The organism is Actinoallomurus bryophytorum (genome assembly GCF_006716425.1).
Classification (GTDB): domain Bacteria; phylum Actinomycetota; class Actinomycetes; order Streptosporangiales; family Streptosporangiaceae; genus Actinoallomurus; species Actinoallomurus bryophytorum.
The window spans coordinates 1,196,497-1,250,982 of sequence record NZ_VFOZ01000001.1 but is presented as its reverse complement, the minus strand read 5'-3'; the positions used below and the strand labels follow the sequence as shown (position 1 = coordinate 1,250,982).

Genomic DNA, 54,486 nt, shown 5'->3' with positions numbered 1-54,486 from the left:
GCCTTCGCCTGCCGGGCCTTCGCCTGCCGGGCCTTCGCCTGCCGGGCCTTCGCCTGCCGGGCCTTCGCCTGCCGGGCCTTCGCCTGCCGGGCCTTCGCCTGCCGGGCCTTCGCCTGCCGGGCCTTCGCCTGCCGGGCCTTCGCCTGCCGGGCCTTCGCCTGCCGGGCCTTCGCCTGCCGGGCCTTCGCCTGCCGGGCCTTCGCCTGCCGGGCCTTCGCCTGCCGGGCCTTCGCCTGCCGGGCCTTCGCCTGCCGGGCCTTCGCCTGCCGGGCCTTCGCCTGCCGGGCCTTCGCCTGCCGGGCCTTCGCCTGCCGGGCCTTCGCCTGCCGGGCCTTCGCCTGCCGGGCCTTCGCCTGCCTGGCCTTCGCCTGCCGGCCTTCGCCTGCCTGGCCTTCGCCTGCCCGGCCTTCGCCTGCCCGGCCTTCGCCTGCCCGGCCTTCGCCTGCCCGGCCTTCGCCTGCCCGGCCTTCGCCTGCCCGGCCTTCGCCTGCCCGGCCTTCGCCTGCCCGGCCTTCGCCTGCCCGGCCTTCGCCTGCCCGGCCTTCGCCTGCCCGGCCTTCGCCTGCCGGGCCTTCGCCTGCCGGGCCTTCGCCTGCCGGGCCTTCGCCTGCCGGGCCTTCGCCTGCCGGGCCTTCGCCTGCCGGCCTTCGCCTGCCGGGCCTTCGCCTGCCCGGCCTTCGCCTGCCCGGCCTTCGCCTGCCCGGCCTTCGCCTGCCCGGCCTTCGCCTGCCCGGCCTTCGCCTGCCCGGCCTTCGCCTGCCCGGCCTTCGCCTGCCGGGCCTTCGCCTGCCGGGCCTTCGCCTGCCGGGCCTTCGCCTGCCGGGCCTTCGCCTGCCGGGCCTTCGCCTGCCGGCCTTCGCCTGCCGGCCTTCGCCTGCCGGGCCTTCGCCTGCCGGGCCTTCGCCTGCCGGGCCTTCGCCTGCCGGCCTTCGCCTGCCCGGCCTTCGCCTGCCCGGCCTTCGCCTGCCGGGCCTTCGCCTGCCGGGCCTTCGCCTGCCGGGCCTTCGCCTGCCGGGCCTTCGCCTGCCGGGCCTTCGCCTGCCCGGGGAAGGCGGCCACGCGGAAGTTATCCACAGTCCGTACAGGTGGTCTTTCGGCCCAGCCACAGCCACGTCAGGCTGTCCAAAGACCGAATCCCTCCGGGAGGCACCACGTGATCGACCTCGATATCCCGAAGACCGTCGCGACCCCGTTCATCATCGCCACCGCGCGGCCCCTCCACGACCCCGCGTCCATCGCCCGCGCACGAGTGCGCCAACCATTAGCGGCCGGTCTCCTCAACTCGTCACTAGTGCAGATCCATACACTCCCGGCCGGCGAATCCGGCTACGCCGAGCTGATGGAGAGCGCCGCATGGCCGAGACCGGAGGACCGCCGCCTGCTACGCAAGCTCACCCATCACACGGTCGTCATGGGCCACATCCCTCCGGTCTCACAACCCGAGCACGGCCAAGCCATCCGAGCGATCGCCCGTGTCATCGCAGAGGCGTGCGACGGCATCGTCTACGACGCCTGGTCCCACCAGGCACTACCGCACGATTTCCGCTTCGGCTCCGAACACCCGGAGTTCTGCCTGGCCGACGACTGGCTGGCCACATTCATATCCGGAAGCGATGCCCCCGACCGCCCGTCCAACTTCATAGATGCCGATCACGCCGAGAGCCTCGATCGCAACACGACCGCTGACCGCGTTGGCAGCTCCGAGCTAGGCATGTCTGACCGCGCCGGCATCTCCGCCGTCAACGGCGGCACCCCCGGCGCCCCCGATCGCGCCGGGACTTCCGACCTCAACACGTCTGACCGCGCTGGCACCTCCGGCCTCAACGGCGGCACCCCTGGCACCTCTGATCGCGCTGGGACTTCCGCTCCCGGCACCTCTCACCGTGTCGGCACCTCCGACTTCAACGGCATGCCTGACCGCGCGGAGATTTCCAGTCTCAGCAGCGACTCTGACCACACCAGGAGCGCTAACTCGCCCGGGACCCCTGACCGCGTCAAGAGTCCTAACCGGACCGAGAGTCTCCGCCGCGACGCCATCAGCCCTGATCGCCCCACAAGGACCGATCGCCTCGACCGAGTCGATCGCGGCAGCACATCCGGTCGCACCGGCGGCGGACTGCACTTGATGACGGCAGGCATGCACCGCTTCGCGCTACCCGAACTCGAGGCCACCGCGGTCCCGATCAGCAACGTCTTCGCCGCGATAACGCTCTTGCGCTGCCTGGCCGTCACGCTCTTGGCGGAGCACTGGGACTGGCTGGCCTGCAACCCCGGGGCTCACTCCCGCCGTCTCCCTGAGCACACCTGGGTCGAAGCCCGCGACGTCTGGCGATACTGGGCAGCGGAGCCGAAGGAGGCCATCGCCGGCCGGGTACGAGTTCGCCTCGAATGCACCAGCGAAGACGACCCAGACGCACTCCCTTATCTGTCCGTCGGTCCCCCCGCCGACTTCGGCGCCCCGATCGCCGAATGGTGGAACGACGTGGTCGACCTCGCCATGCCGTACGTCGCGGAAGCCCCCCGCCGCACGGCCGCCTAGAAGGCACCGAGCCCTCGTGCGACGGCGTACTTCAGCCCGGCTCGACAGTGCCTCCACATGCCGTGGGCGGCGCTGCATGCAGAGTCCTTAGCGGACGAAGCCCGCCAGACCTACCTCTCGAGATAGGCCTTCGTAGCCGTAGCCGTAGCCGTAGCCGTAGCCGTAGCCGTGGGCGCGCGGACGTCGGCACCGCGCATGTGCCGAGACGACCCAGATCCGCTGTCCGCAACATTGCCGGTCACGGATTGGAAATCGCTGACGTTGAACATCGCTCGCGCCCTGCCCACCTCATCGACCTGGAACACCGACCTGGAACACCGAGGAGATGACCATGTCCCGTCTCGTGCTGTCCGTCCCGGAGACGGTTACGTCGCACTACGTGATCGCGACAAGTGAACCCCCCGACGATCCACGGACGGCCGTGCCCTGGAGGGTGTCCGAACCGTTCCGGGCTGCGGCCGTCGAGGCGTTGAAAACGCCTCGGCTCGGGATCTTCACGATCGCCGCCGATGAGGCGACCTGGCGTACCGACGACCTCTTGGCTTCCGAGGACGACCGTAGGCGTGTACGTGAGTCGTCACACCAAATCTTGGTCGTACACCGGACCGCCACCGTCGACCAACCGCACGGCGAACAGATCGCGCGTGCCGTGGCTCGGGCGATCGCCGACGCCACGGGCGGGATCCTCATCGACCCGCAGGCGCGCCAGGTCGTGTTGCGGGACGGCCTCGCCCGTGTTGAACGTGGCTGGTTCCGTATGGGCGACCAGTGGTTCGGAACCCGCTACGACCTCGACGAGGCGGCCGCCCGTCCACCACACGAGGGTGACCTCCGCGGTACGGAGTCCTGCTCCTGCCTGCGCATCACGCTGCTGGGCCTCCGCCGGTTCGGCCTGCCCGATCTCCTGATCGACAACGTCGCCTGCGCCCACGATCTGGCCGCGCTGAGCCTGCTGCGTTCCCTCGCGTGCCGCCTGCTCACAGACCAGTGGCGCTGGGCACGGCTCCACCCCAACCAGCCCACGCGCCCCCTCGATGATCATCCGAAGATCGATCCAGATGACTTCTGGACCTTCTGGGGCGCCACACCGTTCGTCGACGGACGTCCGCTGACGGCGCGGCTGGTCCCCATCTCCCGTACGACCCTGAAGGTGATGCCTCCAAAGGACTATCCAGGCACCCGAACGGCGTGGGGCCGTGAGGTGCTGGTGCCATCCATGCCGCCGCTCGTGGGCTGCCCAGCCGACGAGGACTCTCCATGGCCCCGCCCCGCTGAAAGCGAGGCATGACCTCCTTGGTGGGGCGCGGGTGCCATGACCTGTGGAGGAACCACGTCGGACGGCGTACCGATGCCGTGTCATGACTCGTGGAGGAACCACGTCGGACGGCGTGCCGATGCCGTGTCATGACTCGTGGAGGAACCACGTCGGACGGCGTGCCGATGCCGTGTCATGACTCGTGGAGGAACCACGTCGGACGGCGTGCCGATGCCGTGCCACGACCCGAGGAGGAACCACGTCGGGCAGCGTGCCGACGCCCGCCACTACCTGTCTGGACCCACGTGTCGCGATGGATTTGGGGTTCTCCGCGGCGGTTACGCACAACGAGGAGGTTTCCGGTCAGGTTCTAGAATCCGGTTCACAATCGTCTCCGGCCGCAGGGAGCAGCAGTGTCGTATAGCGAGATCGAGTACTCCGTCTCCGATCGGATCGCCACCATCACGCTGGATCGACCGGAGCGGCTCAACGCCTTCACGCTCGTCATGCGTGGAGAACTGATCGACGCGTTCGACCGTGCGGACGCGGACGACGATGTGCGGGTGGTGGTCGTCACCGGGCGGGGGCGAGGCTTCTGCGCCGGGGCCGACCTGGAGCGAGGGGCCGGCACGTTCGATCACGAGGCGGCCAAGGACGTGCCCGGCGAGCGTGAGGTCTTCGAGGACGGCATGCCGCGGGACGGGGGTGGGACCGTCGCCCTCCGCGTCGCTCAGTCGCTCAAGCCGGTCATCGCGGCGATCAACGGCCCCGCGGTCGGTGTCGGGGTCACGATGACGCTGCCGATGGACATCAGACTCGCCGCGGACAACGCGCGGTTCGGGTTTGTGTTCGCTCGTCGTGGGATCGTCACCGAAGCCGCCTCAAGCTGGTTCCTGCCCCGCCTCGTCGGCATCTCCCAGGCCATGGAGTGGGCCGCGACAGGGCGGGTCTTCGACGCCCAGGAGGCACTCCAAGGCCGCCTGGTGTCCAGGCTGTATCCGGCGGAGCAACTACTCGACGCGGCGTACGAGCTGGCAGGAGAGATCGCGGCCAACACCTCGTCCGTGGCGGTCGCGGCCATACGGCGCCTGATGTGGTCAGGTCTCGGCGCGCCCTCACCGTGGGACGCCCACCGGACGGACTCACTACTGATGAGGACGCTCGGCGCCGCCCCTGACGCGGCCGAAGGGGTCACGGCCTTCCTGGAAAAGCGTCCGGCCGACTTTCCGATGAGCGTCAGCGGGGATCTGCCTCCTGAAGTTCCCGTCTGGCCGGGCCCCTGGCCGGGCCCCTGGCTGGGCCCCCAGGCCTGAGGCGGCCGGGCCTGAGGCGGCCGGGCCTGAGGCGGCCGGGCCTGAGGCGGCCGGGCCTGAGGCGGCCCTGGCCTGAGGCGGCCCTGGCCTGAGGCGGCCCGGTATGAGGGGAGTCGGCATGAGGGGAGTCGGACGAGTCGGCCTGAGGCGAGTCGGGCTGAGATGAGTCGGCCCGAGATGAGTCGGCCCGAGATGAGTCGGCCTGAGACGAGTCGGCGGAGATAAGCCAGGGGAGATAAGCCGGGCGGAGACGAGTCGGGCGGAGGCAGCCCACCGGGCGGTTCCGCTCGCGGTCACCCGTCCAGCGGCGGTCACCCGGTTCGTGGTCAGGCGGTCGACCGGCCTCGTCCAGCAAGGGGTGCGGCACGACGACCCATCTGGACGGACCGGCGCGTGAGGTCCGATCGGTTCGGTGGGCCAAGAGTGCTGGGCCTGAGCCGTGGGCCTGCACGGGAAGAGCTGGCTGTACGCGTCCACACGCCGGCGCTGATCTTCCTGGACGAGCCGCGAGGCGAACCGGAACCGCTGATCAAACGATCTTTGGAAGCGCAGCCCCGAGAGCAACTCCCCACAGGACCTACGGCGGGATCGGGTCGACGTTCGGGGGACGGAAGCAGCCAACCCGAACCCACCGGACGCGCTCGGCTACTCCGGTGGACGCGAGGGGCGGCGGCGTTCGGGCGGGGGAGGGACGACCTTACCCGCCACCAGGTCGGCCTCGGCGATCGTCGCCAGTGTTCCGTCCCTCCGGCGCACTGTCAGCTCTCCCGCCACCCACGCCTGCAGGTATCCCACGACATCGCTGTACAGTCCGTTAGGCAGCCGTCGGCGGAGCGACACGCGTCGCCCGACGTCGGATGGGGACACGGAAACGACGTACCGGGCAGAAAATCGCGGTCCGATGTGACGCCCCCCATGTCGAAACGGTTGACTGATAACGGCAATACTAGGCAAGGAACCGCTGCGAGCCGTGGCGACGGCCACAGACGTTGAGGAGTACGACGTGACCTACGTCATCGCGCAGCCTTGCGTGGACCTGCTCGACAAGGCATGCATCGAAGAATGCCCTGTCGACTGCATCTACGAGGGCAAGCGCATGCTCTACATTCACCCGGACGAGTGCGTTGACTGTGGCGCATGCGAACCGGTCTGCCCGGTCGAGGCGATCTTCTATGAAGACGACACGCCGGATCAGTGGAAGGACTTCTACAAGGCCAACGTGGAGTTCTTCGACGATCTGGGCTCGCCGGGCGGTGCGTCCAAGGTCGGCAAGATCGACAAGGACCACCCGATCGTCTCGGCTTTGCCGCCGCAGGCCCAGGAAGCCTGAGTCCGGACGAACCACGTGCGCCGTCCGCCTCACGACGGGCGGGCGGCGCGCACAGCTGGGAGACGCATGTTCAAGACGCTGCCGGATTTCCCCTGGGACCTGCTGGCCCCGTACAAGCACCAGGCGCAGCAGCACCCCGACGGCATCGTCGATCTGTCGATCGGTACGCCGGTCGACCCCACGCCTCAGGTCGTACGGCGAGCGCTGGCCGAAGCGGCCGACGCGCCGGGGTACCCCGCGACGTACGGCACTCCCGCCCTGCGTGAGGCCGCGGCCGGCTGGCTCAACCGCCGGCTCGGTGTCGCCGCCGACCCGGGCGCGATCCTCCCGGTCATCGGCACCAAGGAGCTCGTCGCCTGGCTGCCGACCCTGCTCGGCGCCGGTCCCGGCGACACTGTCGCCATCCCCTCACTCGCGTACCCCACGTACGACGTCGGCGCGCGTCTCGCCGGGGCGGACTCTTTCGCCGTGGACGGGCTGCTGACCCTGGGCCCGCAGACGCCGAAGATCGTCTGGATCAACTCGCCGTCCAACCCGACCGGCCAGGTGCTCCCCGCCGAACACCTCCGCAAGGTCGTCACGTGGGCGCGCGAACGCGGAGTCATCCTGATCAGCGACGAGTGCTACGCCGAACTCGGCTGGGACGCCGAGCCGGTCTCCGTACTCCGCCCGGACGTATGTGGGGATGATCACACCGGCCTGCTCGCCGTGCACTCGCTGTCCAAGCGGTCGAACCTCGCCGGCTACCGAGCCGGCTTCGTCACCGGGGACCCCGCGCTGGTCAAGCAGCTCCTCGAGGTCCGCAAGCACGCCGGGATGATCGTGCCCGCGCCGGTCCAGGCGGCCATGACCGCCGCGTTCGGCGACGACGAGCACGTCGAGGAGCAACGGGCGCGGTACGCGCGGCGCCGCGACGCCCTGCGGACGGCCTTCGAGGCGTACGGCTTCCGCGTCGACCACTCCCAAGGCGGCCTGTACCTCTGGGTGACCCGCGACGAGCCCTGCTGGGACACCGTGAAGACCCTCGCCGAGCTGGGCATCCTGGTAGCGCCGGGCGAGTTCTATGGCGAACGGGGCGCGCAGCACGTACGCGTGGCGTTCACCGCGACCGACGAGCGTGTCACCGCGGCCACGGTACGCCTGAGAGGCTGAGGCCACGCCGGACGTCCGAACTGTGCGGGCACCGGGCACATGGTGTTTCATAGAACCGAATAAGGTTCTACTTACGTCGTCCGAGGAGCGCCAGGGCATGCAGCGCGAGATCTTCACCGAGGAACACGAGGCCTTCCGCGACACTGTGCGGTCCTTCATCACGAAGGAGATCGCCCCGTTCCACGAGCAGTGGGAGAAGGACGGCGTCGTCTCCCGCGACGTGTGGCTCGCCGCCGGCCGGCAGGGTCTGCTCGGCATCGACATCGACGAGCAGTACGGCGGCGGTGGCGAGACCGACTACCGCTACTACGTCGTCATGGGCGAGGAACTGGCCCGCGCCGGCGTGCACGGCCCCGGCTTCGCGGTGCACAACGACATCAACGGCGGCTACCTGAGTCGCCTGGCCACCGACGAGCAGAAGGCCCGCTGGCTGCCCGGCTACTGCTCCGGCGAGATCATCACCGCCATCGCGATGAGCGAGCCGGCGGCGGGCTCGGACCTGCAGGGCATCAAGACGAGCGCGGTCAAGGACGGCGACGACTACGTCCTCAACGGGCAGAAGACGTTCATCACCAACGGCATCCTGTCCGACCTCGTCATCGTCGTCGCCAAGACCGACCCCGAGGCGGGCCACAAGGGCATCAGCCTGCTGGTCGTCGAGCGCGGGATGATCGGCTTCGAGCGCGGCCGCAACCTGGACAAGATCGGCCTGCACGCGCAGGACACCGCCGAGCTGTACTTCGACAACGTACGGGTCCCCAAGGAGAACCTCCTCGGCGAGGAGGGCAAGGGCTTCGTCTACCTGATGCAGAACCTCCCGCGCGAACGCGTGACCATCGGCGTGACCTCCCTGGCGGGAGCCGAGAAGGCGTTCGAACAGACGGTGGAGTACGCCCGTACGCGCGAGGCGTTCGGCCGGCCGATCGGGCGGTTCCAGCACAACCGGTTCACGCTCGCGGAGATGAAGACCGAGCTCACGGTCGCACGGACGTTCACCGACCGCTGCGTGATGGAGCACGTCGAGGAGCGGCTCGGCACCGAAGAGGCGTCGATGCTGAAGTGGTGGAACACCGAACTCTGCAACCGGGTCGTGGACCGCTGCCTGCAACTGCACGGCGGTTACGGCTACATGACGGAGTACCCGATCGCCAAGGCCTACCTCGACGCGCGCATCCAGACCATTTTCGGCGGCACGACCGAGATCATGAAGGAGATCATCGGCCGGGGCCTCGACCTGTAGGCCGGCCCTGCGGCCCTGCGGCCCTGCGGCCCTGCGGCCCTGCGGCCCTGCGGCCCTGCGGCCCTGCGGCCCTGCGGCCCGGATCGGGTCGGGTCGGCGAATGCTCGGTGAAGTTTCACTAGGTCGCTGTCCGTTCCTCCATAGCGGCGGAAATCGCTCGACTCTGCCGCCGTGGTCGTGACGCGGGTACGGGCGGTGTTCGCTGGGTTGCGGGGCTTCGTGTTCGTCGTTCAGGAAGCTTGGCGGGCGTCCGGCTCGGCAGCGGATGCCCCGAACCATCGGGCAGGGATCGGGCAGCAGGTGGATCCGGCAACAGGGCGCGCATGCGCTCGCCGTGCGCCATCCCAGGCCGCCTTGTCGAGGGCCGAGCACGGTTTCTTGACGGCGGACAGCAACGGCCGGTTCGCCAGGTGTGCCGTCGCGCGCGGCGAATGCCGACGTTCAGGATCGTCTCCAAGCCGGGGTGTGGCCGTTCGGAGTAAACGGGCAGGCGGCCGCGTCAGATGAGGAGTGCTGGTCGCGTCCGGTGGTTCGGCCTCCAAAGAGCGTGCCGCCCGGTGGCATGCGGTCGCGGACCGCGTTCCGGTGGCAGGAGCCTGGCCCAGACGATGATCCGTACGCGGGCGTGTTGCTGATGCCGATCCAGAAGATGATGATCGGGATGAAGAGGTCGAGGGCGGGCCGGCCACGAGCGTGATGATGTTCGGCCGCCGCGTAGAAGCCGAAGAACCGCACGCACGGTGATTGGTGGGAGAGCCGCGTACGGCTGATCCCGGCATTCTCAGGGGCGGCGTCCGGGATGGTACTGACCTGGGATGCCGCCAGCGGAAGCATCGCCGCCGAGAGGACAGCACTGGCTCGCGCGCCCTGTCTGCGTCGGCGTGGGGAGAGGTCGCACCTCAGCAGCGGAGATGCCGCACCTCATCAGTGGCGGTGCCCGTACCTCACCGGCGGCGGTGCCCGTACCTCACCGGCCACGGTGCCCGCACCTCATCAATGGCGGTGCCCGCAACACACCGGCGCGGTGCCGCACCTCACCAACGGAGGTGTCGCAGCTCAGTGGCGGAGAGGCGTGGCCTTGAGATGGGATCCGCTGGCAGGAGACCGGATCCGCCCGCCCGGCACGGACGCGCTCGTATCTGGGTGATGCTGGATTCGTCCCTGCTCAGCGCCGAGGAACTCCAGGCTGCTCCCCACGGTCCGGGCGCCTTGCGGCTCGCGTTAGCCGTGCTGCTACCGCGACAACGGCGGCACGTACAGGTCGTCACTAACAGGTACCTCGACGCCGTGAAGCCGGAGCCATGCATGGCCGAAGAGGGTCGGCATCCGACCGCGGAACCCAGGCACGACCCACTCGGAGGCATGGCCTACATCGAACAGGCCTACACCGAACACCGATCGACATCGACTGCGTGCCTCGACGACGGCTCTATCTATGCATACATCGCAATATGCTAATATTGCTCCTCGCGGTCAATTTTGACCGCGAGGACGATCCCGGGTCGCGTTCTGTCCGCTGGGGCGTGTGCCAGGGACGGACAAGGGGGCGTACATGTCGAGTTCGACCGAGCACCGCACGCATACCGATCACGCACACGAGCATGGGCCGGGCTGCGGTCATGTGGCCTTCCGCCACGAGGACCATGTCGACTACGCACACGATGGTCATCTCCATCGCGCCCATGAGGGACACATCGATGAGTGCGAGACCGGCGAGCACGTGCCGCATGACGGGCATCAACACCAGCATCAGGTCGACTGCGGGCATGTCGCGGTCCCGCACGAGGACCACGTCGACTACGTGCACGACGGCCACCGTCATGTCCAGCACGGCGACCACTGGGACGACCACTGACCAGGCTTTTCGAGGCGGTACGGCCCGCCGCGGTGATCCGCCGATGCCGCTGGGGGCATCGGCGGCGCGCAGCCCGTCCGGCCGTCAGCGGCTCAGCTACACAATGACGTTCATTGCTATATGTTAACGTCAGCATATATGGGCACGAATGCGACATCGCCGGGTAGCGCGTCCGTGAACGCGCTGAACGCGGCATCAGAGTTGCTGCGTGCGCTTGCCTCACCCGTCCGGCTCGGCATCGTCCGCGAACTCGCCGACGGCAGTCGTGAGGTCCATGAGCTCGTCACCAGCCTGGGAGTCTCCCAGCCCCTGGTCTCCCAGCATCTCCGCGTGCTGCGGAATTCACGACTGGTGATCGCCCATCGCCACGCGCGATCGGTCGAGTACGCCCTCGCCGATGATCACATTGCCCGCATCGTCCTCGACGCTCTGCGGCACGTGGAAGAAGGCCCTGGCGCGCCTCCCGGGACGAACGCGTAGGCGACCCTCTAAAAATCACAGAACGACTTACTCGGCCTTTTCCGTCCGCGTCCGTTCGGCGGCGCAGTGGCGATCATGGAAAGAGCGGTACGGCCTGCCCGCACGGCCGCGTACCGGCGACCCCGGCGCCGGTGGCGTGTGCCGTCTTCTCGATGGCCGCGTTTAGGCGTGGATTCTTGGGGCATCGGGGGCTTCTACATGGAAGACAAATGAATGACCAGGGAAAAGCGTCACACAAGGCGCCGAAACCCGGCTCGGGGAACACCCCGAAGGGGTTTTCGGTCGCACTAGTGGGACCCGGCGCTGAAACCCTCTGTGAAGGAGCCAGCAATGACCGTCAACGGAAACAGCACGCCGCAGGATCCGGCCGAACACGCTGCGCGGGCGAGTGAGGAGCTGGGGAAGAGCGCGGAGGGTGTGGCCGCCAAGGCCGACGAGCTCAAGGACCGGGCGAAGGCCAAGGCCGTCCAGACGAAGGAGGCCGTCGCCGGTCAGACCGACCAGGCCAAGCGGATCGCGCAGGACAAGGTCACGCAGGCCAAGGACAAGGCGTCCGTGCTGGTCTCCCGAGCGCGGGAGAGCGACGCGGTTCCCACCGAGATCAGCCCGGCCACGCGCCGCGCCGGAGCCGGGGCGGCCGCCACCGGGCTCGCCGCCGCCGTGACGGTATGGGTCCTCCGGCGCCGGGCACGGCGCAACGCCAACCCCTGGCACACGGCCGCGCGAAGCGCCAAGTCGCAGATCAAGACCGCGCGCCGTCAGGCGAAGTCGGGTCTGAAGACGGCCCGCAAGCGCTCACGCGCCCAGGCCGGCGCTCAGGTGGCCGCGGCCAAGGCCAGGGCGCACAAGGCCAAGGCCAAGGCGAAGAGCTGGGGTTGATGACCCGCGGTACGACGCGGAGCGCCGGATCCAGGGCGTGTCCGGACAAATCCGGTTCGCAGCGACCGAACGGCGCGTCGCAAGACGGAAGTCGGCCGGCCGACGGCAACGCGGTACCGCTCGACAGGACAGGGACCGGTCGCGGCGTACCCGGCAGGGCCGGAAGACGACGAGCCGTACCCGCGTCAGGCCAGGACGAGATCTCGGTCCTGGCCTGACGCGTCCGTGGGAGGCACTACCAGGCACGGCGGGCCATGACGGGCGCCGGAGCCATTGAGTACGGCGCATGGCGCTACGGGGAGAAGCATGTCCGGTGATGAAGGGGACGACGCGCTGCGGACCGAGCAGCGGCAGCTCGTCCATGACCTCAACGAGCACGGCGCCGACGGCCCCGCCGCCCTCAGGCCGCGCGGCTGGTGGCGTGCGCTGCGGCGGATACCGGCGGAGTTCGCCGAGGACAACCTGACCGACTGGGCCGCCGCGCTCACCTACTACGCCGTGCTGTCGATCTTCCCCGGGCTGCTCTTCGTGGTCTCCCTCGTCGGCCTGGCCGGCCGGTCGATGACGCAGTCGCTGGTCACCAACATCGGCACCCTGGCGCCCGGCGCGGTCAAGCAGATCCTCGCCGAGGCCATCGCCGAGCTTCAGCGCGGGCGCGGGGGAGCGGGGCTGGTCGCGCTCGCGGGGATCGTCGTCGCGCTGTGGTCGTCCTCGAAGTACGTGGCGGCGTTCATGCGGGCCTGTAACGCCGTGTACGACATTCCCGAGGGGCGGCCGATCTGGAAGACCCTTCCGGTACGGGTCGGCGTCACCCTCATCAGCCTGACACTGTCGGCCGTGACCGCCGTCGGCGTCGTCCTGTCCGGCGGGCTGGCACACCACGTCGGCGACCTGATCGGGCTCGGCTCGGCCGCGGTCACCGCCTGGGACATCGCCAAGTGGCCGGTGCTGCTGGTCGTCGTCGGGCTGCTGTTCGCCCTGCTGTACTGGGCCTCGCCCAACGCCAGCCGTGGTCTCCGCTGGGTGGTCCCCGGCGTCGTCCTCGCACTGGTCATCTGGATCGTGGCCTCCAGCGGCTTCGCCCTGTACATCGCCGAGTTCGGCTCGTACAACAAGACCTACGGCAGCATCGCCACGGTCATCATCTTTCTCGTCTGGCTGTGGGTGACGAACCTCGCCCTCCTCCTCGGCGCCGAACTCAACGCCGAGCTCGAACGCGGCCGCGCCATCGCCGCCGGCCTGCCCCGTACCGAGGAGCCGTACGTCGAGCTGCGCGACACCAGGGCCATCAAGGACGACACCTAGGCCTTCAAGGACGACACCTAGGCCTGGACGGGCAGGAACTCCTCCAGCGCGCCGGCGACGAGATCGGGTGTCTCCAGGGTCTGCATGTGAGGCGCGCCGGGAAGCCGGCGGTAGACGGCGCCGGGAATGCGTTCGGCGATCGCGGCCATGAGGCCGGGCGGCGCGGCCGTGTCCAGCTCACCGTCGAGCACGAGTGCCGGCAGGTCGAGGCCGCCCAGCCGCTCGCGTACCTCGAAGTGCTGGAAGGCGCGCCAGGCCCCGGCCCAGTCCGCCGCTTCGCCCCTGAGCACGCATTCGCGTGCGTAGCGGACGCCCCAGGCGTTGGCCGCCAGGGCGGCGGGAGTGAACCAGCGGGTCAGGGAGGGGATCACCTGGGCCGGCATGCCGTCGGCCTCGGCGGACCGCGCCCGGCCCTCGAAGGCGTCGAACGGCTGGTCGGTCGTTGCCAGCAGCGACAGTGAGGCGAACCGTTGCGGCGCGGCGACGGCCGCGGCCTGGGCGATGGCTCCGCCGTACGAGAGGCCGACGACGTGGGCGCGGTCGAGCCCCAGGGCGTCGAGCACGTTCACCAGGTCCGCGCCCGTGTCCGCCATCGTCCGCGGCGCCGGCGCACCGGCGGCGTGGCCATGGCCCCGCACGTCGTACGCGTAGACGCGGCGGCCGGCCGACAGCCGCGGCATGATCGGCTCCCACATGCGCCAGTCGAGGCCCAGCGCGTGTACGAGGAGCACGGGCGGGCCGTCTTCGCCGCGGCGGGCCACCAGCGTCTCGTGGTCGGTGAGGCCGATCCGGCTCAGCGCGGCCGGCCTGGGTACGCCGGCGTCCCCCAGGACCTCATCGACCACGGACAGGGCGTTCAGGGCACGCGGGAAGCCGGCGTACCCGGCCACGTGCTCGCACAGGGCGAGGAGCTCCGACGGCGAGACTCCGGCGCGTAGCGCGGCCTTGGCGTGCAAGGTGAGCTGGGGTTCGGCCCCGCCGATGGCGGCCAGTATCGCCACCGTGGCGATCTCACGCGCGGCACGGCTCAGACCGCCGTACGCGAGGATCCCGCCGAACCCCAGCTCGATCAGCACGTCGTACATCCGCGGTGACCGCAGCCGTACCTCGCGCAGGGACTCCTCGGGCGAAGAGCCGATCAGTGCTTCGTACTCGCGATGCCCACGGTTCGTCATTGACGGAACGCTAGACGATCGCCGTGCGGCGGCGTTCGTCCGTCGGACGGGTGAGCGCCGCAGCGCACGTCGCCACCAGCGTGTTCGGCCCACGGCGTAGTAGCCGGGCGTCAGGGACGAGGACGCGCACCGTTGAAGTTGACGCGGAGCGCGTACACCGAGGTCGACGCCGTGATGAACAGGTCGTTGCGCTTCGGGCCGCCGAACGTGAGGTTCGAGACGACCTCGGGCAGCCGCAGCTTGCCGATCAGCGTGCCGTCCGGGGCGAAGCAGTGCAGGCCGTCGCCGGCCGCGGCCCACACCCGCCCGGCGTCGTCCAGCCGGATCCCGTCGAACACCCCCTGGTCGCAGGTGCCGAAGATCTCCCCGCCGGTCAGGCTCCCGCCCTCCCCGGTGCCGAACACGCGGATGTGGCTAGGGCTCTGCCGGGTGTCCACGATGTACAGGAGCCGCTCGTCCGCCGAGAACGCCAGGCCGTTGGGGCGGACGAAGTCGTCGGCGACGATCTCCACGCGCCCGGTGACCGGGTCGGCGCGGTACACGTGGCACGCCCCGATCTCGCTCTCGGCCCAGTGGCCTTCGTAGTCGCTGTCGATGCCATAGCTCGGGTCGGTGAACCAGATCGAGCCGTCGGAGCGTTCGACCACGTCATTGGGGCTGTTGAACCGCTTGCCGTCGTACCGGTCGGCGATCACGGTGACCGACCCGTCGTGCTCGGTACGGGTGATCCGCCGCGGGCCCTGCTCGCAGCTCACCAGCCGTCCGAGCCGGTCCACGGTGTTGCCGTTGGTGTACGAGGCCGGGGAACGGAAGACGCCGACCGCACCGGTGGTCTCGTCCCAGCGCAGCATCCGGTCGTTCGGGATGTCGCTCCACACCAGATAACGGCCGGCCGGAAAGTACGCCGGCCCCTCCGTCCAGCGGTCGCCGGTGTGCAGCCGTACGAGCCACTGGTCGCCGCCGCACGAGCGGAAGCGTTCGTCCAGGACCTCGAACTCCGCCTTGATGGTGTCGGTCAACACGACCTCCGTAGCGTCAACGGATCGAGATGTGGTCTCCGGGTGCCTTCTTGTCCTTGGTCCAGCCGCTGTGCCCGTCGCTGACCTGCCAGTGCCGTCCGGCGTAGCGCACCTCACGCAGACCGTACGGCTGTGCGTGCGCGACGAACCACACGGCCATGGTCCAGCCGGCGCGGCTGCTGGGCACGGTCAGGTCACCGTCGCCGTCGCGCTTGAGCGTCGCGCGGAGCTCGGCGAGCGCGGCACGCGTGTCCGGGCGCTTCTTGCGCTTGTTCGGCGGGTACCAGCAGCGTACGGACGCGGGCGTGTGGCCGGTGAACGCCTCCGCGAGCGTCTTGGCGTCCTCTTCGTGCTGGGCGTACGCACTGCCGTCCGCGCTGCGCTGCACCTTCTGCGCGGCCTGGTGGACCGGCAGGCCCGTGTAGTCCCTGACCTTGACCAGCGCGCCGAAGAACCTGCTGGTGGCGTACACCGGGTCCTTGAGCTGCTCGGCCGAGCCCCAGCCCTGCGACGGGCGCTGCTGGAAGAGACCGACCGAGTCACGGTCGCCGCTCTCGAGGTTGCGCAGGTGGGACTCCTGGAGCGCCGTCGCGTACGCGATGATCGTGGCGCGCTCGGGCAGTTTCCGGCGCAGCGCCACCGTGGCGATCGTGGAGGCGTTCGCGGCCTGGTCGAGGTCGAGCGGCATCACTTCGGTGCCGGCGCGGGCCTCGCAGCTGGTGCCGTGGAGGTAAGGGCGGAAATGAAGGTAGAGCGCGACGCCGCCACCCGCGATGAGCAGCGTCGTGACCAGTGCGACGACCACGAGCCGCAGCCGCCCTCCATCCGTCCGACTCACGCGAAGACCGTATCGGCTCAAGGCCCCTGATGCGCATCCCCAACGGCTCGCGCCGCTATCCTCGCCGCCATGACCGACACGTTCACCAGCCCGATCTCCAGCGCCATCGACGAGCTGTGGGAGCGCCGTACCGACCTGACCCCCAAGGACACCGACGCGCGGTCGGCCATCCTTGCCGCGGTCGACCTGATCGACGCGGGTACGGCTCGCGTCGCCCACGTCGACGAGGGCACCGATGAGGTCGTCGTCGACGAGCGCGCCAAGCGGGCGATCCTGCTCGGCTTCAAAGTGCTCGAGATGGTCCCCTCGGAGGTCGGCGACTTCCGCTACCACGACCGCATCCCGCTGAAGACCCGCCTCGACGGCGTACGCGTCGTGCCCGGCGCGATCGCCCGCTGGGGCTCCTACCTGGCGCCCGGCGTCGTGCTGATGCCGTCCTTCACCAACATCGGCGCCTACGTCGACTCGGGCACGATGGTCGACACGTGGGCGACGGTCGGTTCGTGCGCGCAGGTCGGCAAGAACGTCCACCTCTCCGGCGGCGTCGGCATCGGCGGTGTCCTGGAGCCGCCCAACGCCCGGCCGGTGGTGATCGAGGACGAGGCCATGATCGGCAGCCGCTCGATGATCGTCGAGGGCGCGCGCGTCGGCAAGGGCGCGGTCGTCGGGTCGGGTACGAACCTGTCCGCGTCGATGCCGGTCATCGACGTGGAGACGGGGGAGGAGCTCGGCCGTGGCCGCATCCCGGACTGGTGCGTCGCGGTTGGTGGCACCCGGCTCAAGGAGTTCCCCGGCGGCACGTTCGGCATGCCCGCGGTCCTGATCATCCGGCGCCTGGAGCCCGGCGCCCGTCACGACAAGTCCAAGCTCAACGACATCCTGCGCGACCACGGCATCAGCGCCTGACGTGTGAGGGGTCCCCGGGAGCGGGGTGGGGGACCCCTCACACAGTGTGGGGATCAGGGAGTGTTGTCGGCCAGAGCGAGCAGTCGTGCGGCGGTGCCGTTGAAGGTGTCCTGGTCACCCGGGAAGGTGCCGCTGTCGGCGTACTGCCAGATGGTGTAGGTGCCATAGCCCGCCGGCACCGCGCCGGCCGAGCTGGAGTACCTCGCGATCCAGAACGGATCGTTCGCGGCGAAGGTCGCGTCCGAGTCGCCGGTGCAGCTCGTCCACCAGTCGAGCGTGGAGTAGATCACCGCCCAGCGGCCCGTCTTGGCGTGGTACTCGTTCACGAAGGCGTGGATCCAGCTGCGCATCGACGCCTGGCTGAGGCCGTAGCAGGTCGCGCCGTACGGGTTGTACTCGATGTCGAGCGCGCCGGGCAGCGTGTGGTGGTCGGCCGACCAGCCGCCGCCGTGGGCGGCGAAGTAGTCCGCCTGTGCGGCGCCGCCCGAGGTGTTCGGCGTCGCGAAGTGGTAGGCCCCGCGGATGAGACCGGCGTTGTACGAGCCGACGTACTGCTGGCTGAAGTACGGGTTCGTGTACGACGTGCCCTCGGTGGCCTTGACGTAGGCGAACTTCGCGCCGTTGTTCTTGACCGTGGTCCAGTCGACGTTGCCCTGGTAGCTGGCGACGTCGAGGCCCGGGAGGCCGGCGACGGCCGGTGCGACGAGGTTCGAGCTCGCGCGGCCGGCCAGGCCTGAGCCCATGTGGTCCTGGTCGGGATGGGTGATCGGGTCGGGCGCCGCGCCGGCGGCGGGGGCGAAGGCGGCGCCGGCCAGTGCGAGCACCGTGGCGGCGGTGCTCAGGCGGCGGATGATGTGGTGGGCGGGGGCCACGGTTCCTCCTGGAATCGGGATCGCGGGGGCGTGTCTCAGGAGTGTTCGCGCGGGCCGACGGCGGGGCCGTGGTCGCCGGAACGGACGGGGGCCGGCAGATCGGTCCGTACGTACGGGGTGGTGCGCTCGGCGGTGAGCGAGGCCCCGAGAGCGTTCGCGACATCGTTGCGCAGCTTGGGGAGCTGGGCGTACAGCGCGTCGCCGGGGCACTGGGTGTCGACGTAGTCACGGTGGCCGACGATCGAGGCGTGCGGGTCGAGGCCGTAGTCGTCGCAGAGCCAGGCGAGGGTCTTGACCAGGGCGTTCCACAGCGCGGTCGGAGGGAGCACGGAGATGTAGGTGCCCTCGTTCTCGATACCGAGGGTGTGGCCGTTGTTGTTGGCCGTCTGGGCGCCCATGACGTTGGCGCCCTTGCCGATGGCCTCGATCGAGCGGTTGCGGCCCTCCATGACGTAACCGCCGCGGCTGATGGTCAGCTGCTGGCCGGTGTCGCTCCAGCCGTTCGTGTCCATGTGGAGGTCCTGGCAGTCACGGGACAGCTGGAAGGCGTGCGTCAGCGAGTAGTCCGTGGAGTTGGGAAAGGCCATGTGGTGGACGACGAGGTGGTCGGGCGCGGCGATGATCTGCGCCGGCGACGTGGGGGGCCGGGCGCCCCATTCCGCCCGGGTGTAGACGTGGGGTGCGGCGGCGGCGTGTGCCGACCGCGAGCGGGTGAGATCGGCCGCGCCGATGAGCGCGGCTCCGCCCGCGATTGCGGCCGCGCGCGAGATGAAATCGCGCCGGCCGAAGGCCGATGTGTCGGGCATTGCGGAGGACTCCCTGCGGTCGAAGGTGGTTTCCGCTCCCGACTGGTAAATATCCTACGTAGTAACTTAGATAAAGGTGGAAAATTCTCCTAACGTTCGGGGTCTCCGTTGGCACATCGGTAAGTCGGCGCAGGTCAGAACTGTCGTCAAGGGCGGCACCGCTGGTGGGTGGTTGGCCGGATCCGGGCACGGTCGGCGTAGGCTCTGGGCCCATGCGGCTTGATCTGACCCAGGACGTGGCGGCCCTGACGGCGGCCATCGTGGACATCGAATCTGTCAGCGGCAACGAGAAGGCACTGGCCGACGCGGTCGAGGAGGCGCTGCGCGCACTGCCTCACCTGACCGTCTCGCGCGACGGCGACACGGTGATCGCGCGGACCACGCAGGGACGCGGCGAGCGCGTCGTGATCGCCGGCCACCTCGACACGGTTCCGGTCAACCGGAACCTCCCGTCACGGGTCGAGGGCGACCGCCTGTACGGCTGCGGCACCGGCGACATGAAGGCCGGCGTCGCCGTCCAGCTCAAGCTCGCCACACTGCCCGAGACCAACCGCGACGTGACGTACTTCTTCTACGAGTGTGAAGAGGTCGAGGAGGCACGCAACGGGCTCAAGCGCATCGGCGACACCCGGCCCGAGCTGCTGGAGGCCGACTTCGCGGTGCTGATGGAGCCGTCGGGCGGGATCATCGAGGGCGGCTGCCAGGGCACCATCCGGATCGACGTGAGGGTGCCCGGTGAGCGTGCGCACAGTGCCCGGTCCTGGATGGGGTCGAACGCCATCCACAACGCCGGCGTGGTGCTGGACATCCTGCGGTCGTACGAGCCGAGCCAGCCGGTCGTCGACGGCCTGGAGTTCCGTGAGGGGCTCAACGCGGTCTTCATCGACGGTGGTGTGGCCGGGAACGTCATTCCCGATGAATGCGTCGTCACCATCAATTACCGGTTCGCGCCGGACAAGTCGCTCGCCGACGCGGAGAAGTATCTGCGGGAGGTCTTCGACGGCTACGAGGTGACCGTGGTCGACGGCGCTCCCGGGGCGCGTCCCGGCCTGACGCATCCGGCCGCGGCGGCGTTCGTCGAGGCCATCGGGGGCGAGACGCCCGCGCGGGCGAAGCTGGGCTGGACGGACGTCGCGCGGTTCTCCGCGCTCGGCATCCCTGCGGTCAACTTCGGGCCGGGCGAGCCCAGCCTGTCGCACACGCGTGAGGAGTACGTCGAGATCCCGCGGATCTTCGCCGGTGAGGAGCGGATGCGGGCCTGGCTCACGGCCTGACTTGACTTCGAGCGCACTCCAAGAGCGAGAGTGATTCCATGACGCAGGCAGTGAACGAGGCACTCACGATCGCGGAGGCGGCCGAACGCTCCGGCGTCTCCACGCACACCCTCCGCTACTACGAGCGCATCGGCGCACTGCGTGAGCCTCCCGAGCGCGCCCCCAGCGGCCACCGCCGCTACACCGAGCGCGACCTGAGCTGGATCGAGCTCCTGACCCGCCTGCGCGCCACCGGCATGCCGATCGCGACGATGCTCCGCTACACCGAACTCGCGCGAGAGGGCACCTCCACCGCCGCCGAGCGCAAGGCGCTCCTGCTGGCCCACCGTGCCGAGGTTGCGGCCCGCGTTGACCAGCTCCGCCACGACCTCGAAATGATCGACTACAAGATCAACGCCTACGACAAGATCGAACGCGAACGCATCGGCTGCCCCGACCTTCGTTAGGACGTTCCGGCCGGTGATGCCGGTGATGCCGGTGATGCCGGTGATGCCGGTGATGCGAGTGGTGCCGGTGTGTTACGGGTGTGTGGTGGTGCCGGTGTTGCCGGGAGTGCCGGTGGTGCGGGTGTGTTGCGATGGTGCACGTGGTGCACGTGGTGCACGTGGTGCACGTGGCATACGCGGCATACATGTCGCGGCACACGTGGCACACGTGGCACACGTGGCACACGTGGTGCACGTGGTGCACGTGGTGCACGTGGTGCACGTGGTGCACGTGGTGCACGTGGTGCACGTGGTGCACGTGGTGCACGTGGTGCACGTGGTGCACGTGGTGCACGTGGTGCACGTGGTGCACGTGGTGCACGTGGTGCACGTGGTGCACGTGGCACACGTGGTGCACGTGGTCACGTGGCACACGTGGTGCACGTGGTGCACGTGGTGCACGTGGTGCACGTGGTGAGGGTGGTGCACGTGGTGAGGGTGGTGCACGTGGTGAGGGTGGTGCACGTGGTGAGAGTGGCGCACGCGGTGCACGTGGCGCACGTGGCGCACGTGGTGAGGGTGGTCCACGCGGTGAGGGTGGTGCACGCGGTGAGGGTGGTGCACGCGGTCCACGCGGTGCGGGTGGTCCGCGCGGTGCGGGTGATGCGGGTGGTGCTGGGAGCCCGGGTGGTGTGGGTGACGCCAGGGGTGCGGGTGGTGCCGGGGGTTGGTGCGCAGTGTCCAGGGTGCGTGGTGTCAGGGGTGCGACGGAGCAGGGTGGTGTGGGCTTTGTCCGTCGAAGTCGGCGTGACCTGCCGGGCTCTGGGTGTCCGGGGTTTCGCGGGTTCGTGGCGGGTCGGCCGGAGTGGTCGGGACGGGGTACGGCAGGTGGCGTACCCGTTGCGCGCGTGAGGTGGGAGGTAAACGGCTTGCGTGGCTGGTTACGGTTATGGGCATGCAACCTGATCAGGCGCCGCGTAGGAGGCGGCAGGGGCCTGCGACGCTTCGCGGCAAGGCGATCCCCTCGACAACCACCGACCAGCGGCTTCTCGACTCCCGTGGGCCCTCGGACTGGGTGCACACCGACCCCTGGCGCGTGCTGCGCATCCAGGCGGAGTTCGTGGAGGGGTTCGGGCTCCTGGCCGACCTGCCGCACGCGGTGAGCATCTTCGGGTCCGCGCGTACCAAGCCGGACAGTGAGGAGTACGTCCTGGCGGAGCGGATCGGGGAGGCACTGGCGCGGGCCGGGTACACCGTGATCACCGGGGGCGGTCCGGGGATCATGGAGGCCGCGAACCGCGGTGCCGGCTCGACCGGTGGGGTCTCTGTCGGGCTCGGCATCGAGCTGCCCTTCGAACAGAGCCTGAACGACTACGTCGACATCGGCATCGAGTTCCGCTACTTCTTCGTCCGCAAGACGATGTTCGTGAAGTACTCCCAGGCCTTCGTGGTGCTGCCGGGCGGTTTCGGCACCCTCGACGAGCTGTTCGAGGCGATCACCCTCGTCCAGACCGGGAAGATCACGCGGTTTCCGATCGTGCTGGTCGGCAGCGACTTCTGGGGTGGCCTGCTCGACTGGGTCAAAAACCAGATGCTGCCCGCGGGCAAGATCTCACAGGAGGACCTGGAGCTCGTCCACGTCACCGATGATCCGGACGAGGTGGTCGACATCGTCACGCGTGCCCACGAGACGCAGGCGCGCCTCCTGGAGGAGCGCGCCGCACAGGACGAGCTCTTCCGCGAGGGAGGGAACGGCTCCTGATGCGGATCTGTGTCTTCTGCTCCTCCAGCGGCCGCATCGACCGTCGCTACCTCGACCTCGCCGAAGAGGCCGGCGCCGAGCTGGCCCGCCGCGGGCACACCCTCGTCAGCGGTGGTGCGACCGTCTCGTGTATGGGCGCCGTCGCGCGCGCCGCGCGTGAGGGCGGCGCGCACACGATCGGCGTCATCCCACGGGCGCTGGTCGAGATCGAGATCGCCGACGACGACGCGGAGCTGGTCGTTACCGACGACATGCGCTCGCGCAAGGCCGAGATGGACCGGCGGTCCGACGCGTTCCTGGTGCTGCCGGGCGGGCTCGGCACGCTCGAGGAGCTGTTCGAGATCTGGACCTCACGCGTCCTCGGCATGCACGACAAGCCGATCGCGATCCTCGACCCGTACGGCCTGTACGAACCGCTCGGCGAGCTGATGAAGCATCTGCTGGAGGAGGGGTTCGCCCGGCCGCACATCTTCGACGCCGTCGGCTGGACCGGCTCGGTCACCGAGGCGTTCGAGCACCTGGAGCGGTCTCCGGTACGCCTGGAGCCGACCGCCGAGGACTACATCGAGTCCGAACCCTGAGCGGAGCCGGGGTGCCGGCACGTCCGCGGCTGATCAGGCAAGGCCGCGGCGTGCCACGGCCGGCGCCCGCGTCCCCCTGATCGAGGCGATCATGTCGAGCACCTGCCGGGTGCCGTGGACATCGCCGGTAAGGAAGACGCGCGCGCCGAGCCAGGCGTGGACCGCCAGCATGGCCTGCACCGGCTCGTCCGTGAGTACGGCCACCCCGGCCTCTGCCAGCCGGGAGACCGCGCCGGGATCGCCGGCCATGACGAGCACCCCGCTCGGGCGTACGCCCACGGCGCGATCCGGTGCGGAACAGGCGAGCGCGGCGCCGGTCGCCGCGGCGACCGGCGCGAAGGCGTCGCCCATGAGCAGGTCCGCGCCCGCGCGTTCGCACGCGATGGCCTCGGCGGCCGAAGCGGGCGCCACGGCGATCGCCGGCCAGGCGTTGTGGGCGCAGAACCGTTCGATCATCGGCGGATCGGGCGGAACCAGGGCGATGTCGGTGCCCTCCACCACTCCGTCCGTCATGATGGCGAACTCTCCGGAGCCGAACGTACGGCCCGCGAGATGCAACTCCATGCCGCCGATCGTGGCACAGACCTCGGTGCCGGCATGCCGCATGGCGACCGGCCCACGCCGGTCGGCGATCTCCGGCGCGCAGTTGTGGCACGATCGGATTACCGGAGGTACAGAGGGGAGCTCGACCTTGCTCGTCTTCATCACCGTGGCCCTGGCCGCCGTGGCCGTGCTGGCCGCGATCGTCGTCGTGGCCGTGGGCGGCGGCGGAGAGCTCTCCACGGAGCACCCCGACCACCCACCGCTCGCCCTGCCCGGGCGGCGCGCCATCGGCGGCACGGACGCCGTGCTGCTGCGCCTGCCACTGGGCCTGTGGGGTTACCACAAGCAGATCACCGACGAGGCGCTCGAGCGCTTCGCCTACGAGCTCACCGAGCGCGACACCCGCATCGCCGTCCTCGAGCAGGAGCTCGCCGAGGCGCGGCAGGGCACGGACGGCGACTCCTGGAACCGGCGCCGCGCGCTGCCCGCGGGCCGGGGTGACATGCCCGTCATGGGCCAGGAGCCCTTCGCGACCCGTACGGATTGGGACCCCGCGCCGCGAGAGCTGCCCGCCGGGCGCGAGGACCCCTTCGTCACCCGTACGGACGGCATCCCCACGAGTGGCGCCTTCACGAGCGGTGAACCGGCCGAGGCCGAAGCCGACCACGCCCCGCCGACCGATCCGTGGCTGACGATCTCCGACGTCCACGAAGAGAAGACCGAGGCCAAAGCCGAAGAGGAGACCGAGGCCAAGGCCGAGAACGAGGTCGACGCCGAGGACACTCACGCGGCGCGTAAGGACGATGCCGAGTGAGCCGCGTGGCCGTGCACGCCGCGGTCGACGTCGAGGCCACGGCCGAGCGGGTGTGGGAGGTGCTCGTCGACTGGTCACGGCATGGCGAGTGGGTGCCGTTCACCCATGCCGAGGGCGGTGCCGCCGAGGGCGCGAGCGTCAAGGCGTGGACCGGAGTCGGCACGGTTGGCTTTCTCGACACCATGGTGATCTCGGACTGGGAGCCGCCGACCCGCGTCGCCGTACGCCACACGGGCCGGCTGGTCCGCGGCGAAGGCCGCTTCGACCTGCTGGACCTGCCCGGAGGGCGGTGCCGCGTCACCTGGTCGGAGCTCGTCGATCTGCCCCTGGGCCCGGCCGGCCGCGCCGGTTGGGTCGCGGTGGGACCGTTCACCCGGCTCATGCTCCGAACGGCGCTCCGCCGGCTCGCTAAACTGTTCGAATGACGACGATCGGTGCTGACGGGCTGGTGCGGTGCCCCTGGGGTGTCTCCACGCCCGAATACATCGCCTACCACGACGAGGAGTGGGGCCGGCCGGTCCGCGACGACCGCGGGCTCTACGAACGCCTGAGCCTGGAGGCGTTCCAGTCGGGGTTGTCGTGGCTGACGATCCTGCGCAAGCGTCCGGGGTTCCGGCAGGCGTTCGACGACTTCGACATGGACAAGGTCGCGGCCTACGGCCCGGCCGAGGTCGAGCGGCTGCTCGCCGACGCCTCCATCGTGCGAAACCGCCGCAAGATCGATGCCACCATCGCGAACGCACGGGCGTCGCTCGACCTGCCCGGCGGTCTCGCCGCCCTGATCTGGAAGTACGCCGACCCGGACGCCCCGGCGCCCAGGACCGGTGCCGACGTGCCGGCCACGACCCCCGGCTCCAAGGCGCTGGCCAAGGAGCTCAAGGGCCACGGCTTCCGGCACGTCGGCCCCACGACCGTCTACGCCCTGATGCAGGCGTGCGGTCTGGTCGACGATCACCTCCAGGAGTGCCATCGCCGCGGCGCCTACACCGCGGGTTGATCGTTCACGGCCAGGGTCTCGTGCGTTCCGGAGTGGACGTCAGACCCGTGTGTGCGAATACACGAAGCCGAGACGAGTCTCGGCCGATCTCCCGTTGGTTTGCGGCGAGATCGACTTTTTGGTTCTCGTGTTTCGGGCAACGCTCAACGTGATTTCCACGCAGTTCTCTCCTGCATGGCCGCTGTGACTACTCTTGCGCCAGCGGGCATTCATTTCGGGTTCCCCTATGTGGTATTGATACCGAATTTCTCGCCGCGGCTGTCGCTCGAATGGCCCACCGCCGCCGCTTTTTTGACAGTGGTTGGCAGAGTCGCTCACGTTCTCTCCCTAATTGGCCGATGGTCTCGCCGGCCTGTGACATGGTTTGTAGGCAGCCCAAGACGCGAGGGGCTGTTCGCGTCTCACATTTGCCGCCAGGTCATGTGTCCACCGTCCGCGGTTATTCGTGAAGGCCATGTCTTACCTTCGACGAGGCGCGTGACGGAGAATCCCCCTGTGTGCAGCGTACGCATGACTCGATGTCACGAGCGAGTAATTTCTCGATTCATCCGTTTGCGTCGCGTCCAAAAAGTGTGCGGGCCGTTTCCGCATTAGCGTTGATCGTTGGCCCGCTTGAGATCACCGCCTTGTTCGCGAGTGGACGCGGATGGAGTTCCGCACGGTGCCTTTCCATGGCCCGGCGCCGGGTGCGGACGGCTCACGCGTGGGCACGGCCCGGCGGACACGCCGCCCGGTGCACCCCTCGCGGGTGATCGAACGCCGGCGCGTGTCCCCGAATATCGGTCGCCGCCGGCGCCTTCGCGATGGCCGCAAGCGGCCGGGAGAAGTTCGCGACGTGGGGATCTACGCGAGCCGGCGCAGAGCGCCCGGCGTGATCGGGTGAACCTGCTCGGGAATGTCGTGGAAGCGAACATGGGCCTTCCCGCGGCCGAGTTTGACGACCACGCCCCGTCCGAAGGCCAGTTCCATCGGTCCGTCGAAACCGGTGCTCGCCCGCACGTCGTCCCCGATACGCAGGCTTGTCCCGGCACAGTCGACGATGCCCTTGGCGGGCTTGCTCTCGATGCGTCTTTCCTTGGTGCCGCCCGCCGCGCGGGTGTACTTGACCGCGACGGCTATGGCGAGCGCAGCCGCGATGAAGAACGCCGCCCAGGCAAAGAGGCCGATGATCGCCGAGATCACCAGGTAGACGGCGATGACGGCACCGATCGCGCCGGCGGCCATCAGTGCCGTTCGTGCTGTCATGGGTCGGAGAGTAACCAACCGACTCCCGTGTACGACCTCTTCTGTCCGGTTGAGGTCGCCGTGTCAACCTGGCGGCGTCTCACGCATCGGACGCTTCCGCGCGGCCTCCGGCGCGCGAATCCGCTCGGTATCCGGCCGGTTCGAGCACCTTGGAGCAGGAGAGCGCGAACGCGGCCGGCATCGAGGGCCCGGATTTCCGAATGCCCGCGAACCACATGCGGCCAATAACGATCTTCATCGGCGCACTCGGCCGCGGCGCCGAATGCCGGACAAGGAAGGCGGACGCGCTCTGCCGAAGGGCGGCGCGCTCGGCGGCGTGAACGCTATCGAGCCTCGAAGACGGGCTGCTCCTTCCGCAGGAACGCCTTGGTCGCGTTCTGATGGTCGGTCGTGGCCGCGCAGGACGCCTGCAGCTCCGCCTCCTTCGCGAGGGCACCCCGCAGATCGGTCGCCGAGGCGAACTCCACCGCGGCCTTGACGGCGCCGTACGCCAAGGTCGGGCCGGCGGCGAGCCGGACGGCGAGCTCCCGCGCCGCCGCGTCGAGCTCGTCGGCCGGGACCACGCGGTTCACCAGGCCGAGCTCCAGCGCCTCGGACGCCCGGACCGGCTCGGCGAGCAGCAGGAGCTCGAGTGCCCTGGCGCGGCCGACCAGGCGTTGCAGCGTCCACGACATGCCACTGTCCGGAACGAGCCCGATCCTGGTGAAGGCGGTCGCGAACGATGCCTTCTCCGACGCGATCCGCAGGTCGCAGGCCATGGCGAAGGAGAGTCCCGCCCCCGCCGCGACGCCGTTGACCGCGGCGACGACCGGCTTCGGCATGCGGCTGAGGGCCAGCACGATCGGGTCGTAGTGGTGCTCGAGCGTGCCGGCCAGGCCGAGGTCCGCCTCCAGGTTCGCCGCGTGCTCGCGCAGGTCCTGGCCGGCGCAGAACGCGCGTCCCTGGCCGGTCAGGACCACGGCGCGTACGGTGGTGTCATCCCGCGCCCGCTCCACCGCTTCGCGGAGTTCCGTCTTCGTCTCCACGGTCAGTGAGTTCATCGCGTCCGGGCGGGCGAGTGTGATCGTCGCCACACCTTCGGCCAGCTCGTACTGCACGCTCTCCGGCACGTTCGGGCTCCTTCCGTGGGTCACTCCGCGTCACTGCGGACCATCGAGGCAACGATCGACGAACCGAGAGGCCGCGGGCAAGAGCCGCGCCGCCTCCGCGTCGAAGAAACGCGCCGCCTTGCCGCCCGGCCAGTCGTCGGGCAGCAGCGTCGCGGGCAGACCGGGGTCGCGGAACAGGAACTTGCGCCACTCGTGCACCAGCCGGCTGCGTACCGCGAACGCCTGCTCGTCGGTCGGTTCGGTGCACGTGGACAGGAGCTCCTCGGCGTCGCCGAGCCAGCGTTCGTACGCACGGGCCAGCCCGTCCAGATCCCACGCGCGCGCCACGAGACCGTGTGCGTCACCGTCGTAACGGGAGGCGAATCGTTCCGCACGCACCCCTTCGACCTCGAACAACGCCTCCAGCTCGGCGGACGGACGCGGGCTGAGCCACGTCGTGTCATCCAGCGGTGCGTACCCCAGGTAGCCGAGACCGGCACGCAGTCTCTCGCGCCGCGCACGGTCAGGAATATGCTGGATAACGAGCAAATGCCAACTTCCGTCCCAGACGTCGGGAGCGTCCCGATAGATCCGTCGTCCAGCCTCGTCGAGGCGGCGTACGGCCTTGGCCGTCAACGCGTAGCCGCGGCCCTGAGGCAGCCGCACCGGCGACAGCCAGCCCTGCCGGACCATCCGCGAAACGGCGGTGCGCGTGGCCGGGGCGGCGATGTCCAAGGCCGCCAGCAGTCTTACGAGAGAGGCGATCGGAGCGCTTCTCCCTCGGGTCCGAAGGTGGTCACCGTAGAGGTCGAAGAGGGCAGAGCGGGCATTCATAGAACTCCAGTCTGACGATCTCCGAGCTGATCGTTACCACTTAGCGTCCCGAAAACGGGATAATGGTCCACCACAGTTGACGTTGATGCGGCAGGCGGGTCAGCGGCCAAGGAAGCCCGGCGGCCCCACGCGGCCCTAGGCAGGAAGGGGATGCACGCATGGCGGCGATGAAGCCGCGGACAGGCGATGGTCCGCTCGAAGTTACCAAGGAGGGGCGCGGAATCGTCATGCGTGTCCCGCTCGAAGGTGGCGGGCGGCTCGTTGTCGAACTGTCGGCAGATGAGGCAGGCGAGCTCGGGGACGCTTTGAAGGGTGTCGTCGGCTAGGACGTGACGCCTGGATCGGGCGCACCCGTTCGGCCGGCTTGAATTAGCGAGCGAGGCCCCGGCTGATGCCGGGGCCTCGCTGTTCATTGGGAGAGGTACGTGCCACTACAGACCCAGCTCCGCGCTCTCGACGAGACGATCCGCGACGCCGCGACGGCGGCCGAGGCCGTCGCGGTTCCGGTACGGTCCGGCCCCGAGATCGACCCGGCGTACGCCGACGGCCTCGCCGGCATCTTCGCGCTGGGAGCGGCCGACCTGCTCGCGCACGAGGACGCGAAGGGCGAGCCCGGCGAGGTCGTCAGGGCACCGTTCCGTCTGGGTGACGGCATCACCGAGATGCTGCTCTTCGGAGTCGGTGACGGCTCGCCGTCCGCGCTGCGCAGGGCGGGCGCCACCGTCGCACGGCAGGTCAGAGGCCGCGGGAAGGTCATCGCGTGCGCTCCGTCCGCGGCGAGTGAGGACGCCCTCGCCGCGTTCGCGGAGGGGCTGCTGCTGGCCTCCTACGACTTCCGTGTCGGCGGGCCGGCCAAGCGGCCGGGCGCCGAGACGATCAGTGTGGTCGCCTCCGCGCAGGCCGCGCTCGAACGCGGCATCACGGTGGCGCGCGCGGTCGCGCTCGCCCGTGACCTCACCAACACCACCTCGCTGGAGAAGTGCCCGCAGTGGCTGGCCGAACAGGCCGAGGCGCTCGCCGAGGACGCGGGGCTGACCGTACGGGTACGCGACGAGAAAGCGCTCGCCGCGGGCGGCTTCGGCGGCATCCTCGCCGTGGGCTCGGGCTCGTCCCGGCCGCCTCGCCTGATCGAGCTGACGTACGAGCCGGAGGGCGCGCGAGAGCAGGGTCGTGCCGCGGGCGCGCGGGAAGAACACCTGGTCCTGGTCGGCAAGGGCATCACCTTCGACTCGGGTGGCCTGTCCCTGAAGTCGAACGAGGGCATGAAGACGATGAAGACCGACATGGCGGGCGGTGCCGTCGTGATCGGCGTCATGAGCGCCCTGCGGGCGCTCGGGGTACCCGTCAAGGTCACCGGGCTGGTCGCGGCGGCCGAGAACATGCCCTCCGGCTCGGCGATGCGCCCCGGTGACGTCATCCGGCACTACAGCGGCACCACCTCGGAGGTGCTCAACACCGACGCCGAGGGGCGTCTGGTCCTCGCCGACGCCCTCGCGTACGCGGACGCCGAGCTGGACCCGGGCACGGTCGTCGACATCGCCACCCTCACCGGTGCGGCCAAGATCGCGCTCGGGATGCGGCACGCCGCGCTGTACTCCACCGACGACACGCTCGCCGGGGACCTCACGGCCGCGGGGGAGACGAGTGGCGAGGCCGTCTGGCGGATGCCGCTGGTCGAGGAGTACCGCCAGGCCATCGACTCGGAGGTCGCGGACCTCGCCAACATCGGCCGCGGCGGCTTCGGCGCCGGCTCCATCGTGGCCGCGCTCTTCCTGCGGGAGTTCGCGGGGGACCGCGCGTGGGCCCATCTGGACGTCGCCGGTCCCGCGCGTGCCACCTCCGACGACGGCGCGATCACCAAGGGGGCCACCGGCTACGGCGTACGCCTCCTGCTGAACTGGCTGACCTCGAAAGACGGAGCGAGCCGCTGACGGCTCTCCGTCAGCGCAGATCCGCGGTGTGCAGTTCGTGGCGGCGGGCCTCGGCGAGGATCTCCTCCACGCCGGGGTCCCAGCCACCCGAGACGTCGATCGCCCAGTCCGCGGTCGCGACGCCCGGAAGGTCCTGAAGGCCCAGCGCGAGGAGTTCGGCGCTCGGCTGAGCGGGTCCCGCGCCCTCCTGAGTGGGCAGGAACGCCAGGTGGTCGGCGAGGCCACGGCGGCCGCGCGGGACCGGGCTGCTCCAGAGCACGACGGCGGCCAGGTCGGCCCAGCGTACGGACCGGTCGCGGGTACGCGGCCAGGGCCAGGGCGCCGGCAGGCGTACCCCCTCCTCGTCCAGCTCGAGCACCGGCCGGCCGCCCACGAGCCGCCCGGCCGCCGTCAGGAGCCCGGCCGTGCACAGCGTGATGCCGGCCACGCCGATGACGAGATAGAGGACCGCGCCCAGACCCGGCAGGGCCGGCACGGCGGTCGCCGCGAAGATCACTGAGAACGCGAGAAGGACGAGGGCGCACCCCACGGGCCGTGCGTCACCCGGGGAGGGTCGCCGGCGTACTCTCATGCACCCTTCACCGCGGCGAGGAGTCCGTCCCCGACCGGGATGAGCATCGGCGTCAGCCGGTCGTCCTCGCGGACGAGGCGGCCGAGCTCGCGGACCGCGACGGTGTCCGGCGTGCGGTTGGTCGGATCGGCCACCTTGTCGCCCAGCAGCGCGTTGTCGAACGCCACCACGCCGCCGGGGCGCAGCAGGCGCAGGGCCTCGGGCAGGTAGTCGGGGTACTCCCGCTTGAGCGCGTCGCAGAAGACCAGGTCGTACGCGCCGTCGGTGAGGCGTGGCAGGACGTCCAGCGCGCGGCCGGTGATCAGCCGGGCACGTGAGGTCGGGAAGCCGGCCTCGGCGTACGCCTCGCGGGCCAGCCGCTGGTTTTCCGGCTCGACGTCGACGCTCGTCAGCACGCCGTTGGTCTGCATGCCGCGCAGCAGCCAGATGCCGGACACGCCGCATCCGGAGCCGATCTCGACGACCGTACGCGCGCTGATGGCGGTGGCGAGGAAGCGCAGTGCGGCGCCGCCGCCCGCGCCGATCGGCGTGGCGCCCACGTCCTCGCCGCGCTGACGCGCGTTGCGCAGCGCCTCGTCCTCGGGGAGGTATTGCTCCACGTAGGCCAGAGTGGCCTTCACCGTGTCAATGACTTCCTCCTCGGAGAGCATGAGCCTGCGAGGTCAAAGACTACTGCGGCGGGGGAACTCCACCGCCTACCGTCACGTTCTTCAGTGGGGCCACGGCAGCCGGTAGGCGGAAAGGAAGAAACGGGGCAGTATGGCGGTGGCAGAACTCTTGCGTGAGAGGGGAGCGACGGTGCGGGACGCCGGCATCGCCTGGACACCCCCGACGTGGGAAGAGATCGTGCGCGAGCATTCCGGCCGCGTCTACCGCCTCGCCTTCCGTCTCACCGGCAATCCGCACGACGCCGAGGACCTCACTCAGGAGGTCTTCGTCCGCGTGTTCCGGTCGCTCGCCAACTACCAGCCCGGCACCTTCGAGGGGTGGCTGCACCGCATCACCACCAACCTCTTCCTCGACCAGGCGCGGCGCCGTCAGCGGATCCGTTTCGAAAACCTCGCCGAAGACGCCGCGGAGCGCCTGCGCGGCCACGAGCCCACGCCCGCGCAGGCCTACGACGACAAAAAGCTCGACGCCGACGTCCAGGCGGCGCTCGACGGCCTCGCGCCGGACTACCGCGCGGTCGTCGTGCTGTGCGACATCGAGGGACTGTCCTATGAGGAGATCGCCGCGACGGTCGGCGTGAAGCTCGGCACGGTCCGCAGCCGGATCCACCGGGGCCGGGCACAGCTGCGCGCCGCGCTCGAACACCGCGGGCCCCGCCGCCGCACGGCGACGGGGACGGCAGAGGCTTCGGGGGAGGCCGTATGACAGAGCGGAGCGAGCGAATCACCAGGCACTGCACCTTGGTCATGCGGCCGGCGGAGGAGGTCTCATGGCCCATCTAGGGGAGCGGCTCACGGCGCTGGTCGACGGCGAGCTGGGCCACGACGAGCGTGACAGGGCCCTGATGCACCTGGCGGCCTGTGACGCGTGCCGCGCCGAGGCCGACGTGCTGCGCGCCCTCAAGCGGCGGCTCCGCGCCATGGGGGACATGCTCCCGGCCGACAGCCTGCTCGGCCGTCTCCAGGCCATGGGCGAGCCGGGTGACCCGCTGCCACCGGTCGTCCGCAGGCTGCCCGGTCAGGGCCGGGTCCCGGGCGCCGTCCGGTCCACGCGGCCGCGTGACACGCGTCCCGCCGGCAACCGCCCGGGCCGGGCCGCCGCGACGCGCCGCCGGTTGCCCCGCGGGCGCTACCTGGTCGCCGGCGCCGCGACCCTGGCCGTGCTCGGCATCGGCTCGGCGGCCTTCGCCGCCGGTTCGGAGCCGCGTTCCCTGCCGCGCGTGGCGCCCTCGATCGAGCAGTTCGCGGTCGAGCACGCACTCACCTCAGGCGACGTTCCTCTCACCGACCCCAAGGCCAGCAGCCCGTGACGGACCGGATCTCACGCAACACGTGGATGGCAGGAGGCCTCGCCGCCGCGCTGCTCGTCCTGTGGTTCGTGACCACCGGCGACACCGCGAGCGCGGCCCGGCTGAAGTCCGATCCGGAGGCGCTGCAGCAACTGCGCAACGCCGAGAGCGCCGCGCGTACGACCTCGTACGAGGGCACGCAGTTCATCACGGCCTGGAGCCGCAGCGGGACGGGGACCACGTCGCTGGTCAAGGTCGTCCACGTTCCGGGTGACGGCACCCACATCAACGTCCAGAGCACGACGGCCGCCCAGGGCGGTCAGATGTTCGAGGCCGACGACTCACAGCACACCGGCGGCCTCACCGGGTACACGCCGAAGATGCTCGAGCTCCTCGCGCGCAACTACGCGGTCGTCCGTGCGGGGCAGGGCGACGTGTCGGGCCGCCCCACCCTCGTCATCGAGGCACGGCGCGCCGACGGCACCGCGGCGGGCCGGTTCCACATCGACCGGCAGACGGGTCTGATGCTCCGCCGCGAGCTGCTCGACCAGCAGGGCCGCGAGGTCAACCTCACGGTCTTCACCGAGATCCGGTCGTCCGTACCCAGGGCCAGGTTCGTGACCGCGTCCGCGTCGCGCACGATCGAGGCGCCGTGGGCGCATCAGCTGGTCGGCGCCGACCTGGGCTCGCTGCGTTACCACGGCTGGCCGGTGCATTCCGGGCTGCCCGACGGGCTCAGCCTGTACGACGCGCGGCAGCTCGACGGCAACGGCCCGGTCGTGCACCTCAGCTACTCCGACGGCCTGTCGGTGGTCTCGGTCTTCGTACAGCGCGGCACGCTGGACGCCAAGAGCGTCGCGGGCTGGCGCAGGGCGACGAGGGGCGGCCGCACGGTCTACCTGCGCGACACCGTGCAGCAGCGGGCGATGTGGGCCAGCAGGGGCTATGTGTTCACCGTCCTCGCCGACGCGCCGCCGTCGGTCATGGACAGCGCGGTGGCCGCGCTGCCCCACGGCGAGACCGGTTTCTGGGGACGCCTGGGACGCGGACTGGACCGGATCACGTCGTGGGCCAACCCATTTGACTGATCTGCGGAGATCCCGTTGGCTGGTCCCTCGGAACGATTCGTCCCCGGGGGATGAAGCCGTGAGCCGCCAGGTTTCACCGCCAAGGTCGCTTATGCTCGCCACATACCTCGTTCGTCATTGTGGGGCGACAACGACAGGTCCATGCGCGGTCGGCAAGGAGTCAGTTCATGACGGAAGACAGCCGCGCGCCCGGGGGTCCACCGCAGGACGACCGGCGCACGCGAGAGCCCGAGGCGGGGAGCGCGGCGGCCCCCCAGAACTCCACGGACCAGCCGTTCGCCTCGGGTCCGCCGCAGGGCATGGCGCCGCCTGACCCGGGACAGCGCTCCCCGTACGGCGCGCCGCCGCGCAGCGACGTACCCGTTCATCCGCCGCGGCCGGCGTTCACGCCGCACAACTACGAGCAGCCCTACGACCAGCGCCATCGTCCCCCGGCGCCTCCGTACGGCGGCTGGAACACCCAGCAGCGGCCCATGGGCGGTGGCGGTTATCCCGGCGGACCCCCGAACTGGGCACCCGTTCCCTCCGTCGAGCCTTACCAGCGCAGAGGGCCCTCGACAGGCGTCTTCCTGATCGTCGCCGTCGTCGTCGCGCTGCTGGCCGGTGCGCTCGGTGCCGGCATCGGTGTGATGGCGAGCGGCGACCGTACCGGCTCGGTCGACCTGGGCGGCGGCTCCTCCACCTCGACCGGCGACAAGAACCGCGACCCCGGCTCGATCGCCGGCATCGCCCAGCGGCTGGTGCCCAGCGTCGTGATGATCAAGGTGCAGAACGGCACCGAGGGCGGCGCCGGCACCGGGTTCATCGTGCACGGCGGCTACATCGTGACCAACAACCACGTGGTCGCCCCCGCGGTCAGCGGCGGCAACATGCAGGTCGTCTTCAACGACGGCAAGACGACCACCGCGACCATCGTGGGGCACGACCCGACCTCGGACATCGCCGTGATCAAGCCGGGCACTCTCGGCGGCCGTAAGGCTCTGACGCTCGGCAACTCCGACGGCCTCGCGGTCGGTGACCCCGTCATCGCCATCGGGTCGCCCCTCGGCCTGGCCGGCACCGTCACGACCGGCATCGTCAGCGCCCTCAACCGGCCCGTGAGCACCAGCGGGGAGGGCGGCGAGTCCGCCTTCATCAACGCCGTACAGACCGACGCGGCGATCAACCCCGGCAACTCCGGCGGCCCGCTTGTGAACGCCAAGGGCGAGGTCATCGGGGTGAACTCCGCGATCGCCACCCTGGGCAGCCAGACGCTCGGCAGCGACAAGCAGCAGAGTGGGAGCATCGGCCTGGGCTTCGCCATCCCCAGCAACCAGGTCAAGAAGGTCGCCGAGCAGCTGATCAGCGGCGGCAAGGCCACGCACGCGGTGATCGGCGCCTGCATCGACATGACCTACCAGGGCGGCGGTGCCCGCATCGCCACCGACGGGGGATCCCAGACCTGCAAGGGCGGCACGATCGTGCCGGGCGGCCCCGCCCAGAAGGCCGGGCTGAAGGCCGGCGACATCATCACCTCCTTCGACAACAAGCCCATCAGCGGGTCGGATGAGCTGATCATGGCCATCCGCGCCAAGTCACCGGGCGAGCGGGTCCTGATCGCCTACACCCGCGGCGCGCAGAAGCTGACCACCCAGCTCACACTGGGTTCGGGCAACTGATCGGCCCGCGCCGCCGACCTCCGCCGAGACGCGAGGTCGGCGGCGCGGTTAAGCTGACATCGGCGGTCCCGGCAAAGGGACCGCGGGCCATCAGGTGGAGGACCGGTGTTCGACGTAGGACTCGGTGAGGCACTGCTCCTCGTTGTGCTCGCCTTGGTCATCTTCGGCCCCGACCAGTTGCCGAAGGTCGCCTCACAGGCAGGCCGGGCGCTGCGGCAGCTGCGGACCATGGCCAACAGCGCGAAGGAAGATCTGCGCGACGGTCTCGGCCCGGAGTTCGCCGACTTCGACGTCGCCGACCTCAGCCCGCGGCGGTTCGTCCGCAAGCACCTGCTCGACGATCTGGACGACTTCGACCAGGAGTCGGCCATGGCCGAGGAGCCCCTGTTGCCGTTCGGTGAGCGGCCGCCGTACGACCCCGAGGCCACCTAGCCCGATCTTGGCCGGACGCGTCAGCGCGCGGGCGGCGGAGCGCGGTAGACCCGGATCCAGTCGACCTGCATCGTGATCTTCTGCGGCGTCTCCGACGTGCGGTGGAAGCCGTTCCGCATCTCGTTCCGTAGGTACAGCTGCATCATGGACTGCTTCGGGACGAAGGACCCGTTGTAGGTCCACGTCTTCTTACCGTCCATCCAGAACGTGACGTGGTCGGGCAGCCAGTCGACGGCCACGGTGTGCCACTTGGTGAAGTCGGCATGCGTGGTCCGCTGGACCTGCTGGTCGTCCCGGCCGTGGTGGATGAACAGGCCACCGCTGTGCCGGTTGGCCGACAGGATCTCGGCGAAGTCGATCTCGGCGAACTCCGGATCGCCCATGTGCACCGGCCACAGGAACGCCGTGGCGGAGTAACCGGCGCCCGGGTCGGACCGCATGCGGGCCTCCCAGCGGCCGTACGTCTGGGAGAAACGGGAGATGACCCCCGCCCCCTGGTCCTTGCCGCCGTAGATCCCGCCGACGAGCATGAGCTTGCCGTCCGAGACGTGGGTGCCGGCGGCGACGCCGCGGTGGGTGGAGGCGTCCGGTGCCTCGTAGACCTGCCATTTGTTCGCGTCGAGCTGTGTGCCCCCGAAGTCGTCCGAGAGGATCGGCGTCCCCCAGGTCTTCGACGCTCCGCTCGGTGCCTTGCCCTGACCGCCGCCGCTCTGCGTCACCCGTGACGAGTGATGGCTACAGCCGCCCGCCGCGACCGCCAGCGCGATGGCGACCGCGGTCCCCCGTATGACCCCGTCGAATGCCATACGCTCCACGAAATCATGCTCGGGCCGCGCGTCAAGCGGAAACACGCCCTTGGATTGGTCAACCGCGATTCGGACTGAGGCCAAGCTGGCGGCCGCGCAGGCTCTTGGCCCGCCCGGAGATCTTGTCGGCGATGCTGCGGAGCTCCTTCGAGGCGGGCGCGTCGGGAGCGTCCAGGACGATCGGGTTGCCCTCGTCGCCGCCTTCGCGCAGGCGCACGTCGATCGGCACCTGGCCGAGCAGTGGCACGGACGTCCCGAGGGTACGGGTGAGCGCGTCGGCCACGGTCTGGCCACCGCCGGAGCCGAACACGTCGACCGGCTCGCCGCAGTGCGGGCAGGGCAGGTAGGACATGTTCTCGATCACGCCGGCGACCGTCTGATGGGTCTGCGCCGAGATCGCGCCCGCGCGCTCGGCCACCTCCGCGGCGGCCTGCTGCGGTGTGGTCACGACGAGGATCTCCGCGGACGGCAGGAGCTGTGCCACCGAGATGGCGATGTCGCCGGTGCCGGGCGGCAGGTCCATCAGCAGCACGTCGAGGTCGCCCCAGTAGACGTCCGCGAGGAACTGCTGGAGCGCGCGGTGCAGCATCGGCCCGCGCCAGACGACCGGGGAGTTGCCCTCGGTGAACATGCCGATCGAGATGACCTTCACGCCGTGAGCGTTGGGCGGCATGATCATCTGCTCGACCTGCGTGGGCCGTCCGGTCACGCCGAGCATGCGCGGGATCGAGTGCCCGTAGATGTCGGCGTCGACGACGCCCACCTTGCGGCCCTGCGCGGCCATCGCGGCGGCCAGGTTGACCGTCACCGAGGACTTGCCGACGCCGCCCTTGCCGCTCGCCACCGCGTACACGCGGGTCAGGGAGTTGGGCTTGGCGAACGGGATCTCCTTGGCGGCCTGGCCGCCACGGAGTTTGGTCTGCAGGGCCTGGCGTTGCTCCTCGCTCATCACGTCGAGGTCGACCTGGACGCCCGCGACGCCGGGCAGCTTGGAGACGGCGGCGGTCACGTCGCGCGTGATCGTGTCGCGCATCGGGCAACCGGCGACGGTCAGGAACACGCCGACGGTGACACTGCCCTCGGCCGAGACGTCGACGCCCTTGATCATGTCGAGCTCGGTGATGGGACGCCGGATCTCCGGGTCGTTCACCGTAGCTAGCGCCGCGGTCACCTGCTCGATCGTGGGGGAGGCCATGACCCCATGCTATTTGAGCCGCGAAGCACCGGGCCAACTCACGTGCTCCGGCGGCGTGGATGTCGCCAAGGTCACCCGTCCCGGCGGCGGCCCTCCAGGTCTTTCAGCAGGTGCTGGAGCTCGTCGCGGATCCAGTCACGTGTGGCGACCTCGCTCATCGCCATGCGCAGGCTGGCGACCTCCCGGGTCAGATACTCGGTGTCGGAGACGCTGCGCTCGTCCCGCGCCCGGTCGCCCTCGTACTGCACCCGGTCCCGGTCGTCCTGGCGGTTCTGGGCCAGCAGGATCAACGGCGCGGCGTACGACGCCTGAAGCGACAGGATGAGGGTCAGGAAGATGAACGGGTACGGGTCGAACCTCCAGGTCATGGGCGCGAGCACGTTCCAGGCGAACCACACGAGGACGAACCCCGTCATGTAGACGAGGAACCTCGCGGTACCGAGGAAGCGCGCGATGCGCTCGGAGAACACCCCGAACGCCTCGGGGTCGTAGTACAGCCGCGGCACCAGGCGGATCTCCCGCGGCTGGTCGAGGCGCCCCAGGCGGCGCTGGTCGCGCACCCGGTCCAGGCCAGTGCTCATCGGTTCCTCTTTCGGGTGCTCAGTTCGGCCGCTCGCCGTTCTGTGCCGCCTGGGCGGCCTCGGCGTTACGCAGTGCCTCTTCCTCTTCGTCCAGGTCCACGTCCGTGTCCATGACGTTCTCGCGCCAGTCGTCGGGCAGCAGGTGGTCGAGCACGTCATCGACGGTCACCGCGCCGAGCAGCCGTCCGTTCACGTCCACGATCGGCACGGACACCAGGTTGTAGGTGGCCAGGTAGTTGGACACCGTCTCGAGGGGCAGCTCCGGCCGCAGCGGGTCCAGCTCCGTGTCGCAGATCGCGCTGACGAGAGTGGGCGGCGGCTCACGCAGTAGCCGCTGGAAGTGGACCGTGCCGAGGTAGCGGCCGGTCGGCGTCTCGGTCGGCGGGCGGCAGACGTACACCTGCGCGGCCAGCGCGGGGTTGAGATCGGGATTGCGGATCTGGGCGAGGGCCTCGGCGACGGTGGCGTCCGGTGAGACGATCACCGGCTCGGTCGTCATCATGCCGCCCGCGGTGTTGTCGGCGTAGCTGAGCAGCCGGCGCAGCGGCGCGGCGTCCTCGGGCTGCATCAGCGCCAGCAGCTGCTCACGCTGCTCCAGCGGCAGCTCACCGAGCAGGTCGGCCGCGTCGTCGGGTCCCATCTCCTCCAGGACGTCCGCGGCCCGGTCGGCGTCCAGCTTGCCGAGGATCTCCACCTGGTCGTCCTCGGGCAGCTCCTCGAGGACGTCGGCCAGCCGCCGGTCGTCGAGCGCTGCGGCCACCTCGCCGCGGCGTTTCGCCGACAGCTCGTGCACGACGTTCGCCAGGTCGGGTGCGCGCATCCGCTCGAACGCCGCGATGAGGCTGGCCGCGCCCTGCCCGTCCTCGACCACGCCGAGGCCGTTGATCGCGCCCCAGCCGACCACGAACGTCTCACCGCGCCGCCGGCGCAGGCCCAGCCGGGTGCCCGCGCTCCGGCCTCCGGCCGTCCACCGGTGTGCGTGCGCGGAGGGGCTCACGCCCGTGCGGCGCACGGCCACCTTGGTGACGAGCCAGTCGCTGCTGCGGCTCTGTTCCATGCCGAGGTCGATCACGATGACGTGCTCTCCGCCGTCGGCGAGCTCCACCCTGCGGTCGAGCATCTCGCCGAGGGCCAGGGTCTCGGAGCTGCGCTTCTCGAACCGGCGCATGTTGATCCGGCCGTCGAAGATCACGGCCCCGGCGTCGATATTGGTCACGCGGGTGATCGGCAGAAACACGCGGCGGTGCGGCGGAACCTCGACGACGAGTCCGAGCACTCTGGGTGGCCGTGGGTGTTGTCGGATCACGACGACGACGTCGCGCACCCGGCCGATCTGGTCTCCCGCCGGGTCGAAGACGGCGATCCCGGCCAGGCGCGCAACGAACACCCGCGATGGCGTTGCGGTCATGCTCGAAGGCTATCGAGCCGCGTGCTCCCAATCGGTAAAGCGTGATCTATACCGGTGCAGCCACCAGATGACACGATGGGGTGAACGACGTGATCGAGGGGCACATGAGCGAGCGAGACCGGCCGGAGGGCGGCGACGGCACCACGGCGTTCGAGGCCTGCCGCGGTCTGCTCTTCTCGGTGGCCTACCGGATGCTGGGCACGGTCGCGGACGCCGAGGACATCGTCCAGGACGCGTGGCTGCGCTGGTCGGGCGCGGACCGCTCGAGCGTGAAGGATCCCCGGGCGTACCTGGTCCGCATCGTGACCAACACCGCGATCGACCGCCTGCGCTCGGCGCAGGTGCGGCGCGAGACCTACGTCGGCCCCTGGCTGCCCGAGCCCGTGCTGACCTCGCCCGACGTCGCGGAGGACGTCGAGCTGGCCGAGTCGGTGTCGCTGGCGATGCTGGTGGTGCTGGAGACGCTTTCGCCGCTCGAACGCGCGGTGTTCGTGCTGCGGGAGGTGTTCGGCTTCTCGCACGCCGAGATCGCTGCCACGCTCGACCGCTCCGAGGTGAGCGTCCGGCAGGTCGCCCGCCGGGCCCGGCAGCACGTCGCCGAGCGGCGTTCACGGTTCTCCGCGGACCGGTCCGAACAGCGCCGGGTGACGGAGGAGTTCCTGTCCGCGACCGTGAGCGGTGACTTCGAACGGCTGCTGGGCGTGCTGGCTCCCGACGTCGTGCTGATCTCGGACGGAGGCGGCAAGCGCACGGCGGCCCGCCGCCCGATCGAGGGGGCCGAGAAGGTCGCACGTTTCATGGCCGGGATCGGGCGGCGCTCGTACGACGGTGTCTCGATCGAGGACATGACGGCCGAGGTCATCGATGTGAACGGCGTGCCCGGAGTGGTCATCCGCGGCGGCGGCATGGTCCTCACCGCGATGGCGGCCGAGGTCGCCGACGGCCTGGTCCAGACCCTGCACTTGGTGGCCAACCCGGACAAACTGCACGCGGTGACCGAGCGTCGCGAGGTCCCTCTCGGCCGCTGACCGCGCCCCGTACGGAGTGTGCGGTGTTCAGCGATCGGGCCGGCGGCGCCGGCCGCCGATCATGAAGGGGGCTCGGCCGGTGGTCGTGGCCGGGCTGGGCACCGGCCGTACGCCCGTGTAGTCCTCGGGCAGGCTGCCCGGCGCCTCGGGCACCTCACCGGTCGGGGTGAGACGGATGATGTAGGCCTCCTCGGCCCACCGCTCGGTCTGGTGTTCACCGTCGGGGGCGTTAAGGCGTGACTTGGCGAGGGGCGGGACGACCGCCTCCCACTCGTCCGAACCGGGCTCGACCTGGGCGACGGCGGCGATCCAGGACACCAGGCGTGCGCCCTTGTCCTTGCTGCGGACCGTCACGGTGATCCGTTCGGCCTCCGGCAGGCCGGGCAGGGGCTGCTCGATACCGCCGGTCACGACGTACGCCGCGCCCCGCGCGGTCCCGTCCTCGCCGCCCTCGGTCACATGCCAGATGTGCCAGGCCGCACGCGGATAGGGCAGGCCGGGCAGTGACAGCCAGATCAGGCCCGACTTCTTGGTGGCCTCGGTGACCAGCGCCGCGATGTCCACGCCCGCAGTCTCCCACGTACGGCCGGGGGCAGGCGCGCCCGATAGCATCCCGATCATGGCGACGACGCGTTCCCGGCGGACCACGCTCGCGGTGCCGGCCAGCAACCCGAGGTTCATCGACAAGGCGCAGGGGCTGCCGGCGGACGAGTTCTTCCTGGACCTGGAGGACGCGGTCGCGCCGCAGGCCAAGGAGGCGGCCCGCGCCAACGTCGTCGCCGCCCTGAACGACGGGGACTGGGGCGACCGGGTCCGGGTCGTACGGGTCAATGACGTGACGACGCGCTTCGCGTACCGGGACGTGATCGACGTCGTCGAGGGCGCCGGCGCACACCTGGACTGCCTCATGCTGCCCAAGGTGAGCTCGCCCGACCACGTGGTCTGGCTCGACCTGCTGCTGAGCCAGATCGAGCAGGCGGCTGGGCTGCCGGTGGGCCGGATCGGCATCGAGGCGCAGATCGAGGACGCGCGGGGCCTCACCCGCGTCGACGAGATCGCGGCCTCGTCACCGCGTCTCGAGGCGCTCGTGTTCGGGCCGGGCGACCTGATGGCCTCGATCAACATGAGGACGCTGGTGGTGGGGGAGCAGCCGCCCGGATACACCGAGGGCGACGCCTATCACTACATCCTCATGCGCATCCTGCTCGCCGCACGCGCGAACGACCTGCAGGCGATCGACGGGCCCTACTTCAACGTCCGCGACGTGGACGCCTTCACCCGCGCGGCCGAGCGCAGCGCCGCGCTGGGCTTCGACGGCAAGTGGGTGCTCCATCCCGCGCAGATCGAGGCGGGCAACGACGTCTACTCGCCGGCGCAGGACGCCTACGACCATGCCGAGCTGATCCTCGACGCCTACGACCACGCCACGCGCGTGGAGGGCCGCGGCGCGGCCATGCTGGGCGACGAGATGATCGACGAGGCCTCACGGAAGATGGCCCTGGTGGTCGCCGCCAAGGGACGCGCGGCCGGGATGCGGCGGACCAAGACGTTCGAGCCGTCCGCCTGATCGTGCCTCCGATCAGCGGAAACCTTGACGTCCCACCGAGGAGGGGCGACTGTGAGTAACCATGAGGACGGCGCCCACATGCCCGCGGTGTCGCGGGACTCTCATACCGCCCAGCGTCTGGACGAGCGCATGGCTCTGCCCCGAGCACGGCGAGGTCGGTCCCCTTCTTCCGCCCTGGCGTCCCTGCCGCGAGGCGCTCGAGGTCGTACGCTCGCGGGCCCGCGTGCCGGTCTGGGTGCCGTGGCCGCTGCCTCCCGGCTGGCTCGTGACCGGCTTCGCCGAGGTCGGCGACGACCGCTCCGGAGCGCTTGCCGTCGCCGTGGCCCTGTCCGGTCCCTCGCCGCTCGGCGGGCCGGCCGACCTCATGATCGTCGCGGAGGAGCCCGGGATCGGCCTCGGTTCCTCCTATGCCGGGCTGCCCGGCCCCGACCCGGGCCACGGGTTCGGCGTCTGCGTCCCGAACGCCAAGCTCGTGATCGACGGTCATCCCGTCTCGATGTGGGCCGTGGGATGCGACGTCGCCGCCGCGTACGCGGGGGAGGCGCTCGCGAACTGGATCTGGGCGGTGCTGTGGCCCGGCTCGGCGGGCGTCCTCATGCTTGAGAAGCTCAACCTCCACGACCTGCGCGAAAACGCCCTCGACCTGCCGTACGGAGCGCTCTGCCCGCGGCTGGAGACGTGATCGGTTGCTCATCGACCTGCACTGCCACAGTTCCGCCTCCGATGGCACCCAGCCCCCCGCCGACGTCGTAGGCCGCGCCCATGCTGCGGGCGTCGGCGTTCTCGCCCTGACCGACCACGACACGGTCGCGGGCCACGCCGAGGCCGCGGGCGCGCTGCCGCCGGGCATGACGCTCGTACGCGGCATGGAGCTCTCGTGCCGGCTGCACGACCACAGCCTCCACCTGCTCGCGTACCTGTTCGACGCGAGGGAGCCGGAGCTCGCGGCCGAGCGGGAGCGCATCCGCGACGACCGTGCGCACCGGGCACGCGGCATGGTCGAGCGGCTGAGCGAGCTGGGTGCGCCCGTCACCTGGGAGCAGGTCGCGCGGATCACCGGTGAGTCCGTTCCCGGCCGGCCGCACATCGCGCGTGCCCTCGTCGAGGCCGGTGTCGTGGCGAGTGTGGAGGAGGCGTTCACGCCCGAGTGGATCGGAGCCGGCGGCCGCGCGTACGTCGACCGGTACGCCCTCGACCCGGTGCGTGCGGTCCGGCTCGTACGCGCGGCGGGCGGGGTGCCGGTGCTCGCCCATCCGCGAGCGGCGCGGCGCGGGTACTCCGTCGCCGACGATGACATCGCCGAGCTGGCCGGCGCGGGGCTCGCCGGGATCGAGGCCGACCACCCGGACCACGCCGCTCCCGACCGGGACGCGCTGCGGGTGCTGGCGGCGGGGCTGGGGATGTTCGTCACGGGGGCGAGCGATGACCACGGCGAGCTGACCGGTCACCGCCTGGGCGCCGAGACCACGTCGGAGGACGCGTACGACGCCTTGCGGTCCGCGGCCACCGGCGCGGCCCCGGACGTCAGGCGATGACGTCGCGGACGAGCATCATCCCGGCGAGCGTGGCGAACAGCAGCGCGGACAGGGCGGTGAACACGCTCTGACCCCGGCGGCCGACCAGGTGGCCGGAGCGCGCGACGGCGAAGGCGATGACGGCCTCCAGCCCGGACGCGACGCAGAACCACGTCACCGTGAACACCGCCAGCCCGGGCCGGCCCGCCACATGCTGGGCGCGCAGCATCGTCGGCGTCCCCGTCGCCAGCCAGAACGTCCATGACAGCGGGTTGACGAGGTTGGCCGTCACGCCCTTCCAGAACGCCCAGCCACGCGTCTGGAGGCCCTGTCCCTCGCGCCACAGCCGCAACGCGTCGCGTACGGCCTGCGCGGCGAGGTAGGTGAAGAAGACGGCTCCCACCAGGCCGACCCAGAACACCGCACGTGCCACGGCGCCGATCACCCAGGCGAAGACCAGGGCGGGCAGGAGCAGGATCACGTCCGCGGTCGCGGAGCCGAGGATGACGCGGAGGGCCGCGCCGAGACCGCGCGTCGCGGCCTCGCCGAGGATGGTGACGAAGACCGGGCCGACGGACAGGGCGGCGCCCGCGCCGAGGAGGACGCCGAGCCAGAGGATCTCAGCCATCGCGGGTCCCGGCCTGCCGCCTCTTGGTCACGCTGGTCAGCGGTTGTACGGCGTGGAAACCCCCGGCCTTGAGGCCGGGGGAAAACCGCCGCTCCCTCTGCTGACCGAAGCCAGAAGACAATTCGGGTGATTGGCGGCGGGATCCCAGACGGTGCGGCAGCAGGCGCTGCGAGACCTCGCCCAGGCCATGGCTGATTTCTTTGCTGGAACGCACCGAGGTCCGACGTGGCGTGAAGCCGGTAGGCGTGAGGGTTTTCGGATCGTCGGCCGCCGTGGCCGACAGTGGGACGCACGCCGTCTGTCTCGCAGGACGGGTGAGGTGAGGATCCCGAAGGTGGGCTGGGTGAGGTTCCGCTGGTCCCGCGCCATCACGGGAGAGACAAAATCGTTCCGGGTGACCCGAGATCGAGCGGGGCGCCGGCATGTCGCGTTCGCAGCGATCCCGCCGCCGGTGGACGGCCCGGGTACGGGTGAGGTCGTGGGGGTGGATCGTGGTGTGGCCGTCTCGGCCGCGCTGTCGACCGGCGAGGTGCTGTCCGCCCCTGGCCTGCGGGAGACCGAGGGCAAGCGTCTGCTGCGGCTGCGGCTGCGGCTGCGGCGCAGGCCGGCTCGGGCGAGACGCGGGTCGAACCGCAAGCAGCGCGTGAAGGCCGCGATCGGCCGGTCGAAGGCCCGTGAGAGTGATCGGCGCGGCACCATCGACGCGCCAGGTAGGAATGTGCGGGCCAAGGCCGGGCCGAACCGGTCCGTTCACGCGGCCGGCCGGGGCCTGCTCGTGGCCCGGCCGCGGGACAAGGCGCCGGGGCGGGTGGAGAAGGTCGATCCCGCGTTCACGTCCCAGATCTGTCACGCCTGCGGGTACTGCGACCCGGGAAACCGTGAGAGCCAAGCGGTTTTTCGCTGTCGCGCCCGCGCGCGTGCCGATCACGCGGATGTGAACGCAGCCAAGAACATCGCGGCAGGACGTGCCGTGACCGCGCGGGGAGGCCGACCGCTGGGCGGGCCTGTGAACCGCGAACCTCAACCTGTTTTCTCCTCAGCGTAGGGGACCGGGTTGTAATCCCCCGCCCATCAGGCGGAGGAGGACGTCAACGTGGCACGATGCTAGAAAGCCGGTGTTTCGTGAGTGTGCCCGGCATCGGGGCATGGCCGGGCCGGAGGAGAGGCGGCAGGCATGGGCGGGGAGCTCTGGACGGCGGTCGACGACTACTTCGACGGGGCGCTGGTGCCCTCCGACCCCGCGCTGGACGCGGCACTGGAGGCGACCGAGGCGGCCGGGCTGCCGATGATCGGTGTCGCTCCGAACCAGGGCAAGATGCTCCAGCTCCTGGCCCGCCTGCAGGGCGCGCGCCGCATCCTGGAGATCGGCACGCTGGGTGGCTACAGCACGATCTGGCTGGCCAGGGCGCTGCCCGCCGGCGGCCGCCTGATCACCCTCGAGGTCGACCCGAAGCACGCCGAGGTGGCCCGCCGCAACGTCGACCGTGCCGATCTCGGCGACGTCGTCGAACTCCGCCTCGGCCCGGCCCTGGAGACGCTGCCGAAGCTCGCCGCCGAAGGCCTCGGGCCGTTCGACCTGATCTTCATCGACGCCGACAAGCCCAGTAACGCCGACTACTTCGTCTGGGCGCTCGAACTCTCCCGTCCCGGCACTCTGATCATCGTCGACAACGTGGTCCGCAGCGGCGAGGTCGTCGACCCGGACAACGACGACCCGCGGACGCTGGGCGTCCATCGCCTCAACGCCGTGATCGCGGCCGAGCCGCGGGTCAGTGCCACGGCGGTGCAGACGGTGGGACGCAAGGGACACGACGGGTTCGTGCTGGCGCTGGTGAACGACGACCTGTAGGCACCACGCCCGGTTCGGCGGTGATGGGGCAACCCGCGTCGGTGCCGCCGCGTCCAACGGTTGTGAGCGTCGCGCTCGTCGACCGGAGGCCCTGATGCCGGACATCTCGCCCCTGCAGCCGGAGGATCCGGCGCGCTTGGGCCCGTACACGCTGATCGGCCGGCTCGGCCACGGCGGTTACGGTGTGGTCTACCTCGCCGAGACCGCGGACGCCGAGCGCGTGGCCGTCAAGCTGCTGCGGACCGCTCTGGCCGAGGCGGGCGGCGAACGCGACCGATTCGCGCGGGAGGCGGCCGCCGCCAAGCAGGTGGCACGCTTCTGCACCGCCCAGGTGCTCGACGCCGACATCGCCGGCGACCAGCCGTACATCGTCAGCGAGTACGTCCCAGGACCGTCGCTGCAGGCTCTCGTGGCCGAACGCGGGCCGATCGAGGGCGGGGCGCTGGACCGGCTGGCCATCGGCACCGCCACCGCGCTGGTCGCCATCCACCAGGCCGGGGTGGTGCACCGCGATCTCAAGCCGCCGAACGTCCTGATCGGCCCCGACGGCCCCCGCGTGATCGACTTCGGCATCGCGCGGATGACGGACCGCGCGGCCACGCTCACGGGGCACACGCTCGGCACCCCGGCGTACATGGCGCCCGAACAGGTGTCGGGCGGCGAGGCCACGCCGGCGACCGATGTGTTCGCGTGGGGCGCGACGCTGGCCTTCGCCGCCAACGGCACGCCGCCCTTCGGCCGCGACTCCATCGGTGTGCTCGCCTACCGGATCGTGAACGAGCCGCCGGAGCTCGGAGCCCTGACGGACGGTCTTCGCGACCTGGTCGCCGAGTGCCTCGAAAAGGACCCGGCCCGGCGGCCGTCCGCGAGCGTGCTCCTGATGCGCCTGCTCGGCCACTCCACGGTCCCCGGCGGAGAGCAGGCGCAGACGATCCTGGCCGAGGGGGTCACGGCGGCCGCGGACCTGCCGCCGACCCTCCCGGCCTCGCACGTGCCCGTGCCGGTGGGCGCGGCCCGGCCGGCGGTGGCGTCGCGGAAGAAAAGCCGGAACTGGGCGCCGGCGGTGATCGGCGCGGCCGGGGCGCTCGCGCTGGCCGGAGCGGCGATCATCGCCGTGGTCGCGTTCGGCGGCGACGACCGGTCGCCGGTGCCCGGGCCGACCAGGACCGTCTACACGGGCTCGACCGGCCGGCAGCGTCAGAGCACCCCGCCGGGGGCGGGCAGGTCCTCGCCCTCGGACGTACACCCGGCACCACAGCCGGTGCTCCTCGTCGAGCCGTCGGGTTGCGACCTCGGCACCACCGGCCTCAGCTGCACCGTGACGCTCACGGGATCCGGCGCGACGGTCCACTGGATGGCGACCGCCGCCGATCCGCTCTCCCTGAGCCCGTCGAGCGGCACTCTGGAGCCCGGTGACACCGACACGGTCACGATCACCCTGCACCCGCCGTCGCCGCGGGTGAGCGGGTCGGCCTCGGTGACGTTCACGGGCGGCGGGCACGCTCACGCCGTCCGCGTCACGTGGGAGGGCGAGCCCGCCCCGGACCCCTCGTCGACCTGATGTGCCCCGTGCCCGCGCACCAGACGCCCGGAGTCGGTAGGGTTTCTCATGTGGACGCGCGCATCGAGAAAGTAGTGACGTCGGGCAAGGTCATGCTCGACGACACCGAATACGACATCGAGAGCAACACCTATGTCGTCGGCGACGACGACACGGTCATCGTCATCGACCCGGCGTTCGACGCCGAGGCCATCCTCAAGGCGGTCGGCGAGCGTGAGGTCATGGCCGTCATCTGCACCGACGGCCGCGACGGGCACCTCAGTGCCGTCCTGGAGGTCGCCGAGGCCGACGAGGAGGACCCGGCGCCGATCGCGCTGCACACCCGCGACCGTCTGCTCTGGCGTCAGCACTTCCGCGCCCTCGCGAACGAGAGCGAGGACGCGGAGTTCATGAAGGACCTCACCCCCGACCTCGACATCGAGGACGGCGGTGTGTTCGAGATCGGCGACGCGCAGCTCGAGGTCATGCACACGCCCGGGCACACCCCGGGCAGCATCTGCCTCTACAGCGAGCAGCTCGGCGTGCTGTTCTCCGGCGACACCCTGCACAAGGGCAGGCCGGGCCGGATCGGCGCCGACTACCCCGAGCTCCAAGAACAGCTCAACTCCATCGGAGCGCTGCTCGGTCCGCTGCCCAAGGAGACCCGGGTCCTGCCCGGCCAGGGCGACGAGACCACCGTCGGCGAGGAGGACTCCCAGTGGGAGAGCTGGTTCGCCCTGGCACAGGAGCCCGACGAGTCCTGAGCTGATGGCGATCGAGCAGCTCGGTTTCGAGGGGATGCCGAAACGGCTCTACCCCTGTACGCCCTCGCGGCTCAACACCTGGCTCGACTGTCCCCGCCGCTACCGCATGACCTACCTTGACCGGCCCAAGCCGGACAGGGGCCCGCCGTGGGCGCACAACAGCGTGGGCGCGAGCGTCCACAACGCGCTCGCCGGGTGGTGGCGGCTGCCGGCGACGGACCGCACACCCGAGTCGGCCGGGCGGCTGCTGGAGCGCGGCTGGCTGACGGACGGATTCCGGGACGCGGCCCAGTCCGCGGACTGGCGACAGCGTTCGCGCGCGATGGTCGAGCGCTACGTCGCCGGACTCGACCCGGCCGACGAGCCGGTCGGCGTCGAGCGCACGGTGTCGATGAAGACTCACCTGATCACCGTGCAGGGACGCATCGACCGGCTGGACCGCCGTCACGGTGAGCTGGTCGTGGTCGACTACAAGACCGGCCGCCGCCCCCTCACCAGCGACGACGCGCGCTCGTCTCTTGCGCTGGCGCTGTACGCCGCGGCGTCCGGGCGGATGATGCGCGCCCCGTGCCGCCTGGTCGAGCTGCACCACCTGCCGACCGGCGAGGTCGCGGTCTGGGAGCACACCGAGGACTCTCTCGACCGCCATCTGCGGCGCGCCGAGGACATCGCCGAGGAGTGCGGGCAGGCCGACGAGTGGTACCGCGAGCACATCGCGCCCGGGGCAGCCGCAGGACTGCCGCACGCGGAGTTCGACGCGATGTTCCCACCCCGTACGGGCGTGCTCTGCGGCTGGTGCGACTACGCCCGGCACTGCCCGGAGGGCCGCGCGGCCGCTCCCGCACGCGACCCCTGGGCGGCCCTCCCCGACGAGGTCTAGGGCGTGTCTGACAAATCCCTGTCCTACTGCGCGGCGCCCAGACGACGCCTCGCCGCGTTGTCGTCGGTCGCCGGCCAACACCAGGCCGACTCCCTCCTCCGCCTTGCGACGCGCCGCCTGGACACCGCTCGCTACGAACGCGATTTGTCAGACACGCCCTAGCCTCTCGCGGGCGTACCGGGCCCGTCAGGACGGCGGACGCCCGGCGGTGACGCCCGGGTCCAGGGCCGCGGGGTCATTCCACCTGTTCCATCTGGCGGGACGGCCAGCGGCGTGGGTCGCGCAGGCCGTACAGGCCTCGGCTCAGGTCGTAGCCCTCGGTCGCGAGCCGCCGGCGTGCGCCGGCGAGCATCTGCCGGGTCGCGGGCTGGAAGGATCTGTCGTGCAGGCCCTCGGGCAGCGAGTTCATCGCCATGCGGAAGGACCGCAGGGCCGCGGTCACCACAGGTTGCGGGATCTCGGGGAGGATGCCGTACATCCGCCGGGCCCAGCCGGGCAGCGAGTAGTAGCAGAGCGCGCCGAACGGCACGTACGCCGGCTTGCCGGGCCGCAGGAAGCGCATCTCGTGCGGCAGCTTGGGCCAGAGCAGGAAGCGTACGGCGGCGCGCGCCTCCGGAGTGACCTTGAGCTCCGGCCGCGCCTCGGCGAAGAACGCCCCCATCTCGGCGACGCTGCCCGGCACGTCCTCCTCGTGCAGCCCGACGTACGTGGCGCTGCGACGCTGCTCGGCGAGGTACCGGTCGGCCTGGCGGTCGCTCAGCCGCAGGCCGGCACGGCGGGCGACCTCGAGATAGGACGACACCTCCGCGCAGTGCACCCACAGCAGCAGCTCCGGATCGTCGACGCGGTGGACACGACCGGTGTCGGGGTCGTTGATCCGTAGTGCCCGGTGGATACCGCGCACCCGGCGTCCGAGCCGGTCGGCCTCCTCGGCGGTGCCCCAGGTCACGACCCCGACGAAGTCGGCGGTGCGCTGCAGCCGGCCGATCGGGTCCTCCTGGAAGGAGGAGTTCTGCCAGACGCCGCGCATCGCGATGGGGTGCAGAGCCTGCAGCATGAGGCCGCGTACTCCGCCGATCCACATCGACCGGTCGATGTGGACCTGCCAGGTGGCACTCTGCGGGGGTTGCAGGGTCGCTTCCATGGCGCCCATCGTAAGTGCGTTCTTACATGAGACGCTATGTGTCTCTTGTCTCAGGTGCGCTCGGCGTCGTTCCAGAAGCTGGTGAGGGCGCTCGCCGTGGTCTCGGGCGCCTCCACGGCGGGCGAGTGCGCGGCCCCGGGGATGACCACCTTCCGCGCACCGAGGCGCTCGGCCATGAAGGCCTGGTCTTCTGGATCCCAGGCGTCGTCGTTCTCCCCGTACAGGACGAGTACGGGCAGGCTCGCCCCGCCGCTGACCTTGGCGAGCTGGTCGACGCGGTCGGCCATGGACAGCAGTTCGTTCGCCATGCTCATCAGGCCGACGGCGGAGTTCATGAACATCCGCCGGCGCAGGAACGCGACGATGTCCGGCGGAACGCCCTTGGCGATCGCCTGGGGCTCCATCCGGGTGGCCCACAGGTGTTCGAGGCCGACCTTGGGCAGCGCGGAGAGCAGGACACGTCCATCGACCTCGCGCCCGCCGCTGATCGCGGCCGGGCCCGAGCTCATCAGGGTGTAGGACTCGATCAGCGTCGGCTCGGTGATCACCGTCTCGCGGGTCACCAGGCCGCCGAAGGAGTGCCCGACTAGGTGGACCGGGTCGCTGAGCGTCTCGATCACCGACGCGATGTCGGCGCCCAGCTCGGTGCAGGTGTACGCCGAGGCGTCGTCGGGCCCCGGCGTTTCGTACTGGCCGCGCATGTCGAGTGCGAGCACGCGCCGGCCCGCGCCGGCGAGAGTCTGCAGGACGGAGATGAAGTCTTCCTTGCTCCCGGTGTAGCCCGGCACCAGGAGCGCCGGGCCGCGTTCGGAGATCCCGGATCCGGGCAGCGCCTCGAGCGCGGCGAAGGTGCCGCGCGAAGTTTCGATGTCCGTCCGGCGAACCCCGGGGGGCAGAGTAAGAAACTGGGGCGTACTCACTGGCAGGAGCTTACTTGCCGCTGTCGAAGCGACACCAGCTTAGGGGCTTTGCCGGTTAACGCCCCTCGTCGGAGGACGTACTCTTTGACCATGACGGTCGCCGTCTCAGCGCACAAGGGCGGGTCGGAAGACGCGCCACCGGCCACTTCGGAGGCGTACGAGACCGCGCTCACCACGGGCGCGGAGTACGTCGAGTTCGACATCCGGCGCACCCGCGACGGTGATCTCGTGGTCTTCCATGACCCGCAGATCGCCGGCCGGCCGATCGCCGGGCTGACCTACGAGGAGCTCTGCACCGCCACCGGGCACCGGGTCCCGCTGGTGCGCGAGGTGATGAAGCTGATCGCCGGAAGGGCGGTCGGCCATCTCGACCTCAAGGAGACCGGGTACGAGCACGAGGTCGTCAAGCTGGCGCTCGAACTCCTGGGTCCCGGCAACTTCGTCGCCACCACGCTCGTGGACTCCTCCATCCGGCGGATCAAGGACAGCTATCCGGAGGTCACCACGGCGCTCTCGCTCGGCCGTGACCTGCGGGAGGTGGCCCGGCTGCTGCGCCTGCCCGCACGGGCACGCGAGCTGTACCCCCTCGGGCGCATGCGTGCCTGCGGTGCCGACTGGCTCGCCGTACACCGGAGGCTGGCGCGGGCGAACGTCCTGCGCCTCTGCGGCCGGTTCGGCATCCCCGCGATGGTCTGGACGGTCAACGGGGAGCCTCAGCTGCGGCAGTTCCTCGCCGACCCCCGGGTGACCGTGCTGATCACGGACCGCCCCCGCTATGCGCTGAGCCTGCGTACCTGAGTCGCGAGGGGCCCGTCCCCGGGACATGAGAAAGGGGCGCGGTCCGTCACCACGCCCCTTGTCACGTCCGGTCAGGCTTACCTGCGCGCTCCACCACTGCGGGTGCGGCGCCTGCGCCTGGTGTTGGACTGCGTCGGCTCGACCGGGTACTCCGCCTCTTCTTCGGCGGCAGGGTCGGCCGGCGGTGCCATGAACGCCACGACCGGGACACCGGCAGGAGTCACCGATGTCGGTGCTTCTCGCCGGACCGGCTGCGGAGCCGCCTGCGTGTCGGCGGTCGTGTCGGTGTCGATGTCGGTCTTGGTGTCGGGTTCGACTTCGGCGTCGAGGTGGGTGTCGGCGGCGCGTGGCGCGCGTCGCCTTGCCGGGCGAGTCTGCTCGGGCGCCTCGGTGACGGCCTCGGTGGTCGTCTCAGCGGTCGTCTCGGCGGCGCGTGAGGTGCGCCGGCGGGCCGGGGCCGCCTTCTCGACCGTCTCGTCCGGAGCCGCGGTCGTGACCGCGTCTACGGCCGTGTCAACGGCCGGAGCCGCGTCCATGGTCGCGTCGGCGTCGTCGAGCGGCTGCCCGCCCCGGGTGCGCTGCCGCGTGCGGTTGCGCTTGCGAGGCTGGCGTTCAGGCTCACGCTCGCGTTCGCGCTCACGTGGTGCCTCCGTACGGTGCGGTGAGCGGTTACGGCCCGTCTCGCCGATGTCCTCGACCTCCTCGGCCTCCAGCCCGGCGCGGTCACGCTGGGCCTTCGGGAGGGTGCCGGTGATGTCGGACGGGATGTCGAGCGCCTCGTAGAGGTGCTCGGAGGTGGAGTAGGTCTCCGCCGGCTCGGCGAAGTCCATACCGAGCGCCGCGTTGACGAGCTTCCAGCGCTGGAGGTCCTTCCAGTCGACGAGCGTCACCGAGATGCCCTCTTTGCCCGCGCGGCCCGTACGGCCGATGCGGTGCACGTAGGTGTCGGCGGCGTCGGGGCACTCGTAGTTGATGACGTGGGTCACGTCATCGACGTCGAGACCACGGGCCGCCACATCGGTGGCGACGAGCACGTCGATCTTTCCGGCCCGGAATGCGCGCAGGGCCCGCTCACGCTGGCCCTGGCCGAGGTCACCGTGGACCGCGGCCGCGGCGAAACCGCGCTTGCTCAGGTCTTCGGCGACCCGGTCACAGGCGCGCTTGGTCTGGCAGAACACCATGGTCAGGCCACGGCCACGTGCCTGCAGTACACGGGCGAGCAGCTCGGGCTTGTCCATCTGGTGTGCCTGGAAGACGTGCTGCACGACCTGCGGAGTCGCATCGGACTCCTCATGCGACTCGGCACGTACGTTGGTCGGCCGGGTGAGGTACTTGCGGGACAGCGCGACGATCTCGCCCGGCATGGTCGCCGAGAACAACATCGTCTGCCGCTTCGCGGGCACCCGGTCGACGAGACGCTCGATGTCGGGCAGGAAGCCCAGGTCGAGCATCCGGTCGGCCTCGTCCAGGACGAGGACCTCGACCTGCGACAGGTCGAGATAGCGCTGCTTGACCAGGTCGAGCAGGCGGCCCGGCGTGCCGACCACGGCCTCCACGCCCTCTTTGAGGGCCTGGATCTGTGGTTCGTACGCACGGCCGCCGTACACCGCGAGCACGCGGCTGCCGAGTTTGCCCCCGGCGACGACGAGGTCGGCGGTGACCTGGATGGCCAGCTCGCGGGTCGGCACGATGACCAGGGC

General features: G+C 70.4%; 60 protein-coding genes (1 of these 60 only partly in view). 37 read left to right on the top strand and 23 right to left on the bottom strand.

The features are described from left to right. Nucleotides 1-1,153: 1,153 nt before the first annotated feature. The 3 genes from FB559_RS05945 to FB559_RS05935 all read left to right on the top strand — a co-directional run bounded on the left by FB559_RS05945 (nucleotide 1,154) and on the right by FB559_RS05935 (nucleotide 5,107). The gene (locus tag FB559_RS05945) at nucleotides 1,154-2,539 is read left to right on the top strand and encodes a hypothetical protein (protein WP_141954111.1); all 1,386 of its coding nucleotides are present in this window, start codon (nucleotides 1,154-1,156) and stop codon (nucleotides 2,537-2,539) included. A 331-nt stretch (nucleotides 2,540-2,870) separates the two neighbouring features. Further along, nucleotides 2,871-3,827, top strand: a complete 957-nt coding sequence (locus FB559_RS05940) for a hypothetical protein (protein WP_141954109.1) — start codon at nucleotides 2,871-2,873, stop codon at nucleotides 3,825-3,827. Between the two features lie 380 nt (nucleotides 3,828-4,207). Next, nucleotides 4,208-5,107, top strand: coding sequence for an enoyl-CoA hydratase-related protein (locus FB559_RS05935; protein WP_141954107.1), 900 nt, complete (start codon nucleotides 4,208-4,210; stop codon nucleotides 5,105-5,107). A gap of 645 nt (nucleotides 5,108-5,752) precedes the next feature. Here the strand turns inward: FB559_RS05935 and FB559_RS46420 are convergent. After that, nucleotides 5,753-5,974: a putative acetyltransferase gene (locus FB559_RS46420; RefSeq protein ID WP_425455050.1), complete on the bottom strand. Its 222-nt coding sequence runs from the start codon at nucleotides 5,972-5,974 to the stop codon at nucleotides 5,753-5,755. Between the two features lie 136 nt (nucleotides 5,975-6,110). On the opposite strand from FB559_RS46420, the gene fdxA reads away from it, so the two are divergent. From fdxA to FB559_RS05890, 7 genes are all read left to right on the top strand, one after another. Beyond that, the gene (fdxA, locus tag FB559_RS05920) at nucleotides 6,111-6,437 is read left to right on the top strand and encodes a ferredoxin (RefSeq protein WP_141954105.1); all 327 of its coding nucleotides are present in this window, start codon (nucleotides 6,111-6,113) and stop codon (nucleotides 6,435-6,437) included. A gap of 66 nt (nucleotides 6,438-6,503) precedes the next feature. Next, nucleotides 6,504-7,589: a succinyldiaminopimelate transaminase gene (gene dapC, locus FB559_RS05915; RefSeq protein WP_141954103.1), complete on the top strand. Its 1,086-nt coding sequence runs from the start codon at nucleotides 6,504-6,506 to the stop codon at nucleotides 7,587-7,589. A gap of 97 nt (nucleotides 7,590-7,686) precedes the next feature. Further along, nucleotides 7,687-8,829, top strand: a complete 1,143-nt coding sequence (locus FB559_RS05910; protein ID WP_141954101.1) for an acyl-CoA dehydrogenase family protein — start codon at nucleotides 7,687-7,689, stop codon at nucleotides 8,827-8,829. A 1,552-nt stretch (nucleotides 8,830-10,381) separates the two neighbouring features. Continuing rightward, nucleotides 10,382-10,684: a hypothetical protein gene (locus tag FB559_RS05905; protein WP_141954099.1), complete on the top strand. Its 303-nt coding sequence runs from the start codon at nucleotides 10,382-10,384 to the stop codon at nucleotides 10,682-10,684. Nucleotides 10,685-10,822: 138 nt separating this feature from the next. Continuing rightward, on the top strand, nucleotides 10,823-11,164 hold the full coding sequence (locus tag FB559_RS05900) for an ArsR/SmtB family transcription factor (protein ID WP_141954097.1): 342 nt from the start codon (nucleotides 10,823-10,825) through the stop codon (nucleotides 11,162-11,164). A gap of 330 nt (nucleotides 11,165-11,494) precedes the next feature. Further along, nucleotides 11,495-12,043 (top strand): hypothetical protein, encoded by a 549-nt coding sequence (locus FB559_RS05895; RefSeq protein ID WP_141954095.1) that lies wholly within the window; start codon nucleotides 11,495-11,497, stop codon nucleotides 12,041-12,043. 306 nt (nucleotides 12,044-12,349) lie between these two features. Next, nucleotides 12,350-13,348: a YihY/virulence factor BrkB family protein gene (locus FB559_RS05890; protein WP_141954093.1), complete on the top strand. Its 999-nt coding sequence runs from the start codon at nucleotides 12,350-12,352 to the stop codon at nucleotides 13,346-13,348. A 17-nt stretch (nucleotides 13,349-13,365) separates the two neighbouring features. Here the strand turns inward: FB559_RS05890 and FB559_RS05885 are convergent, their stop codons facing one another. The 3 genes from FB559_RS05885 to FB559_RS05875 form a co-directional block, all read right to left on the bottom strand. Beyond that, nucleotides 13,366-14,523, bottom strand: a complete 1,158-nt coding sequence (locus FB559_RS05885) for an alpha/beta hydrolase (protein ID WP_141954091.1) — start codon at nucleotides 14,521-14,523, stop codon at nucleotides 13,366-13,368. A 110-nt stretch (nucleotides 14,524-14,633) separates the two neighbouring features. Continuing rightward, a complete protein-coding gene (locus tag FB559_RS05880) occupies nucleotides 14,634-15,545 on the bottom strand; it encodes an SMP-30/gluconolactonase/LRE family protein (RefSeq protein ID WP_246121378.1) in 912 nt (303 codons plus the stop codon). A gap of 13 nt (nucleotides 15,546-15,558) precedes the next feature. Continuing rightward, a complete protein-coding gene (locus tag FB559_RS05875; protein ID WP_246121377.1) occupies nucleotides 15,559-16,380 on the bottom strand; it encodes a hypothetical protein in 822 nt (273 codons plus the stop codon). Nucleotides 16,381-16,449: 69 nt separating this feature from the next. Between FB559_RS05875 and FB559_RS05870 the strand changes: the two genes are divergently transcribed. Then, nucleotides 16,450-17,286: a 2,3,4,5-tetrahydropyridine-2,6-dicarboxylate N-succinyltransferase gene (locus tag FB559_RS05870; RefSeq protein ID WP_141954086.1), complete on the top strand. Its 837-nt coding sequence runs from the start codon at nucleotides 16,450-16,452 to the stop codon at nucleotides 17,284-17,286. 53 nt (nucleotides 17,287-17,339) lie between these two features. Here FB559_RS05870 and FB559_RS05865 read toward each other — a convergent pair whose 3' ends face one another. Further along, nucleotides 17,340-18,158 carry a lysozyme gene (locus FB559_RS05865; RefSeq protein WP_246121376.1) on the bottom strand — a complete coding sequence of 273 codons (819 nt, stop codon included), beginning with the start codon at nucleotides 18,156-18,158 and terminating at the stop codon, nucleotides 17,340-17,342. 35 nt (nucleotides 18,159-18,193) lie between these two features. Next, nucleotides 18,194-18,964: a peptidoglycan recognition protein family protein gene (locus FB559_RS05860; protein ID WP_141954084.1), complete on the bottom strand. Its 771-nt coding sequence runs from the start codon at nucleotides 18,962-18,964 to the stop codon at nucleotides 18,194-18,196. A 212-nt stretch (nucleotides 18,965-19,176) separates the two neighbouring features. On the opposite strand from FB559_RS05860, the gene dapE reads away from it, so the two are divergent. From dapE to FB559_RS05835, 6 genes are all read left to right on the top strand, one after another. Then, entirely contained in the window at nucleotides 19,177-20,238 is a 1,062-nt protein-coding gene (gene dapE, locus FB559_RS05855; RefSeq protein WP_141954082.1) for a succinyl-diaminopimelate desuccinylase, read from the top strand. 38 nt (nucleotides 20,239-20,276) lie between these two features. Further along, nucleotides 20,277-20,684: a MerR family transcriptional regulator gene (locus FB559_RS05850; RefSeq protein ID WP_141954080.1), complete on the top strand. Its 408-nt coding sequence runs from the start codon at nucleotides 20,277-20,279 to the stop codon at nucleotides 20,682-20,684. 208 nt (nucleotides 20,685-20,892) lie between these two features. Next, the gene (locus tag FB559_RS44505) at nucleotides 20,893-21,141 is read left to right on the top strand and encodes a hypothetical protein (protein ID WP_221639899.1); all 249 of its coding nucleotides are present in this window, start codon (nucleotides 20,893-20,895) and stop codon (nucleotides 21,139-21,141) included. Next, nucleotides 21,099-21,575 carry a hypothetical protein gene (locus FB559_RS43655; protein ID WP_221639898.1) on the top strand — a complete coding sequence of 159 codons (477 nt, stop codon included), beginning with the start codon at nucleotides 21,099-21,101 and terminating at the stop codon, nucleotides 21,573-21,575. Before FB559_RS44505 ends, FB559_RS43655 begins: the two co-directional genes overlap by 43 nt. Before the next feature lie 43 nt (nucleotides 21,576-21,618). After that, complete coding sequence (locus tag FB559_RS05840; RefSeq protein WP_141954076.1) at nucleotides 21,619-22,425, top strand: LOG family protein; 807 nt, start codon at nucleotides 21,619-21,621, stop codon at nucleotides 22,423-22,425. Continuing rightward, nucleotides 22,425-23,006, top strand: a complete 582-nt coding sequence (locus FB559_RS05835) for an LOG family protein (RefSeq protein WP_141954074.1) — start codon at nucleotides 22,425-22,427, stop codon at nucleotides 23,004-23,006. Before FB559_RS05840 ends, FB559_RS05835 begins: the two co-directional genes overlap by 1 nt. 33 nt (nucleotides 23,007-23,039) lie before the next feature. Here the strand turns inward: FB559_RS05835 and FB559_RS44500 are convergent, their stop codons facing one another. Continuing rightward, on the bottom strand, nucleotides 23,040-23,570 hold the full coding sequence (locus FB559_RS44500) for a hypothetical protein (protein ID WP_221639897.1): 531 nt from the start codon (nucleotides 23,568-23,570) through the stop codon (nucleotides 23,040-23,042). A gap of 127 nt (nucleotides 23,571-23,697) precedes the next feature. On the opposite strand from FB559_RS44500, the gene FB559_RS05825 reads away from it, so the two are divergent. From FB559_RS05825 to FB559_RS05815, 3 genes are read left to right on the top strand one after another with little or no spacing between them, the layout of a single operon-like run. Continuing rightward, a complete protein-coding gene (locus FB559_RS05825) occupies nucleotides 23,698-24,363 on the top strand; it encodes a hypothetical protein (RefSeq protein ID WP_141954072.1) in 666 nt (221 codons plus the stop codon). Continuing rightward, the gene (locus FB559_RS05820) at nucleotides 24,360-24,788 is read left to right on the top strand and encodes an SRPBCC family protein (RefSeq protein ID WP_141954070.1); all 429 of its coding nucleotides are present in this window, start codon (nucleotides 24,360-24,362) and stop codon (nucleotides 24,786-24,788) included. The genes FB559_RS05825 and FB559_RS05820 overlap by 4 nt, the downstream gene beginning before the upstream one ends. Beyond that, nucleotides 24,785-25,360 carry a DNA-3-methyladenine glycosylase I gene (locus tag FB559_RS05815; RefSeq protein ID WP_141954068.1) on the top strand — a complete coding sequence of 192 codons (576 nt, stop codon included), beginning with the start codon at nucleotides 24,785-24,787 and terminating at the stop codon, nucleotides 25,358-25,360. The genes FB559_RS05820 and FB559_RS05815 overlap by 4 nt, the downstream gene beginning before the upstream one ends. 39 nt (nucleotides 25,361-25,399) lie before the next feature. On the opposite strand, the gene FB559_RS46590 is transcribed toward FB559_RS05815, so the two are convergent. The 5 genes from FB559_RS46590 to FB559_RS05795 form a co-directional block, all read right to left on the bottom strand. Continuing rightward, nucleotides 25,400-25,573, bottom strand: coding sequence for a DUF397 domain-containing protein (locus FB559_RS46590; RefSeq protein ID WP_425455104.1), 174 nt, complete (start codon nucleotides 25,571-25,573; stop codon nucleotides 25,400-25,402). A 630-nt stretch (nucleotides 25,574-26,203) separates the two neighbouring features. Continuing rightward, nucleotides 26,204-26,584, bottom strand: coding sequence for a hypothetical protein (locus FB559_RS05805; RefSeq protein WP_141954064.1), 381 nt, complete (start codon nucleotides 26,582-26,584; stop codon nucleotides 26,204-26,206). 100 nt (nucleotides 26,585-26,684) lie between these two features. After that, nucleotides 26,685-26,843, bottom strand: a complete 159-nt coding sequence (locus FB559_RS43650; protein WP_185792056.1) for a hypothetical protein — start codon at nucleotides 26,841-26,843, stop codon at nucleotides 26,685-26,687. An 85-nt stretch (nucleotides 26,844-26,928) separates the two neighbouring features. Next, nucleotides 26,929-27,714 (bottom strand): enoyl-CoA hydratase/isomerase family protein, encoded by a 786-nt coding sequence (locus FB559_RS05800; RefSeq protein ID WP_141954062.1) that lies wholly within the window; start codon nucleotides 27,712-27,714, stop codon nucleotides 26,929-26,931. Nucleotides 27,715-27,744: 30 nt separating this feature from the next. Beyond that, a complete protein-coding gene (locus FB559_RS05795; protein ID WP_141954060.1) occupies nucleotides 27,745-28,527 on the bottom strand; it encodes a PaaX family transcriptional regulator in 783 nt (260 codons plus the stop codon). A gap of 158 nt (nucleotides 28,528-28,685) precedes the next feature. Between FB559_RS05795 and FB559_RS05790 the strand changes: the two genes are divergently transcribed. Next, nucleotides 28,686-28,853 (top strand): DUF3117 domain-containing protein, encoded by a 168-nt coding sequence (locus FB559_RS05790; protein ID WP_141954058.1) that lies wholly within the window; start codon nucleotides 28,686-28,688, stop codon nucleotides 28,851-28,853. Nucleotides 28,854-28,952: 99 nt separating this feature from the next. Continuing rightward, the gene (locus tag FB559_RS05785) at nucleotides 28,953-30,458 is read left to right on the top strand and encodes a leucyl aminopeptidase (RefSeq protein ID WP_141954056.1); all 1,506 of its coding nucleotides are present in this window, start codon (nucleotides 28,953-28,955) and stop codon (nucleotides 30,456-30,458) included. A gap of 10 nt (nucleotides 30,459-30,468) precedes the next feature. On the opposite strand, the gene FB559_RS05780 is transcribed toward FB559_RS05785, so the two are convergent. After that, nucleotides 30,469-31,029, bottom strand: a complete 561-nt coding sequence (locus FB559_RS05780) for a hypothetical protein (RefSeq protein ID WP_141954054.1) — start codon at nucleotides 31,027-31,029, stop codon at nucleotides 30,469-30,471. After that, the gene (locus FB559_RS05775) at nucleotides 31,026-31,679 is read right to left on the bottom strand and encodes an O-methyltransferase (protein ID WP_141954052.1); all 654 of its coding nucleotides are present in this window, start codon (nucleotides 31,677-31,679) and stop codon (nucleotides 31,026-31,028) included. The genes FB559_RS05780 and FB559_RS05775 overlap by 4 nt, the downstream gene beginning before the upstream one ends. Before the next feature lie 109 nt (nucleotides 31,680-31,788). On the opposite strand from FB559_RS05775, the gene sigE reads away from it, so the two are divergent. The 5 genes from sigE (at nucleotide 31,789) to FB559_RS05750 (ending at nucleotide 36,164) form a co-directional block, all read left to right on the top strand. Then, the gene (sigE, locus tag FB559_RS05770) at nucleotides 31,789-32,403 is read left to right on the top strand and encodes an RNA polymerase sigma factor SigE (protein ID WP_141954050.1); all 615 of its coding nucleotides are present in this window, start codon (nucleotides 31,789-31,791) and stop codon (nucleotides 32,401-32,403) included. Nucleotides 32,404-32,467: 64 nt separating this feature from the next. Further along, nucleotides 32,468-33,007, top strand: coding sequence for an anti-sigma factor family protein (locus FB559_RS05765; protein ID WP_141954047.1), 540 nt, complete (start codon nucleotides 32,468-32,470; stop codon nucleotides 33,005-33,007). Further along, nucleotides 33,004-34,074 carry a sigma-E factor regulatory protein RseB domain-containing protein gene (locus FB559_RS05760; RefSeq protein WP_141954045.1) on the top strand — a complete coding sequence of 357 codons (1,071 nt, stop codon included), beginning with the start codon at nucleotides 33,004-33,006 and terminating at the stop codon, nucleotides 34,072-34,074. The genes FB559_RS05765 and FB559_RS05760 overlap by 4 nt, the downstream gene beginning before the upstream one ends. A 167-nt stretch (nucleotides 34,075-34,241) precedes the next feature. Further along, the gene (locus FB559_RS05755) at nucleotides 34,242-35,732 is read left to right on the top strand and encodes a S1C family serine protease (RefSeq protein ID WP_141954043.1); all 1,491 of its coding nucleotides are present in this window, start codon (nucleotides 34,242-34,244) and stop codon (nucleotides 35,730-35,732) included. A gap of 105 nt (nucleotides 35,733-35,837) precedes the next feature. Continuing rightward, the gene (locus tag FB559_RS05750; protein WP_141954041.1) at nucleotides 35,838-36,164 is read left to right on the top strand and encodes a sec-independent translocase; all 327 of its coding nucleotides are present in this window, start codon (nucleotides 35,838-35,840) and stop codon (nucleotides 36,162-36,164) included. Between the two features lie 20 nt (nucleotides 36,165-36,184). Here the strand turns inward: FB559_RS05750 and FB559_RS05745 are convergent, their stop codons facing one another. The 4 genes from FB559_RS05745 to FB559_RS05730 all read right to left on the bottom strand — a co-directional run bounded on the left by FB559_RS05745 (nucleotide 36,185) and on the right by FB559_RS05730 (nucleotide 40,154). Next, nucleotides 36,185-36,970, bottom strand: coding sequence for a glycoside hydrolase family 16 protein (locus FB559_RS05745; RefSeq protein ID WP_246122394.1), 786 nt, complete (start codon nucleotides 36,968-36,970; stop codon nucleotides 36,185-36,187). Nucleotides 36,971-37,028: 58 nt separating this feature from the next. Next, entirely contained in the window at nucleotides 37,029-38,165 is a 1,137-nt protein-coding gene (locus FB559_RS05740) for an Mrp/NBP35 family ATP-binding protein (RefSeq protein WP_141954037.1), read from the bottom strand. 71 nt (nucleotides 38,166-38,236) lie between these two features. Beyond that, nucleotides 38,237-38,746, bottom strand: a complete 510-nt coding sequence (locus FB559_RS05735; RefSeq protein WP_141954035.1) for a DUF1003 domain-containing protein — start codon at nucleotides 38,744-38,746, stop codon at nucleotides 38,237-38,239. A 19-nt stretch (nucleotides 38,747-38,765) separates the two neighbouring features. Beyond that, on the bottom strand, nucleotides 38,766-40,154 hold the full coding sequence (locus tag FB559_RS05730; RefSeq protein WP_141954033.1) for a magnesium transporter MgtE N-terminal domain-containing protein: 1,389 nt from the start codon (nucleotides 40,152-40,154) through the stop codon (nucleotides 38,766-38,768). A gap of 104 nt (nucleotides 40,155-40,258) precedes the next feature. On the opposite strand from FB559_RS05730, the gene FB559_RS05725 reads away from it, so the two are divergent. Next, entirely contained in the window at nucleotides 40,259-41,182 is a 924-nt protein-coding gene (locus tag FB559_RS05725; RefSeq protein ID WP_141954030.1) for an RNA polymerase sigma-70 factor, read from the top strand. Between the two features lie 27 nt (nucleotides 41,183-41,209). Here FB559_RS05725 and FB559_RS05720 read toward each other — a convergent pair whose 3' ends face one another. Beyond that, nucleotides 41,210-41,746 (bottom strand): hypothetical protein, encoded by a 537-nt coding sequence (locus FB559_RS05720; protein ID WP_246121375.1) that lies wholly within the window; start codon nucleotides 41,744-41,746, stop codon nucleotides 41,210-41,212. A 55-nt stretch (nucleotides 41,747-41,801) separates the two neighbouring features. Between FB559_RS05720 and FB559_RS05715 the strand changes: the two genes are divergently transcribed. From FB559_RS05715 to FB559_RS05705, 3 genes are all read left to right on the top strand, one after another. Further along, entirely contained in the window at nucleotides 41,802-42,749 is a 948-nt protein-coding gene (locus FB559_RS05715) for an HpcH/HpaI aldolase/citrate lyase family protein (RefSeq protein ID WP_141954028.1), read from the top strand. A gap of 61 nt (nucleotides 42,750-42,810) precedes the next feature. Then, entirely contained in the window at nucleotides 42,811-43,431 is a 621-nt protein-coding gene (locus FB559_RS05710) for a DUF6758 family protein (RefSeq protein ID WP_141954026.1), read from the top strand. 4 nt (nucleotides 43,432-43,435) lie between these two features. Then, a complete protein-coding gene (locus FB559_RS05705) occupies nucleotides 43,436-44,284 on the top strand; it encodes a PHP domain-containing protein (protein WP_141954023.1) in 849 nt (282 codons plus the stop codon). Here FB559_RS05705 and FB559_RS05700 read toward each other — a convergent pair. Next, entirely contained in the window at nucleotides 44,274-44,891 is a 618-nt protein-coding gene (locus FB559_RS05700; protein WP_141954021.1) for a LysE family translocator, read from the bottom strand. The genes FB559_RS05705 and FB559_RS05700 overlap by 11 nt on opposite strands. Nucleotides 44,892-45,387: 496 nt before the next feature. Between FB559_RS05700 and FB559_RS44495 the strand changes: the two genes are divergently transcribed. The 5 genes from FB559_RS44495 (at nucleotide 45,388) to FB559_RS05675 (ending at nucleotide 49,924) form a co-directional block, all read left to right on the top strand. Then, on the top strand, nucleotides 45,388-45,936 hold the full coding sequence (locus FB559_RS44495) for a zinc ribbon domain-containing protein (protein WP_221639896.1): 549 nt from the start codon (nucleotides 45,388-45,390) through the stop codon (nucleotides 45,934-45,936). 129 nt (nucleotides 45,937-46,065) lie between these two features. After that, entirely contained in the window at nucleotides 46,066-46,740 is a 675-nt protein-coding gene (locus FB559_RS05690; protein ID WP_141954019.1) for an O-methyltransferase, read from the top strand. Between the two features lie 94 nt (nucleotides 46,741-46,834). Next, nucleotides 46,835-48,301: a protein kinase domain-containing protein gene (locus tag FB559_RS44490; RefSeq protein ID WP_221639895.1), complete on the top strand. Its 1,467-nt coding sequence runs from the start codon at nucleotides 46,835-46,837 to the stop codon at nucleotides 48,299-48,301. Between the two features lie 50 nt (nucleotides 48,302-48,351). Beyond that, nucleotides 48,352-49,044: an MBL fold metallo-hydrolase gene (locus FB559_RS05680; protein ID WP_141954017.1), complete on the top strand. Its 693-nt coding sequence runs from the start codon at nucleotides 48,352-48,354 to the stop codon at nucleotides 49,042-49,044. Nucleotides 49,045-49,048: 4 nt separating this feature from the next. After that, on the top strand, nucleotides 49,049-49,924 hold the full coding sequence (locus tag FB559_RS05675; protein WP_185792055.1) for a RecB family exonuclease: 876 nt from the start codon (nucleotides 49,049-49,051) through the stop codon (nucleotides 49,922-49,924). 235 nt (nucleotides 49,925-50,159) lie between these two features. Here the strand turns inward: FB559_RS05675 and FB559_RS05670 are convergent, their stop codons facing one another. Then, entirely contained in the window at nucleotides 50,160-51,068 is a 909-nt protein-coding gene (locus FB559_RS05670; RefSeq protein WP_141954015.1) for an oxygenase MpaB family protein, read from the bottom strand. Between the two features lie 50 nt (nucleotides 51,069-51,118). Beyond that, nucleotides 51,119-51,988 (bottom strand): alpha/beta fold hydrolase, encoded by an 870-nt coding sequence (locus tag FB559_RS05665; protein ID WP_141954013.1) that lies wholly within the window; start codon nucleotides 51,986-51,988, stop codon nucleotides 51,119-51,121. 90 nt (nucleotides 51,989-52,078) lie between these two features. Here FB559_RS05665 and FB559_RS05660 point away from each other — a divergent pair, with 90 nt between their 5' ends. After that, nucleotides 52,079-52,786 (top strand): glycerophosphodiester phosphodiesterase, encoded by a 708-nt coding sequence (locus FB559_RS05660; RefSeq protein WP_221639894.1) that lies wholly within the window; start codon nucleotides 52,079-52,081, stop codon nucleotides 52,784-52,786. A 77-nt stretch (nucleotides 52,787-52,863) separates the two neighbouring features. Here FB559_RS05660 and FB559_RS05655 read toward each other — a convergent pair whose 3' ends face one another. Further along, nucleotides 52,864-54,486: the 3' portion of a DEAD/DEAH box helicase gene (locus FB559_RS05655; protein ID WP_246121374.1), read on the bottom strand. The gene runs 120 nt beyond the window's last position; the window shows 1,623 of its 1,743 coding nt (coding positions 121-1,743); the start codon falls outside the window, past its right edge — the gene reads right to left on this strand; its stop codon occupies nucleotides 52,864-52,866.

What these genes read in the sequence shown, in the direction of transcription:
- dapE (WP_141954082.1), top strand. Translation starts at nt 19,177, where the DNA reads ATGCGGCTTGATCTGACCCAGGACGTGGCGGCCCTGACGGCGGCCATC.
- FB559_RS05815 (WP_141954068.1), top strand. Translation starts at nt 24,785, where the DNA reads ATGACGACGATCGGTGCTGACGGGCTGGTGCGGTGCCCCTGGGGTGTC.
- FB559_RS05765 (WP_141954047.1), top strand. Translation starts at nt 32,468, where the DNA reads ATGGCCCATCTAGGGGAGCGGCTCACGGCGCTGGTCGACGGCGAGCTG.
- FB559_RS05690 (WP_141954019.1), top strand. Translation starts at nt 46,066, where the DNA reads ATGGGCGGGGAGCTCTGGACGGCGGTCGACGACTACTTCGACGGGGCG.
- FB559_RS05890 (WP_141954093.1), top strand. Translation starts at nt 12,350, where the DNA reads ATGTCCGGTGATGAAGGGGACGACGCGCTGCGGACCGAGCAGCGGCAG.
- FB559_RS05850 (WP_141954080.1), top strand. Translation starts at nt 20,277, where the DNA reads ATGACGCAGGCAGTGAACGAGGCACTCACGATCGCGGAGGCGGCCGAA.
- FB559_RS05775 (WP_141954052.1), bottom strand. Translation starts at nt 31,679, where the DNA reads ATGCTCTCCGAGGAGGAAGTCATTGACACGGTGAAGGCCACTCTGGCC.
- FB559_RS05835 (WP_141954074.1), top strand. Translation starts at nt 22,425, where the DNA reads ATGCGGATCTGTGTCTTCTGCTCCTCCAGCGGCCGCATCGACCGTCGC.
- FB559_RS43650 (WP_185792056.1), bottom strand. Translation starts at nt 26,843, where the DNA reads ATGAAGATCGTTATTGGCCGCATGTGGTTCGCGGGCATTCGGAAATCC.
- FB559_RS05675 (WP_185792055.1), top strand. Translation starts at nt 49,049, where the DNA reads ATGGCGATCGAGCAGCTCGGTTTCGAGGGGATGCCGAAACGGCTCTAC.
- FB559_RS05780 (WP_141954054.1), bottom strand. Translation starts at nt 31,029, where the DNA reads ATGAGAGTACGCCGGCGACCCTCCCCGGGTGACGCACGGCCCGTGGGG.
- FB559_RS05795 (WP_141954060.1), bottom strand. Translation starts at nt 28,527, where the DNA reads ATGAATGCCCGCTCTGCCCTCTTCGACCTCTACGGTGACCACCTTCGG.
- FB559_RS05660 (WP_221639894.1), top strand. Translation starts at nt 52,079, where the DNA reads ATGACGGTCGCCGTCTCAGCGCACAAGGGCGGGTCGGAAGACGCGCCA.
- FB559_RS05700 (WP_141954021.1), bottom strand. Translation starts at nt 44,891, where the DNA reads ATGGCTGAGATCCTCTGGCTCGGCGTCCTCCTCGGCGCGGGCGCCGCC.
- FB559_RS05730 (WP_141954033.1), bottom strand. Translation starts at nt 40,154, where the DNA reads ATGACCGCAACGCCATCGCGGGTGTTCGTTGCGCGCCTGGCCGGGATC.
- FB559_RS05885 (WP_141954091.1), bottom strand. Translation starts at nt 14,523, where the DNA reads ATGACGAACCGTGGGCATCGCGAGTACGAAGCACTGATCGGCTCTTCG.
- FB559_RS05840 (WP_141954076.1), top strand. Translation starts at nt 21,619, where the DNA reads ATGCAACCTGATCAGGCGCCGCGTAGGAGGCGGCAGGGGCCTGCGACG.
- FB559_RS05940 (WP_141954109.1), top strand. Translation starts at nt 2,871, where the DNA reads ATGTCCCGTCTCGTGCTGTCCGTCCCGGAGACGGTTACGTCGCACTAC.
- FB559_RS05790 (WP_141954058.1), top strand. Translation starts at nt 28,686, where the DNA reads ATGGCGGCGATGAAGCCGCGGACAGGCGATGGTCCGCTCGAAGTTACC.
- FB559_RS05670 (WP_141954015.1), bottom strand. Translation starts at nt 51,068, where the DNA reads ATGGAAGCGACCCTGCAACCCCCGCAGAGTGCCACCTGGCAGGTCCAC.
- FB559_RS05860 (WP_141954084.1), bottom strand. Translation starts at nt 18,964, where the DNA reads ATGCCCGACACATCGGCCTTCGGCCGGCGCGATTTCATCTCGCGCGCG.
- FB559_RS05755 (WP_141954043.1), top strand. Translation starts at nt 34,242, where the DNA reads ATGACGGAAGACAGCCGCGCGCCCGGGGGTCCACCGCAGGACGACCGG.
- FB559_RS05715 (WP_141954028.1), top strand. Translation starts at nt 41,802, where the DNA reads ATGGCGACGACGCGTTCCCGGCGGACCACGCTCGCGGTGCCGGCCAGC.
- FB559_RS05725 (WP_141954030.1), top strand. Translation starts at nt 40,259, where the DNA reads ATGAGCGAGCGAGACCGGCCGGAGGGCGGCGACGGCACCACGGCGTTC.
- FB559_RS05900 (WP_141954097.1), top strand. Translation starts at nt 10,823, where the DNA reads ATGGGCACGAATGCGACATCGCCGGGTAGCGCGTCCGTGAACGCGCTG.
- FB559_RS05735 (WP_141954035.1), bottom strand. Translation starts at nt 38,746, where the DNA reads ATGAGCACTGGCCTGGACCGGGTGCGCGACCAGCGCCGCCTGGGGCGC.
- FB559_RS44500 (WP_221639897.1), bottom strand. Translation starts at nt 23,570, where the DNA reads ATGGAGTTGCATCTCGCGGGCCGTACGTTCGGCTCCGGAGAGTTCGCC.
- dapC (WP_141954103.1), top strand. Translation starts at nt 6,504, where the DNA reads ATGTTCAAGACGCTGCCGGATTTCCCCTGGGACCTGCTGGCCCCGTAC.
- FB559_RS05905 (WP_141954099.1), top strand. Translation starts at nt 10,382, where the DNA reads ATGTCGAGTTCGACCGAGCACCGCACGCATACCGATCACGCACACGAG.
- FB559_RS05910 (WP_141954101.1), top strand. Translation starts at nt 7,687, where the DNA reads ATGCAGCGCGAGATCTTCACCGAGGAACACGAGGCCTTCCGCGACACT.
- FB559_RS44490 (WP_221639895.1), top strand. Translation starts at nt 46,835, where the DNA reads ATGCCGGACATCTCGCCCCTGCAGCCGGAGGATCCGGCGCGCTTGGGC.
- FB559_RS05710 (WP_141954026.1), top strand. Translation starts at nt 42,811, where the DNA reads ATGAGGACGGCGCCCACATGCCCGCGGTGTCGCGGGACTCTCATACCG.
- FB559_RS05805 (WP_141954064.1), bottom strand. Translation starts at nt 26,584, where the DNA reads ATGGCCGCCGGCGCGATCGGTGCCGTCATCGCCGTCTACCTGGTGATC.
- FB559_RS46590 (WP_425455104.1), bottom strand. Translation starts at nt 25,573, where the DNA reads ATGAATGCCCGCTGGCGCAAGAGTAGTCACAGCGGCCATGCAGGAGAG.
- FB559_RS05870 (WP_141954086.1), top strand. Translation starts at nt 16,450, where the DNA reads ATGACCGACACGTTCACCAGCCCGATCTCCAGCGCCATCGACGAGCTG.
- FB559_RS05745 (WP_246122394.1), bottom strand. Translation starts at nt 36,970, where the DNA reads ATGGCATTCGACGGGGTCATACGGGGGACCGCGGTCGCCATCGCGCTG.
- FB559_RS05895 (WP_141954095.1), top strand. Translation starts at nt 11,495, where the DNA reads ATGACCGTCAACGGAAACAGCACGCCGCAGGATCCGGCCGAACACGCT.
- sigE (WP_141954050.1), top strand. Translation starts at nt 31,789, where the DNA reads ATGGCGGTGGCAGAACTCTTGCGTGAGAGGGGAGCGACGGTGCGGGAC.
- FB559_RS05740 (WP_141954037.1), bottom strand. Translation starts at nt 38,165, where the DNA reads ATGGCCTCCCCCACGATCGAGCAGGTGACCGCGGCGCTAGCTACGGTG.